30 protein-coding genes and 2 pseudogenes are annotated in these 40,634 nt (G+C 34.4%); 19 read left to right on the top strand and 13 right to left on the bottom strand.

All coding sequences use genetic code 11. The annotated features are described in order from the left end of the window. Window positions 1-230 precede the first annotated feature (230 nt). Complete coding sequence (locus ACP6PK_RS02765) at window positions 231-1,784, top strand: FAD-dependent oxidoreductase (RefSeq protein ID WP_426557556.1); 1,554 nt, start codon at window positions 231-233, stop codon at window positions 1,782-1,784. A gap of 897 nt (window positions 1,785-2,681) precedes the next feature. After that, window positions 2,682-3,869, top strand: a complete 1,188-nt coding sequence (locus ACP6PK_RS02760; RefSeq protein ID WP_426557554.1) for an adenylate/guanylate cyclase domain-containing protein — start codon at window positions 2,682-2,684, stop codon at window positions 3,867-3,869. 998 nt (window positions 3,870-4,867) lie between these two features. Here ACP6PK_RS02760 and ACP6PK_RS02755 read toward each other — a convergent pair. Continuing rightward, the gene (locus ACP6PK_RS02755) at window positions 4,868-6,274 is read right to left on the bottom strand and encodes a UDP-N-acetylmuramoyl-tripeptide--D-alanyl-D-alanine ligase (RefSeq protein WP_426557552.1); all 1,407 of its coding nucleotides are present in this window, start codon (window positions 6,272-6,274) and stop codon (window positions 4,868-4,870) included. 1,132 nt (window positions 6,275-7,406) lie between these two features. On the opposite strand from ACP6PK_RS02755, the gene ACP6PK_RS02750 reads away from it, so the two are divergent. The 5 genes from ACP6PK_RS02750 to ACP6PK_RS02730 all read left to right on the top strand — a co-directional run bounded on the left by ACP6PK_RS02750 (window position 7,407) and on the right by ACP6PK_RS02730 (window position 13,654). Beyond that, window positions 7,407-8,750: a hypothetical protein gene (locus tag ACP6PK_RS02750; protein ID WP_426557550.1), complete on the top strand. Its 1,344-nt coding sequence runs from the start codon at window positions 7,407-7,409 to the stop codon at window positions 8,748-8,750. 1,230 nt (window positions 8,751-9,980) lie between these two features. Further along, window positions 9,981-11,441 carry a GTP-binding protein gene (locus ACP6PK_RS02745; protein WP_426557548.1) on the top strand — a complete coding sequence of 487 codons (1,461 nt, stop codon included), beginning with the start codon at window positions 9,981-9,983 and terminating at the stop codon, window positions 11,439-11,441. Window positions 11,442-11,780: 339 nt separating this feature from the next. Beyond that, on the top strand, window positions 11,781-11,936 hold the full coding sequence (locus tag ACP6PK_RS02740; RefSeq protein WP_426557546.1) for a hypothetical protein: 156 nt from the start codon (window positions 11,781-11,783) through the stop codon (window positions 11,934-11,936). Between the two features lie 49 nt (window positions 11,937-11,985). Continuing rightward, window positions 11,986-12,147, top strand: a complete 162-nt coding sequence (locus ACP6PK_RS02735) for a hypothetical protein (RefSeq protein ID WP_168186474.1) — start codon at window positions 11,986-11,988, stop codon at window positions 12,145-12,147. Between the two features lie 796 nt (window positions 12,148-12,943). Then, a complete protein-coding gene (locus ACP6PK_RS02730) occupies window positions 12,944-13,654 on the top strand; it encodes an iron-containing redox enzyme family protein (protein ID WP_426557544.1) in 711 nt (236 codons plus the stop codon). A 153-nt stretch (window positions 13,655-13,807) separates the two neighbouring features. Here the strand turns inward: ACP6PK_RS02730 and ACP6PK_RS02725 are convergent, their stop codons facing one another. Both ACP6PK_RS02725 and ACP6PK_RS02720 read right to left on the bottom strand, forming a co-directional pair. Next, entirely contained in the window at window positions 13,808-14,368 is a 561-nt protein-coding gene (locus ACP6PK_RS02725) for a hypothetical protein (protein ID WP_094672366.1), read from the bottom strand. Window positions 14,369-14,612: 244 nt separating this feature from the next. Next, the gene (locus ACP6PK_RS02720; protein WP_426557542.1) at window positions 14,613-16,268 is read right to left on the bottom strand and encodes a mechanosensitive ion channel; all 1,656 of its coding nucleotides are present in this window, start codon (window positions 16,266-16,268) and stop codon (window positions 14,613-14,615) included. Window positions 16,269-16,346: 78 nt separating this feature from the next. Between ACP6PK_RS02720 and ACP6PK_RS02715 the strand changes: the two genes are divergently transcribed. After that, complete coding sequence (locus tag ACP6PK_RS02715; RefSeq protein ID WP_426557540.1) at window positions 16,347-16,799, top strand: SRPBCC family protein; 453 nt, start codon at window positions 16,347-16,349, stop codon at window positions 16,797-16,799. Between the two features lie 382 nt (window positions 16,800-17,181). On the opposite strand, the gene ACP6PK_RS02710 is transcribed toward ACP6PK_RS02715, so the two are convergent. Continuing rightward, window positions 17,182-17,829, bottom strand: a complete 648-nt coding sequence (locus tag ACP6PK_RS02710) for an alpha/beta hydrolase (protein WP_426557537.1) — start codon at window positions 17,827-17,829, stop codon at window positions 17,182-17,184. 504 nt (window positions 17,830-18,333) lie between these two features. After that, window positions 18,334-19,158 carry a SirB1 family protein gene (locus ACP6PK_RS02705; RefSeq protein ID WP_426557535.1) on the bottom strand — a complete coding sequence of 275 codons (825 nt, stop codon included), beginning with the start codon at window positions 19,156-19,158 and terminating at the stop codon, window positions 18,334-18,336. 385 nt (window positions 19,159-19,543) lie between these two features. Here ACP6PK_RS02705 and ACP6PK_RS02700 point away from each other — a divergent pair. Then, window positions 19,544-20,305 (top strand): annotated as a pseudogene (locus ACP6PK_RS02700) (YwqG family protein). A 1,088-nt stretch (window positions 20,306-21,393) separates the two neighbouring features. Here ACP6PK_RS02700 and mutL read toward each other — a convergent pair. After that, on the bottom strand, window positions 21,394-23,157 hold the full coding sequence (mutL, locus tag ACP6PK_RS02695) for a DNA mismatch repair endonuclease MutL (RefSeq protein ID WP_426557533.1): 1,764 nt from the start codon (window positions 23,155-23,157) through the stop codon (window positions 21,394-21,396). A 421-nt stretch (window positions 23,158-23,578) separates the two neighbouring features. On the opposite strand from mutL, the gene ACP6PK_RS02690 reads away from it, so the two are divergent. Then, complete coding sequence (locus tag ACP6PK_RS02690) at window positions 23,579-24,046, top strand: hypothetical protein (RefSeq protein ID WP_426557531.1); 468 nt, start codon at window positions 23,579-23,581, stop codon at window positions 24,044-24,046. A gap of 63 nt (window positions 24,047-24,109) precedes the next feature. Further along, window positions 24,110-24,277, top strand: a complete 168-nt coding sequence (locus tag ACP6PK_RS02685) for a hypothetical protein (RefSeq protein ID WP_426557529.1) — start codon at window positions 24,110-24,112, stop codon at window positions 24,275-24,277. A 19-nt stretch (window positions 24,278-24,296) separates the two neighbouring features. Here ACP6PK_RS02685 and ACP6PK_RS02680 read toward each other — a convergent pair whose 3' ends face one another. Beyond that, on the bottom strand, window positions 24,297-24,860 hold the full coding sequence (locus tag ACP6PK_RS02680; protein WP_426557527.1) for a Uma2 family endonuclease: 564 nt from the start codon (window positions 24,858-24,860) through the stop codon (window positions 24,297-24,299). Between the two features lie 379 nt (window positions 24,861-25,239). Here ACP6PK_RS02680 and ACP6PK_RS02675 point away from each other — a divergent pair, with 379 nt between their 5' ends. Then, on the top strand, window positions 25,240-25,779 hold the full coding sequence (locus ACP6PK_RS02675) for a hypothetical protein (RefSeq protein ID WP_426557525.1): 540 nt from the start codon (window positions 25,240-25,242) through the stop codon (window positions 25,777-25,779). Between the two features lie 498 nt (window positions 25,780-26,277). On the opposite strand, the gene ACP6PK_RS02670 is transcribed toward ACP6PK_RS02675, so the two are convergent. From ACP6PK_RS02670 to ACP6PK_RS02660, 3 genes are all read right to left on the bottom strand, one after another. Continuing rightward, entirely contained in the window at window positions 26,278-27,426 is a 1,149-nt protein-coding gene (locus ACP6PK_RS02670; RefSeq protein ID WP_426557523.1) for a beta-ketoacyl-ACP synthase, read from the bottom strand. 92 nt (window positions 27,427-27,518) lie between these two features. Continuing rightward, window positions 27,519-28,271 carry a peptidylprolyl isomerase gene (locus tag ACP6PK_RS02665; protein ID WP_094675212.1) on the bottom strand — a complete coding sequence of 251 codons (753 nt, stop codon included), beginning with the start codon at window positions 28,269-28,271 and terminating at the stop codon, window positions 27,519-27,521. 490 nt (window positions 28,272-28,761) lie between these two features. Continuing rightward, window positions 28,762-29,325, bottom strand: coding sequence for a photosystem I assembly protein Ycf4 (locus tag ACP6PK_RS02660; RefSeq protein WP_426557521.1), 564 nt, complete (start codon window positions 29,323-29,325; stop codon window positions 28,762-28,764). Between the two features lie 827 nt (window positions 29,326-30,152). Between ACP6PK_RS02660 and ACP6PK_RS02655 the strand changes: the two are divergent. The 7 genes and pseudogenes from ACP6PK_RS02655 to ACP6PK_RS02625 all read left to right on the top strand — a co-directional run. Next, window positions 30,153-30,316, top strand: a pseudogene (locus ACP6PK_RS02655) (photosystem II D2 protein (photosystem q(a) protein)); the annotation flags it as partial. Between the two features lie 4 nt (window positions 30,317-30,320). Next, the gene (gene psbC, locus ACP6PK_RS02650; protein WP_426557558.1) at window positions 30,321-31,679 is read left to right on the top strand and encodes a photosystem II reaction center protein CP43; all 1,359 of its coding nucleotides are present in this window, start codon (window positions 30,321-30,323) and stop codon (window positions 31,677-31,679) included. Window positions 31,680-31,887: 208 nt separating this feature from the next. Then, window positions 31,888-33,294, top strand: coding sequence for a methyl-accepting chemotaxis protein (locus tag ACP6PK_RS02645; RefSeq protein ID WP_426557519.1), 1,407 nt, complete (start codon window positions 31,888-31,890; stop codon window positions 33,292-33,294). A gap of 172 nt (window positions 33,295-33,466) precedes the next feature. After that, a complete protein-coding gene (locus ACP6PK_RS02640) occupies window positions 33,467-33,910 on the top strand; it encodes a globin domain-containing protein (protein WP_094671711.1) in 444 nt (147 codons plus the stop codon). A gap of 202 nt (window positions 33,911-34,112) precedes the next feature. Next, entirely contained in the window at window positions 34,113-35,714 is a 1,602-nt protein-coding gene (locus tag ACP6PK_RS02635) for a cobyrinate a,c-diamide synthase (RefSeq protein ID WP_426557517.1), read from the top strand. A gap of 260 nt (window positions 35,715-35,974) precedes the next feature. Continuing rightward, window positions 35,975-36,325, top strand: a complete 351-nt coding sequence (gene psb28, locus ACP6PK_RS02630; protein ID WP_426557515.1) for a photosystem II reaction center protein Psb28 — start codon at window positions 35,975-35,977, stop codon at window positions 36,323-36,325. A gap of 805 nt (window positions 36,326-37,130) precedes the next feature. Beyond that, window positions 37,131-37,622, top strand: coding sequence for an ureidoglycolate lyase (locus tag ACP6PK_RS02625; protein WP_426557513.1), 492 nt, complete (start codon window positions 37,131-37,133; stop codon window positions 37,620-37,622). Between the two features lie 706 nt (window positions 37,623-38,328). On the opposite strand, the gene ACP6PK_RS02620 is transcribed toward ACP6PK_RS02625, so the two are convergent. The 3 genes from ACP6PK_RS02620 to ACP6PK_RS02610 form a co-directional block, all read right to left on the bottom strand. Then, complete coding sequence (locus ACP6PK_RS02620; RefSeq protein WP_426557511.1) at window positions 38,329-39,003, bottom strand: Spy/CpxP family protein refolding chaperone; 675 nt, start codon at window positions 39,001-39,003, stop codon at window positions 38,329-38,331. A 377-nt stretch (window positions 39,004-39,380) separates the two neighbouring features. Continuing rightward, window positions 39,381-39,761: a hypothetical protein gene (locus tag ACP6PK_RS02615; RefSeq protein ID WP_426557509.1), complete on the bottom strand. Its 381-nt coding sequence runs from the start codon at window positions 39,759-39,761 to the stop codon at window positions 39,381-39,383. A gap of 315 nt (window positions 39,762-40,076) precedes the next feature. Further along, window positions 40,077-40,634, bottom strand: a 558-nt coding sequence (locus ACP6PK_RS02610; RefSeq protein WP_426557507.1) for a calcium-binding protein, incomplete at its 5' end; no start/stop codon positions are given.

Below are 40,634 nucleotides of genomic sequence, written 5' to 3'. Positions count from 1 at the left end.
GGGGAGGCTTCAAGGCGCGAATTATTTAATTATTAATAATTAATAATTGGGTAATAGGAACTCATGGAAGGGTAAAATAAATATAATTGAATAATAAATATATAAATAATTTGCTCTGCCTACTGACTTGATATCATTAATATAATAACCATTATATAATCAGAACTAACTGATAAATCAATATATAAAAATAAGCAGCAATTACGACAAAAATTAATACTAAAAAAATTATGTCTTTAACAGAAAAAATCCTCTCCCAAATTCCAGGGAACCCTTTAGAAAGTTTGCGGCGAGTCGATAAAATTTGGCAAAAACTTCGAGCTGAAAATATATCTATTCCTACCACCGTTAAGACAGAAACTCAATTACTAAAAAATTATGACTGGGATGTAGTAATTTGCGGAGGTACTCTTGGTATTTTGATTGGTGCTACCTTGGCAAAAAAAGGTTGGCGGGTTGCACTTTTAGAACGAGGTATCCTCAAAGGTAGAACACAAGAATGGAATATCTCCCGCAAAGAACTAGAAACATTTGTAGAATTAAACCTCCTCTCTCCAGAAGAACTAAAAACAGCGATCGCTACAGAATATAATCCAGCTCGTATTAGCTTTCCAGATACTCCTGACATTTGGGTAAAAGATGTCCTTAATATTGGTGTAGACCCAGTTTATTTGTTAGAAACTCTGAAACAAGGCTTTTTAGGAGCAGGGGGTCAACTATTTGAAAATACATCCTATGAAGCAGCAACTATTCATCCAGATGGGGTAGATATCCAAACTAGCAATGGTCTCTCCTTCAAAACTCGACTACTCCTGGATGCCATGGGACATTTCTCTCCAATTGTTAAACAAGCAAGGGAAGGCAAAAAACCTGATGCGGTTTGTTTAGTAGTTGGTACTTGTGCTACTGGATACCCAAAAAATGATACGGGAGATATTTTTGCCTCGTTCACTCCTGTACAAAATCAATGTCAATATTTCTGGGAAGCATTTCCTGCTAGAGATGGGCGAACTACTTATTTATTTACTTATCTAGATGCTCATCCAGATAGATTTTCTCTAGAATTTTTCTTTGAAGAATATCTACGTCTATTACCCGAATATCAAAAAGTCGAACTTAGTCAACTGACATTCCAACGTGCCCTCTTTGGTTTCTTTCCTTGTTATCGTCAAAGTCCCCTCAAAACCCCTTGGAATCGTATTTTGCCAGTGGGCGATAGTAGCGGGAGTCAGTCCCCTCTGAGTTTTGGCGGTTTTGGAGCTATGGTACGTCACTTGAAACGTCTGACTGTGGGTATTAATGAAGCTTTGGAAACTGAAAATTTATCGGCAAATTCTCTGGCACTTTTGCAACCTTATCAACCGAATGTATCAGTAACTTGGTTATTTCAACGTTCCATGAGTATAGGGGTAAACCAAAAAGTTGAACCACATCAAATTAATCAATTATTGGCAGGAGTGTTTCAGGTAATGGAAAAACTAGGTGAACCTGTACTTAAACCTTTTTTACAAGATGTCGTGCAGTTTCCTGCTTTAGCACAGACTTTACTTATTATTTCCTTAAAGCAACCTGAGTTAGTGATTAAAATTATTCCTCAAGTTGGTATAGAAAATTTGTTAGATTGGATGAGACATTATTTCAACTTAGGGATTTATACATTGCTATATCCAGTTGGAGGAGCAATAGAATCTTTACTAATAAAAAGTCCCCTAGTCAAAGACTATTATTATCACCGCTGGATTGAACAATGGAAATATGGTTCAGGAGGAGATTATGTTGACTAATTTGAATTTTACAACCTTCAAAAAAAACTAGACAGAGGTTGGATGAAGTCAAGCATTACTTATAGAAACCCTAAGCGTATCTCCAGAAAATAGCTGATTAGGAGAAGTAATTGATAAAAAATGGTTCAATAATTGATAATTGATAATGGATAATTGATAATTACCTCTCCCTAAAAGGGAGAGGATTGAATAAAAGGAAAATTTTTTCTTGTTTCTCCTTGATCATGAGAGGCTTTAAACCTTAATTATTCGGTAATAATTGATTTGATGATTGGATTTTGGGAGATATAGCAGTGGGCGCTCAGGTATTTACAACGCCCAGTTCAAACTGCCTTCTAGAAAAGGTGTACAAAAAATAATGTGTAAATATGCCAGCGTACATTGCTATATCTAATACCAATTCCCATGCATTAAGGCTATACTTGAGTGACACTTCAGTTATCAACTAATTAACACAAATAAAATAAATTATTCCCTAATTATTATCCAGTTAATATTCATTATTATCCAGTTAATATTCATTATTCTTCTGTGTACGGACGTCCTTATGCAACGTCCCTTCCCCCTCCTCCCACACTCCCGTACGGACGCCCTTATGCAACGTCCCTCCTCCACCCAATCAAATATAGCAAGATTTTTGAGAAATGGTATAATACACCCCATCTCCCCATCTCCCCATCTCCCCATCATCTCTCCACACTCCCCTACTTTCCTACTCTCAATCTATAATTTTAAATAGATCCCTTCAGGGGTTCTATAAATTTTCTTTAGCCTCAAGAGTGCTTTTACTATTAATTAGTGGTGCGACTTTAACAAGTTTTTTTCCATGAGAGTTGTGCGAAATAAAACCGAGTCAGTTATGACAACAACTATCAAATTCAACCTTTAGTTTTCAAAATGAATAACACTTTGGATGACGCTAGGACTCAAGAAAGAGAATTTTTTCAGCAATGGCAAACAATAGGTTTAGATACAGCACAGAAAAAATACATCATACCTTTTAATCAACAGATTAATAATGTACGACGAATTAGTGAAGAATTACGAGTTTTACTCATTAGTGAAGGTGTTAATGAAAAATGGCATAAATCTCACTCATATTTAATTGAATATATAGAAAAAATAGAAAGATATAACTATCAGTTTCAAGAAAAATTAAGATTAGTTATAGAATTGGGAAATAATCAAAATATTAATGATATTAGTGATGATTTTGCTCGACAAACAGAAATAATTTGTAACAAATTATTCGATCTTGCTGCTCAGGAATTTGAAGAAGCAAGTTTTGAGATTAAAAATACCAGTCAAAAAATGACTTTCTTATTGGTATTAGCTGTCTTAGCAACTCTGGGATTAGCATTAGTAATTACTAATTTGTTTAAATTTGCTTTACAGCAGTTAGAAATAGAACAAGAAAAGTCAGAAAAGCTATTACTTAATGTTTTACCAAAGTCAATCGCAAAACGTTTAAAAGATAGAACAGAAATTATTGCCGATAATTTTGAAAATGTTACAGTATTATTTGCTGATATTGCTGGTTTTACAAAGCTATCTACAACTGTTTCTCTAACAATATTAGTTAAGTTATTAAATGAAATATTTTCTGAGTTTGATAAGTTAGCTGGACTTCATGGATTGGAAAAAATTAAGACTATTGGAGATGCTTATATGGTAGTAGGTGGGTTGGCAGAACCAAATATAAATCATGCACCAGCGATCGCTAATATGGCTTTAGATATGCAGGATGTTATTGAACGTTTTAATCAAAAAAATAATAGTTATTTAAACATGAGAATAGGCTTAAATACAGGTCCGGTTGTCGCTGGAGTTATTGGCACTTCAAAGTTTATTTATGATTTGTGGGGAGATACTGTTAATATTGCGAGTCGCATGGAGTCTCATGGAATTATAGGTGAAATTCAGGTAACGGAAGATACTTGTTTGTTATTGAAAGATCGATATTTATTGGAAAAGCGAGGTATTATTTCTGTCAAAGGTAAGGGTGAAATGTCTACTTATTTACTCAAAAGCAAAAAGATTAATAATGAGAGTTTAGCTAAAGAAAATGAGAAAATTATGGTATAAAAAATTTATACCAATTTTATACCAAATTGATAAATAGCTGCACGCTTTGTCAAATCAGCTTTTTAGTCTTTTCTGCACCTCCAGGATAACTATATATGCAATAGCAGGGAAATTTTACTACTCATCCCCTCTGTTATGGTGCTTAAGGAAATGAATTTAACTCTTGCTCTATAGAAGCCCTAAGCGTATCTTGGCAAAGTTGCGAGTTTTTGGCTCAGGAGTCAGGAGTAGGGGTGATTTCCGTGCCGGAATGCTCCTAATTACGCGTTTGCGCAGCATTCCGTAGGAAATCACCCGTACAGAAGTCAGGAGATTAAGAAATACTCAGAGGGGAAAAAGGTAGAATCTCGGCCCCATCTCCCCACCCTCCCCACACTTCCCACCCCCATCATGTATAAAAAAATAAATACCAAATGGGTTCTATATGCAATAGAAGAGAAAATTTACTACTCATCCACATCTGGTATGGGTGCTTGAGAAAATGAATTAACTCTTGCTCTATACGCAATAGAAGAGAAAATTTACTACTCATCCACATCTGGCAGGGTGCTTCAGGAAATTCATTCTCCTTTTAGCAGTGTTGAACCTAATGTCATTCACACTACACGATCATTATTTAGTAAGACAGTATTTAGAAATTGGTGCAAAGTGCAAAATTATTTCGGTTTATAGAGAGTTAGTTGCTCATACAATATCTGCTTTTTTTCAAACCAAAACTTTCTCAAATAAACACTTATTTTTCCCTAATCAAATCTTTCCATACCTCCTCAGTGGAAAATTACCAACATTTTCATTTTATGAAGCTCCTGAAAAAAAAATCGCGGGTCAAAGAAATTTCGGCTCCATCCCCACAATTTTTGTGATATTATAAAACTTAAATGGTATAACTCGTCCATACACATGAATTTTTCTTCAACAAAAGAGAGTAAGGTTTCTCAGCAATCAAGTCAGATAGACCTTTAACAGGGAAGATGCCTTTGCTACAAATACATTACTTATTAATTAATTAAAAGCTGAACTACTTTATTTAACTCCACAGAATGAGAAGCCTTAAAAAGAACCCGATCGCCTGGTTGTAAAAACTCTTGTAAATGTCTAACTAATTTCTGGTGAGCATCATCAGAACTAATATCTTCTACCTCTATAAATTGCAAACCAGCAGCACCAGTCGCCATTGCTTCTGCCTCCTCAAAATCTGCCAAAATAAATAAACCATCAAGATTCAAATTTCTCACAACATTACCAACTTGTTGATGGAATAAAACAGATTTATCTCCCAATTCTTTCATAGTACCCAACACAGCAATATGGCGTTTACCCGGAGTTTCAGCTAACAAATTCAGAGCAGCAATCATCGACTCTAACCCAGCATTATAACTTTCATCTAAAATCACAATATCATTCTCTAAATCATATCTTTTTGCCCTACCTTCTGGTAACTGAACCGATAAATTATTACTCAAAGGTTCAAATAGAGTTTTTGTAGAAAGATTTTTTCCATGAAGCACTTTCAACACTGCCAAAGCTGCCAAATAATTAGAAGCATTATGACTACCAGGCAAAGGTAAAAGTAAATCCACACCCTCAACATTTATAGTTTGAGAATCAATTAAATTTCCTTGTAAATTTCCCCCTTCCAAACCATAAGTAAAAGTTTTTCCAGACCAAACCTTAGCCGCAGTTTCTATCAACCTTTTATTATCAAAATTCAGAATAGCAATACTACTATCAGACATTTCTCTGAGTAATTCACACTTAGCCTCAGCGATCGCTTCAACAGACCCCAAACGACCAATATGAGCAGTACCAACATTAGTAATTAAGCCAATTGTCGGATTGGCAATATGTGTTAATTCTGCTATTTCCCCAGGTCCTCGCATAGCCATTTCTATCACAGCATAATTATCATCAGCAGAAAGTCGTAGTAGAGTTTTAGGTACACCTATTTCATTATTATAATTAGCTTCAGTTTTCAGCACTTTACCCTGAGTCCCCAAAACTTCAGCGATTAATTCCTTAGTAGTTGTTTTACCGACTGAACCAGTGACTGAAATCACAGGAATATCAAATCTATCTCGCCACCAACGAGCAATTTTCTGGTAAGCTTTTAAAGAATTTTCTACCTGTAATATGGGTACGTTATTTGACAGTTGTTCAACCTCATTATTTAAGGTATATTCTTGTTCAACAATCAGACAAGAAGCACCTTTTTCAATTGCGTCTTTTACAAAATTATGGCCATCAAAATTTTTACCTCGTAATGCCAAAAATCCTTCACCAGATTGTAAGTTACGAGTATCAGTATTTATGCCTGTAATTAATGTTTTTTCTGGAATCTGAAAATCTGTAAGTGTTGTAGCACTCAAGATTTCAGTTAGTTGGAATAAAGTAATGCGACAAACCATAGCTATTGGCAGTCCTCCTGAAAGATGTGTAATAATTATATAAGAGTATTTGTTATTGTTAAGCTCAATTTATTTTCTGGGATATAACTGAGTAACCAAAACAAAATCAAAAGTTTAAATAATTCTCAAAAGTTATAGAGAATATTTGTTTGTAGATTGGTAAATAAAGTAATCCTAAATTGGTTGTGACAATTTTTATAATAGTTAATTTGAGTTGAAAACCTTTAAAATTCTGACTCCTGACTCCTGACTCTTGACTCCTAAGTGCCACCAAAATATTACAACTTAAATAGGATTGCTATATTGTCATAATTTTGAAATGAAATGAGGCAAAAATATCAGATTGTATTACTCTAATATAAAGCAAAATTATGACAAAGCCGAGTAGTCTTTAATTGTCAAAAATGGGTAGCAGTCCTAAATAGGTCGTGAATAAATATATAGCAGTTGCCATTACTATTAGGAGATTCTAGCTACTCTCAAATTTAGTCACAACAATAATTTAACTTCTGACTTCTGACTTCTAACTTCTGAGTTCAGCTATAGCTTTTTGACCCATGTCTAAACCTTGATATTTTCCCAGACTTTTATCTAAAGTTAGTTTTCATGTCCTCTTGAGGATGCTGTAGTAATTTAAGTTTTCTCTAACCCTTCTCTGGGTAACAGCAAGTCGTCTATACTACACCCTTAGCTGATTGGCAATTAATAATATCTAGGAACATAGTTAATCATCTATGTAATACTAATACTCCAAAAATGTATGCTGATGGTAATTAAGTGGTGAAAAATCCTATTTAGTTCAGAAATTGATAATTATTGATGACTCAGTTCAATTAATATCTATATCTACCTAATTTTGGCAAAATCTTTACCAAAACTTTATAAAAACTCCGTAAATTTTGAAGATAATGAGACTAATAGAAATTAGTAAACTGTTGAATTAAAGTCTTAGGTGCTGCCAGATATAATTTTTTCTGAGAAAAAATCTAGGCAGAAACTATATATATGTAGTAAAGTCAATAGCTATCTTGTAGGAAATCCTATAAACACCTCGATCAAAACCAGAGATTAGCAATTGTTCCCATAGCTAAGGGTACTGGAATCGAAAAAACTAAATTAGGGAATATATAAAATGAAAAACTTTATGAATGAATATCAACAAGACAAATCCCAGTATGAACAGTATATCTATAACCATTTTCTCCAATTGATAGACCTAGAGTCATCAGAAGAGATAATAGAAAGGTTTAGAATTTTATTTATTAATGGTTCTGGATATCCTGATAGAGAAGTAGCTAAAGCACTAGAAAGAATTATTGCATTATTGCAAGTTGAGGAAGAATTTAATTTTATCCTCAATCGCTGCTGTCATATAGTTATTAATAGAAAGCGACTCTACAACTATAAAAGAGATGTATTGCTAGACTTAATTAAACTATTTGATAGTATTAAGAATAAACCAATACAACGTTACTACGGTTCCCGCAGTAGTAAGAAACTGTTTGACCTAGTTCAGGCATTCACAACAAGTGAGCAGTACCTAACTTTAAAACGTTTTGCAGAATTAATAAACCAAGAAGCAAGAAGTTATAAAAATAGTCATAGTGCTTTAGCTCAACCTTTGAGAACTCTAATTCCACGTTATCCTTACTTATACCAACATTGTTTAATTACCTCAGACAATAGCTATGAACATCAGCAAGCTATTAAAAATATGCAACGACAAAAACAGAAAAAATTTGAAATAGACTTATCTCACTATGTAACTCATCAAATTAGACATGGAGTAATAAATACTTCCAAGTTGAGAGATTCAAAGTTGAGAGATTCAAAGTTGAGAGATTCAAAGTTTACAGAGTCTAGTTGGGAAAACACGAACAAAATTCAAAATCCTACTCTTTTAAGCCCTGGAGAATTATTATCAGCTATTAGACAATTTGTAGGTAAAGTTGAGAATGGCAAGAACTACCAAGATTATGCAAAAAGTTTCCTAACTCATGTCAGACAACCTCAATCATATGGTTGCTTTAAAGAAAGCTTCTATGAATACTTAAGTTCATCATTTGATTTCGACTCCAGGTATGTTAAGAACCAGTTTAAGAACAAACTATATCAGCAACTAAAAAATACCATACCTCACAATGATGATAAAAAATTTAACGACTTTTTACTAATGAGAACCTGTAATCAAATGTTAGGTTTTTTAGTTGTAGAAAGCATTCAAAAACCACAACACTTTTTATTTCTCAATCTGATGGCTAATATGGGACCAATAGCAACTACCAGTCTCCTCCTAAAAATAGTTTTGGTTTGCTATAGAGTCAAGCCATACCTAGAAAAGCGATTAGCAATACTATTTAACCATTATGAAGCATCTACAAGAGAAGCAGTGATATGGTTAGTAAAAGCATTAGAAAATATACAAGTTGCCTTGACTACCAACTTTGGCAGGATTGATTTATCTTTTATTAATTAAAAGGAAATAATAAATATTATCACAAGACAAAATTCAAAAAAGATACCTGAAGTAAAATTATTTGAAAAACTACATATTAAAGATTTGTGCCTCTCTTAAATTCTCAGTCCTAACTCCTATTCATTAATTGATAATTGATAATTGATAATGGATATTATCTGAAGGAAAACACTCACGGAATTGAATATAAGGAAATCTCCTAGCACTTTTTTTATCTCTGTCTGAATTACTTAATAATTGAAGTTTCACCCAACTATAGCATTAGTTTTTGTAATTGGTATTAAAGGGAACAGAAAATAAGTAAGCATTCAGCTATTAGCTCTAAGAACCTGTACTTAAGGACTGGGTTTAAATGAATATAGACTTTGGAATTGACTTTTGTAGTAAGATTTTTAATTTCTTAATTAGATATTGCTTTTCATAAGTGATAAAAGCAATAGCTGTTTTGCTGCGCGACATGTTTGCGGAGCATTCCCTATACGAAAAAGCGTTTAGGCTAAGAGCCGAGATGAATGCGGAGCATTCCCTATACGAAGAAGCGCAACTCCTCCGCAGGAGGCAAGAGGCTAGCTGACCGCTGAATGCTTAGGAAAACAATAGAAATGTTATAATACTTAAAGATATTATATATAAAAAAAATATAAGGAGTTTGTGAATAGGCAAAAATTAATAACTAAAGGGAAATATCAAAAACTCTAATTCTCTACTATGGAGTTAAAGGTTATTCATTTATCCATTCCCGAATATCCTAGAACTCTCTACTTAATTAAGTTAATAATTCCCTCAATATTTAGGGTTTGCTGAAAAAGTATTTTTTAAGGATTAGGGGAAGGGAAATATCAAAAACTCTAATTCTCTACTATGGAGTTAAAGGTTATTTATTTATCCATTCCCGAATATCCTAGAACTCTCTACTTAATTAAGTTAATAATTCCCCCAATATTTAGGGTTTGCTGAAAAAGTATTTTTTAAGGATTAGGGGAGCGGAAGAGTAGGTAGGGACATTGCATAAGGGCGTCCCTACGGGAGTAATTTTTTTTATCAACTATGCGCCCAAAATCCTGAGTTTTTGACCATAAATAGCTGAAAATTAGGTACTTTTTCCCGACCTAAAAATGCTAAAACTTCTATATGTAAATTCTTTAATATTTAATCAGCAAACCCTATTTAGTAATTAACTATTAGGTTTTTTATTTTTTTTCCCTGTCTTGGTTTTAAGGTAAGTTATCAATGAATCTAGATAAAGAACTAGACAAAACAATATCAAACTTTGCAGATATTCAAGCAGAACTTAACATTTGTAACGCTAAAGATGCTTTAAAAGATATCGTAAATAATATGGATTTAACTCCAGAAGAAAGAGCAGGATTAGACTCAGAAATTTCTGGGTTAGAATCAATGTTAGAAAAGTTAGAAAAAGCTTCTGTTTATATTGCTGTATTTGGCATGGTAGGCAGAGGTAAATCTTCACTTCTCAATGCTTTGTTAGGAGAAAAAGTATTTCAAACAGGTCCAATTCATGGTGTTACTAAAACTACACAAATTAGACAATGGGAATTAGGGAGAGAAAATTTAACAGAAATAGAATCATCATCTACAAATTCTCTAACTTCCTACAGAATATCTCAAGTGGAACTGATTGATACTCCTGGTATAGATGAAGTAGATGGAGAAACTAGGGAATTGATGGCCCGACAAGTAGCAAAACAAGCAGATTTACTTCTATTTGCTGTAGCAGGAGATATTGCCCAAGTAGAATATGAAGCTCTTTCTTACTTACGAGATGCTGGTAAACCAATTTTGCTGGTGTTTAACAAAATAGACCAATACCCAGAAGCAGATAGGTTAGCTATATATAATAAAATTCGTGATGAACGAGTTCGTGAATTACTCTCACCAAATGAAATAGTTATGGCCGCCGCTTCTCCACTGGTAGCTAAGGCTGTCCAACGTTCAGATGGTAGTCTTAAGGTAGAGATGGTGCGAGGAAAACCTCAAGTAGAAGATTTAAAGCTGAAAATATTAGAAATTTTAGATAAAGAAGGTAAATCTTTAGTCGCGCTCAATAGTATGCTCTATGCTGATGATGTTAATGAGCAGTTAGTACACCGGAAAATAGAAATTCGCTCCCAAAGTGCAGATCGGGTTATATGGAAGGGAGTAATGACTAAGGCAATGGCGATCGCTCTCAACCCTGTAACTGTGGTAGATATTCTCAGTGGGGCAATAATTGATGTAGCTATGATATTGACTTTATCCAAGTTATATGGTATCAGGATGAGTCAAACTGGAGCAGTAGATTTATTACAAAAGATAGCTATTAGTATGGGTGGTATAACTGCCAGTGAATTAGTGGCAAATCTAGGATTAAGTTCTCTGAAAGGATTATTGGGTTTAGCTGCACCTGTTACTGGGGGGTTATCTTTAGCACCCTATTTGTCTGTAGCAGTAACTCAAGCAGCAGTGGGAGGTTTATCATCTTATGGAATTGGACAAATAACTAAAACTTATCTTGCTAATGGTGCATCTTGGGGAGAAGAAGGTCCGAAAGCTGTAGTGAGTAATATTTTGGCATCTTTGGACGAAAATTCCATTATGGGTCGCATCAAGGAAGAATTAATTAATAAGTTGAAAATCAAGGATTTCAGGCAAAATCAGGACACTGAAAAGGGAACAGGGAACAGGGAATAGAGAGTAAATTAGGATGTGTAATTAATTTTGTTTAGGAACTTAGTAGAGATTAACTAATAAAAAAGTCTAATTGACTGCTAGTAGGATAATTTATTAATTAATGAAGATTAGCAATTTTCAGTAAATTCATAATAGATGATTGGTCAACAAGAAGTATGATTATATTTATTCTGGGAATTTGATGTGACTTTCTACACAATTTTTTCTAAAAAGGGTTATTGATAGAAAAGGTATGTTTTAGTGTCAAAATTTTGCATAAGCTGAACCAGGCTTAGAAATATTAAGAATTTGACTGTGTTGTAACATAGACTAAAACTATTAGATTCCGAAACAGAACAAATGAACAATCAAGCTAACTCAATCACTCAAAACTCTAAGAACATCAGCAAAAATCAATCAAATATACAAGAAAGTCATGTAGGATTAATGGAATTACAACTAGAGGACTTGGATAAAGTAGTTGGCGGTAAACTCCAGAGTGGAGACCTTTCTTAACAGTTACAAATTAAATCAAAATAATTCCTCATTCTATAAGGAGAGAAATATGAAGAAAACTAATTCCAAAACAAAACAACAAAGTACAAAGGTTAATAAAACTCAAAGCAATAAAACAGACAAAGACTGGGTAGAATTGCATGAACATGAGATGGAAGGTATTGCTGGAGGTACGACTGGATGGTTTAGTACAGGCGAGGAACTGGATTAAGTTGTTCTTCCTCATCAGCCATTTTCTAGTACGGGCGGAAATATAAGGCTCCTATCAACTAAGTGCAGCGAGTCAGATAAATTAAATGCTTTAAAACCTTTATTATCTGTTGATATATCAATAGAGTTGCCTATCAGATTAATTTTCACCTGATAGGCAATTTTATACTAATCTTCAATTGGTTCAATACTCAACGCATTTTTGGAAAATCTTTTATAACTGCTTTAAGCCATCGCTTTACTATCTAATTAAAAATCCTAACTCCTCGCTTCGTGATAGAGATTTTTAATCAGTTTCATTAAAAAGAATGTCGTAAAAAAGACATAAAAAACTCAAGATAAAAACAATCAGAAGTCATACAACAAACAGAATTGAATAATCACATTCAAAATACCCTTTTTCCCAGACATAAAAATCATCCTTGCGTCCATTGTCACTAACTATTTTCTCAGCCAACTATTATCAACCTCCCAATCTAAATAACGTAAATTTTCAGCTAAGGAAATCATTATAGTTATCAAGATAAATCAATTAATTAGTGCTTGCTGATTAAATATTAAAGCATTGACAGGTAAAGGTTTGAGAGGTTTTAGGTCTGGAAAAAGTACAAGGTTTTTGCTCCTTAGAGCTGCATAAAGTTAGGATTTTGGGTTGACTCATAGCTGAAAAATCAAGGGATAATTCTTCCTCCTGCCTCCTCGCTCATTCCTTACTACTCCTGTCTCCTGTCTCCTGTCTCCTACCCTCACCCATAAGACTTTTTCAGCAAACCCTAATTAAACAAGGAGCAAGAACAATGGTTTTCACAACTTCCCTATCTATTAAATCAAGTTTTTGGCAAGCTATTGATACATCTAAATTCTCTGGCAACCCTGCCGAAGATTCTAGACTTCAGTCATTACGAAATATTTCTATTCCTGAATTAGTTAAAGTTTTAGAACAATATTCTTATGTAACTAAAATTCACGTTCAAAGTTTAAATTATGTTTGTAATGTTGTTTCTCCAGGTAAATTAAAGGTATTACTTGATGAGATTCATTTTGAAGAAGCTGGTGATGGAAATCCAGAAGATTCTCACTATAATTTACTGAAATTATTCTTATTTGGATTAAATGAACAGTTTGGTGGAACCATGCTCACTAATAAAATTAATCCACAAGTTGATGCTTTAATTGCTAAGTATGATGCAGATTTAAAAAGTCATCCTGCTCACGTTGCTATTGGTATGGCAGGTATGGGTACTGAATGTATTTGTGGTCCGATTTTAGAAGAAATTTGGGCACAAGTTCAAGCTCGTAAAGATTTAGAAGATATATTACCTCAATTAAACCTAGAATTTTGGGATATTCATACTGGAGAAATCGATCATTCTCATGCTTTAAGAATGCGTAATGCCATAGATGGAGAAGTAGGAGAAAGTGAAGAGTCAGCAGAACAAATTCTCCAAGGTTATGAATTATCTGTAAAATTCTGGGATGATTTATTAGATATTTTTGTAACTCTTTAGATGAAGCAATAAAAATATAGGCTCAACTTTTAGCTTAATGTAAATACTGATGATTAATGGAGGTATGAAAAATACTTCCATCTTTTGTTTTCAGATCGTTCTTATCTACTTATAAAAATTATATTTTTATACCAAATGCCTGACTTTTGACTTTTATAATTTTCTCGAACACTTTTTCTGAGAAGACTTTTGTTTTTTTTCTTTCTTCTTTCTTTTAAACTTTTGCCTCTGTTCAATAACTTCCGGAGGCGGACCATAATCGCCTCTTGAAAAATAAATTCGTTCTACTTTATGTTGCGACTCAACCTCAATCCACAGACGGGCGCCTCCTGCCTGACTTCTATTAGGCTGGTGTGGCTGATAGACTATTTGGCAAGGTCCTTTAATTTTTAGCGCATGACAATAATCTTTTTTATCTCCTACTTTTACAGCAATTGCGGGATAAGAAGTTTTATTATCTCGGTTATAGTCAATAGTCTTTCGTAGAACATGAACAAATGTATTGCCTGTACGTTCAGCTTTGTTCCAGGTTCCTTCAGGACCGCGACGACCGGGTATGATTTCCGGTACTCCTCGACTGTTAAGAGGAATCATCCATAACCTTTCTTCCTTGTAAGCTCCTACTACCCTGCCTTGTTGGAGTAGTATTCGCAGTCTACCTGTCGATATATTAAGTAAAAATGCTGCTTCTGTTGTATATACTTCTGTCGTCATAACAACTAGATCGTTTGAGTAATCAGAACTTATGCATAAACACTATATATAGTGTTCAAAAACTATAACGTTATAGATAGGTAGTGTTTAAGACTTCAATTATGCGTAAGTCGTAATAATTTTTTAAATGTTTTTGTGACCTTTTGTAGATATAGTTCAACTTTAAACATAGGGAGAAGGGGTTATAGAATTTTCTATTTTCTCCATTCTCCCCGATCAAGAATTTTGGCAGAACTTTTAACTACTATTTCTTATTAGTTTTAAACTGTTCTAACCATTCTTGAATTTGAGAAGAAGCAATATCTCGTCCTCCCAAACCAAAAGCTAAAGCAATAGCTACTGCCATTGCTCCCATGAAAAGTCCAAAAGCTAGATTAACAATACTAGGGGCAATACCCATTTGTTGCAGAGCCATAGCTGAGACTAATACAATAATCCCAATTCGAGCAAGCTGACCCAAAAGTTTGGCTTGAGAATTACCAGAACTGGTAATTAAATTATAAGCAAGGTTAGCCAAGTACAGACCTATAGCTAAAACTACCAAACCGTAAAGAACCCGACCTGCAATTAATATTACTACATTAACAATTAAGGTCAAAGCCTCAAGTTCCACAATCTGAGTTGCTGAAACTGTAGCAAACAGGATAATACCCACAAAAGCTACAAGACCAGCAATTTCTGATGGAGTACGAGTAGTACCAGGTCCACCTTTAATTACAGTTGCATTTGGGTCACTAGATGAGGATGATGGTGTAGTAGAAGTTAAACCAAGCCAATTGAAAAGGTTATTAAAGCCAATGCTGGTCAGAAGATTAGTAACTAAATCTTTAACAAATTGACCAACAAAGTAGGCAATACCAAGAACTACAACAGCAGCAAAGATTTTGGGGACAAATGTCAGAATATCATTGAGCATTGCTACTGCTGGAGTAGTAATGGCCTCAATATTCAAAGCACTCAGAGCAGCGATCGCTACAGGAATTAATATCAGTACATAAACAACCGTACCAATAATCCCAGAAAGACTTTGACTGCCATTGGTTTGACTCATACCCAATCTGTTGCCCATTTGGTCTACACCAGTAGCAGCAAGTAGATTAGTAACAACTTTCTTAACTACAGTAGCGAGTAACCAACCAACTGTAGCCAAAATAACAGCCTTAAGAATCCTGGGCAGAGCTTGTAAGATTTGATCCACCATGTTTTGAACAGGTTGTAGAGCAATCTGTAGTTGCAAAGCTTCCAGAATTAGTGGTAAGAATAGCAAGAAAATCAACCAATAGATGGCATTAGCAATAGTATCGCTAACATCCATTTGGCTTTCTGCTTGTCCATCACTGACCTGCTGATTCAGACGGTCATCTAAACCAAATGTTTTAAGTCCTCTGCTTACTGCTAATTTAGCTATAGTTGCCACTAACCAGGCAATACCTAGCCAAATCAATGCAGCAGCTATATTAGGTAAAAAGCTGGTTATTTCTGTGAGGAAGGCATTTAGAGGTTGAGAAACTGCCGTGAGTTTAAGTTTGTCAAAGAAAGCTATCAGAACAAAGATCATGATGATCCAGAACACCACAGAGGATATCCATTTCTCCACAGGTAAATTCTGAGCTTGTTCCTGACTACCAGTTACCCAACTAGCAATTTTGTTATCGATATTAGTCTTCTTGAATAGTCCTCCAACTATGTTAGAAATAATCCCTGCCACTATCCAGCCGACAACTAGAATTGCAATTGCCGTTACGATATCCAAAATTAAGATTTTGTTAAAATTTTGGGACACTATATCCACAGGATTTGCTGGAGTTTGTGCCAAAATATCTGAGGCTAATATAGGATTAGCCTGTATTTTCTCAGTGAGATTGATTGATTGTGTAATGTTTTGCCAAGTGCCATTCATGGTTTTCTTGGATTAATGTAAGTTTTAATTAGCAATTATTTAGATTGCCTGTATATGTCTAATAGCTTGAAGGTAACTATGCCATTTAGTCAAGTTTTCGAGCAAAATATTTTAATTCGTGCCAGTGCCACTATCGTAGAACGTTGTATTACAGATAACATTCTCATGCACAAGTGGTTAAATCCTATGCTACGTTGTGAAGCTGTGGGTAATTGGGATACATTTGTGGGAAGTCGTAGTAGATTCATCATAAATATCCCTTTTTTGCAACCCTCTCTATATAGTGTTGTAGCTGAACGAGAACCAGGTTTAATTGTTTGGGAATTTCAGGGTTTTTTCCAAGGTCGGGATCGCTGGGAATGTCAACCTGAACCTGAAGGTACTCGTTTATTAAATCGTTTTGAATTTGAGATACCTAACCCTATAATTAAATTTGGTTTTAATCAGTTTGCTGCTTCGTTGACTAAAGCAGATATGGAGGCTCAACTAAGACGCTTGAAGAGAGTAGCAGAGGAGCAATATTATCTGTAAATTAATTAATAATTGATAATTAAATTGTTCAGATTTAAAGGCTCTTACTTTCAGCTTAAACACAGAAAAATTTCTTTTAAGAATAGGAAATTGTTAAGTGCTGAACGATAACTAGGGTGAAGATTGATAGTTAGATAGGATGAGTTAGGTGAGGGAGAATAAAAAACAATGATAATATCATCTAATACTATTTATCTAACTCATAGAACATCATCTCTTTTAAGTTATCTATTTTTTTATTCTCCCAATTTTCTCATCTCCATCTCTGTCCAAAGATTTTAATATTTATAGGTAAGGAATAAGTTTTTAAGAGTAGTATCTTAATTCCTTCAAACTATATCCTTCCTTTTTCCTTACTATTATAAATTTCTATTACTTCAGATTATCCGCAGAAGATTTTTTGTATCTGTGGTTGTTCTCTGACAAAATCTAGTCCTCTTTTGGCAAATTCTATAGCCTGTACAAAAAATGTTTCAATACCTTTAGCATCAATCACAATTGTATCTGTCCATTTAAACTTTTGTACCAATTCTAAAAATGATATTTCTCCATCACCAATAACATTATTAATTGTGTTAATAATATCATTAGTTATTGTAGCTACATTGCTATTTGGAGCAAAATAGCGACTAAATTCCTCAATAGCAAGTTCACCATAACGTGATTCTAATAATTTATTTACAAAATCAGGTTTAACCTCTAATTTATAACTTAAAATTTCCTGAACTTTATCAATATTGTCTTGACTAGCATTCGCTGTTAAAAATAGTGACTTTAATTGTTCAGACTGTTCTCCTGTATTGGCAAATTTCACTAAATCAGAAATAGCTATAGGTATGTTAATTGATTCATAAGTAATTTTAATTTCATCTATCGCATCTGCTGGTTGAGAAGTAAAGATTAAAAAACTAGAAATAATTGTTAAAATTCCTGCCAAATAAATATAGAAAAACTTTGATAATCTTTTATTTAAACCAGCCAATTGAAATATTTTTTTGACCGATTCTCCTAAATTTAAAATACTTTTCATTCTGCTATTCCTCACAATTTAATGACTACATTTGTTCAATGTTTTTTTGCTCTTATGTCATAAGCATTCAGCAGTCAGCCATCAGCTATCAGCTATTTATTTTAGTTTGAAAGAAAACCTTTATTAATGAGGTAAATTGAATTTTACTATAAAAGCCGACTTTTAAAGGCTATATTCATTTAAAACCCCTCCTTAAGATTTAGATATTATTGCTGTTTGCGCAGCATTCCGCAGGAAATGCTTACCTGATGTTTAAGGTCTGAAATATCTGATATTAGGTTCCCCACTTTTTCAGTTATCAGTTAGCCTCCTATGATCCTAACTGCGCAATTCAGTTATCATTACCGACTGCTGAAACCAGAGTCTTAAAATACTAAAGTTGATTTTTTTGGTTATATTCTAGGGGAGAAAATAATCACCTAAAATGATTGTCAATTAAAATTTGGTTGCTCAGATAATCTTAACCTTTTATTTGTTAATTTGGACTTTTTACTTCCGTTTCAGTTATAGATTTTGACTCATTTTAGCCAGTAATTGTCTAATTATCTGTGCATCATCAGCTTGAGGAAGATTAACTAAATAACTTTCTAAATCTTGACGAGCTTCTGCCCAAAGATTTAGCTGATAATATAATACACCTCGGTCTCGCTTTTCTATAACTGCATTAGGAAATAATAGTAAAATTCTATCGATAACTGCAATAGCTTTTAACCCCTCATTTCGATTCAGATAAATTGCTTTAAGATTTGTCAACATTCGTGCTAGAAACTGCTTATTACTTACAGTTGTCAAAAAGTGAGGTTGTAGTTCTACTGGTTGGCCATAAATTTTGGTCAATCTTTCTTGACAATCTTGAGGAAACAGAATTTCACCTTGGTTAAAAGCATCTACATATATACCAGCTTCTTCAAAATCAGGTCGAATTAGAAAATGTCCTGGCATTCCAATACCCACCATAGGAAAATTAATTCTTTTAGCAATTTCGAGATAAACTAAGGATAAAGTAATAGGAATTCCAGTACGTCTTTCAATTACCTGATTTAGAAAACTATTCCTTGGGTCATAATAATCAATTCTATTTCCAGTAAAACTTAAATCATTATAAATATAGTTGTTAATACTCTTAATTATTCGTAAAGGATAGAGAGCTTCTGGTAATGTTTCTTGGAGTTCATTTGCCATTGTATCAAGAGCATTTAGATATTCATCGGGGTCAAATTTTCTATCATCTTCCAAAGCTAAATAAAGAGCAGCTTTAGCTAAATCTATTTTTTCATCAGATTGATTAATTTCTGAATAAAATAACTGTCGATATTTGGAATCATTCATATTAGTACCTAATTATAATTAAAAAATGTAGGAAAAATTATGAGATTTGGTATCAGAAGTCAAGAATTAGAATAGTTTTGCATTTTCTCGTTACTATAAGCACTTATTCTTCTAAAAAAACACTTTGAGTAGCAGTTTTTTATGTTCTATAGAACAATAAATTGAATAATAATTTTGATTAAGATTAATATATAGTAATCCCAAATAGGTTGTAACAATTTTTATAACAGTTAATATTAAAGGTGTTTTTTTAAGATTCTAACTTATGACTCCTGAGTCCTAACTACTACCCATAATTTTATCACTACATCTATAGGACTACCTAATTATGAAATCTTTTCTTGATATTAACTTACCTGAAGCATTATAACCTTACCATGAAGCGATCGGTAATACCATTAAATCTTATTTAAAAATTGATATTAAACCTAATTCGACCCAATGGTGGCAAAGTAAATTTGGAGGACTTCCCTATTTACCTCGAAGAGTTGATTATCCAACTAACCAAAATGGTAAATATTTAAAATTATTAGCACAATTGAACTTTTCAGAAATGCCTCGGTTAGAGAATTTTCCCACTCAATGAATTTTACAATTTTATATAGATGGTAATCATGATATTTATGGTTTAGATTATGATGATCAAACTAATCAAGATGGCTTCAAAATTATATATTTTGAGAAAATTATCGAAAACGTTAATAATTTAGTAACAGATTTTGATTTTTTAGAAGAAGAGGAGGAAACTACTATATACAGTCCTATACTGGGTAAGTTTCACTTAAATTTTACCCATTATTATGCACCTATAAATATAAATGATGCAGCTTTTGATCAGAATTTTTATAATTTTAATGATGATGGTTTACTAGAAATTTACGACAAATGGTATGGTCAGTATTTTTGGATTGATGGAAATGAGCATCAGGTAGGAGGTTATCCTAATTTTATTCAAGAAGATCCTCGTTTCAATCCTGAATATGAAGATTATATTTTATTATTGCAAATTGATTCAGATTATAAACCCCATTATAAAACAAATGATATCTGTTGGGGAGATGCAGGAATGGGTAATTTTTTTATTAAACTGTCTCAATTAAAAGCTGTAGATTTTTCTCAAGTTCTTTATAATTGGGATTGTCATTAACAAGGAAGAAGGAAGAAGGAAGAAGGAAGAAAGAAGAAGTAAGAAAGAAGAAGTAAGAGGGAAGAAAAAGGAATAAATAAAGTAGATGAATCTATAGATAGTCAAGAATTTTTTGTGGGAGTTCTGTAAGTTGCAACTTCTTGGTTTAGGTTAGAAAATAAAACCTCTAGGCAAAAATCTGACAAATTTATAATTTATTCTGCGTTATTGTGGTGGTTTGGGAAATAAAACCTCTAGGCAAAAATCTGACAGATTTATAATTTATAACGCCATATTCAATCGACCAAGAGAAATAATTTTTTTCCTTTTAGTCAATCCTCTCCTCTGCTTTTTAGGTAAGAAGGGAGAAGGAAAAAGTAACAGAGAAAAAGTAAGAGGGAACAAGAAGAAATAAATAAAGTAGATGAATCTATAGATAGTCAAGAATTTTAGGAAAAAATCTGACAAATTTATAATTTATAACGCCATATCCAATCGACCAAGAGAAATAAATTTTTTCCTTTTAGTCAATCCTCTCTTTTTTAGGAAAAGGTAATTATCCATTATCCATTAATGAATACTTTTAGGGAAAAGAAAAGAAGGAATAAGGTGCAAGTTTCAGTTTTTTTATTTACTTTTTTATTTGTCACAACCTATTTAGGATTGCTATAGTTTTGGGAAATTTACTCATTCTAAATGTTGTAAGTTTAATTTTGCCTACATACTCTGTTAAATTTATAATCTAGATAATTGATAAAAATGTATTTTTTTTTGCTCCTTGCTGTCTGCTTATTTTGTAGAACTAATAAATAGAGATATCGCCTAATTTAGTATAACTTTGATTTGTCATTGTCCCAACTGATAACTGAATTGCGCAGTTACGACCATAGGAGGCTAACTGTTTAGCTAGCGCACAACTCCGTTTTGCTGGCGCAAAGCTTTCCTAACGGAATGCTCCGCAAACGCTTTTCATGTCGCGAAGCGTTAAAGGAGTTGTGCGCTAGCTAAACGGCTGTCGCCGACATGAAAAACGCTGCGCGACATGTTTGCGGAGCATTCCCTATACGAAAAAACGCAGTTACGACCATAGGAGGCTAACTGATAACTGTTCAAATTCCATGACTTTTTCCAATTACCCAATGTCGTCTAAAGAAACGAGCTAAAGCTGATTCTTCTAAAGGTAAATAAATTGGTCTGCCATGAGGACAAGTACGAGGGTTTCTAGTAAGTTGCCATCTATTTAATAAACGTTGCATTTCTGGCAAACTTAAAGGAGTTCCATTTCTAATAGCACTTCGACAAGAAGTAGCTACTTTAGCAGATTCTAAATCTCCTCCTTTACTAAGTTCAATTAAAGCATCAGCACAGTCATTTCTTTTAGCTAACATTGCCGGAGCAGTACGAGCTGCCCAAAGTAAATCTCCGAAGGTTTCTACTTCTATATTTAAGCGTTGAAGTTGTTCTATTTGAGCTGAAGATAAATTATGCAAAATAATCGGAGTTTCCAAAGAAATTATTTGCCAATAATCGCATAATTTTTCATATAAAATTCTTTCATGGGCAATATGTTGTTCTATCAACCAAATTCCACTCGGATGTTCAGCTACTATATAAGTATTGTGTAATTGAGCTATCGCTTTTAATTCTATTAATCCTAATTCTCGATCTTTTTCTTCAGTATTATCTGGAGAAACTTCTATAGCTCGACGAGTTTGATAATTCCCTGTATTTTCTGAGACTTTTAAGATTTTTTCCACTCTTTCTGATAAAGGAAATTCTGGCATAATATCCGCACTAAATTGTAATGACTTACCAATTGCTAGATTGATTTGTTGTTGCCAAAATTTCAAATTATCTAGATAAATTTCTGTTTTTGCCGGATGACGATTCCAATTAATTTGATAGGGAAAAATTTGTAAATGAACAAAACAAACAGGATAGCGATCGCGAGGGCAAGTTCGAGCTAAAGAACTAATAATTGTTTGTTCTAATTCTGGGACTTTTACCACCCTCCCATTAATAGCAACCTTAACCCAATCAGGTCGTCTACGATGACATCTATCTGGCAAACCTAAGACTAATTCTAATGATTGTCTATCCAAAAATTGAGAATCTTGATATTGGGAAAAATTAAATTTTTTGATATTTAATTCTTCTGCTTCTTCCTCATCAATTTCTTGTTGAATATACTGTAAATCGCTCAATCTTACCGTCGATAAAATTTGAGGTAAAATTTGTTTTGCCGTAGCACCCGGACTAATTTGTATCCATAATTTACTACCCTGCCAAACTTGCCAAGTCACATCAGGATAACAAAGAGATATTTGCTGAATAATTAATTGTATACCTCGCATTTGTTGCGCCGGAGAAGGCATTCCGTGACGACGTACAGGCCATTTTCCAAAAAGATTAGAAACCTTAACAATATTACCAGGAGCAATAGCAACTCTTTCAGCTTCAACAGCTTTTCCTTCCTCATTATAAACAACTCGCCAACCTTCATTTTCATTCTCTGAAATAGGTGACTTAGGACGACTTAATATTTCCAAATTTGAGAGATTAGCTAAACTATGAAGTGCCTCTCCACGAAATCCTAAACTGGTAATTTTTGTCAGGTCTTGAAGATTAGTAATTTTGCTCGTACTATGAGGATTAGCAGCTTGTTTTAAATTAGCTAAATTCATACCCATTCCATTGTCAGAAATTTGTACTCGCCACTGTTCATAAATAATAGAAATTATGATGCGAGTTGCACCAGCATCCAGAGAATTTTCTACTAATTCTCGTACTACTGCTGCTAAAGAATCAATTACTTCTCCGGCGGCAATTAAGTTAACAACTTCTTTTGGTAAGGTTTGAATTTTAGATTGCATTTATATCAAGGTATTCAATAATTTATAATTGATAATGAATAATTGATAATTACCTCTACCTAAAAGGAAGAGGATTGAATAAAAGGAAAATTTTTTCTTGTTTCTCCACAGCGAGTGAGAGGCTTTAAACCTTAATTATTAGGTAACAAAAGGCTTATAAGTATGTGGAACATAAAATTAAACTTCAAGCTCAATCTCTGGAAAAAAAACTTATTCCTGCTTTACTTGAAACAGAAGTGGCCTAATCTGAAAAATTGTCTAATTTTGCTAAGGATTATTCCTCTTTATATACTTAGAATTTTATCATTTAGATCAAGTCTCGTTAATTAGCTATAATAAAAATTATATAGCTGTTGAAGCCAGAATATTTTTTAATTTACCTTAGTTGTTTGCTTCCTACTTTCTATTACCTAAATTTTTTATGATAAATAAACTCGAACAAAAGCAAAATTTATATTTACACATAGATGGGGATATACCTGAAGATTTAAAAAAAGGTACTTTAATTTCACTACAGAGAAGTACACCAATGAAAATTTATAATTTAGGGTTTCAACCAGCAAAATCAATACCAGAAATACCCCGCTGGTTTCTGCAAAAATATGCCTCTTTACCTTTCAAAATTTTAGAACCTTTTGCTGGAGCTGGTACAACAATAGCAGATGATTTGATGCTTGTCTTTGGATTAAATCAAGAAATTAAAGCTAGAAATAAACAATATTGGGGAAGAGAATTAGGAATGTGTTGGGAACGAATAGTCAAAGAAATTTGTAGGCAAACTTGTGATAATTTTAATGAAGCTATCAGAGATGGTAATGATGAATTATGTGACTTTGTAGTTGGGGTAGATGCAATTGATACAAAATATAGAATTGGTTCAGGAGATTGAGGAACTATCAAGAAATTCAGGCAGTATGCAGTTAGACTAAATACTCTAGGATATAATCCTGTTTTGCTAATACTAAGAAATGATAATTTGCCTCAAGCTATCAAGACTTGCTCTATGGCAGGTTGGCAAGTAATGTCAGGAAATAACACCTTTAATTATATAAATCAAACTACAGGATTTGATTTGAAATCATGGTTACAAAATAGAAGCAATTTATATACTATTGAGTAATTAATGTTAAAAATTTCTATCAATATCCCAAGATTTCATCAACAGTAAAAGTTACATTAGGCAAAGCTTGAATTGTCACAGTTTCACCCCTTTGAAAAGTCTGCACAATCTCATAACCATTGGCAATAGGTTGTCGGTAAACTTCCAGACATTCTTCAGTCAAATTCACCAACCAAACCTCAACAATATTATTCTCAGCATATAAAGAAATTTTTACTTCTCGATCATATTTAATTGTTGTATCGGACACTTCTATGAGAAGAAATACATCTTCCGGTTGAGGTTGTTGAGTCTCATAAAAATCTGGTCGTCGTTGCAGCAAACTTACATCTGGTTGTGGTTCAGAAGTATTATTCAATCTTACAGGATCTTGAATTCCTACAGTAACAGTTTTTGCTAAACGCAAAATGAAAAGTTCGGCAAGAGGTTTCACACAAGCTGAGTGACGAATACCCATAGGGGACATATTTATAATTTCTCCTCTGATTAGTTCTACTCGTTCATTTTCAGTAAATACTCCTGCCTCCAGCATTTTATAATACTCGTCTACAGTAAATAGTCGTCGCAATAATTCTACAGACATTATCAACTCCTTGAGAATAATTAATTATATGAATTTATTGTACAAAAATTATCAACTCCTTGTGTACTATCCAAGCATTAAACAACAACTTATACTAATTCAAACAGAAGTGAAAACTGCTATAATTTTCAAAACCTGTACTTACAGTAACAGGACTTACACAGAGCTACTACATATAAAGTTCAAAAACTATATCGTTATAGTTTTTGAACTTTATATATACGGTCTTTGCGTAAGTCCTAAGTAATAAAAAAAATATCAATATTGTTGATTTATTTTAAATATTAATAAGAAAACTTACAATTTGGTTCCGTTACTACTAATAATCCATTAAAATATCTGAATTTAGAATTAGTCTTTAAAATAAAATAAACGAGCAATGATTTCAAACTCGTCCAACTCCGAACAATCTCAGCCAGAAGGAAAACCTCCGCATCAACTAGAAGAGGAAGAAATACTACGCGATATTATGTTGAGAGGTCGGGAGTTTACCCTAGCTGATGTTATTGGTCAAGAAGGTGGTGCTTTGATGAAAGGGGAATCTCCAGTTCCCAAGCTGGTGCAGGTCAAGACTGAAATCAATACTTTGATTAACCAGAATTTGCAGGATGTCTCAGGAATTTTACAAGCAGTTTTATATAGGTGGGTTGAGGAAGATACAGCCCGAATTAGTAAACATTTAGATGCACCATTGCAAGCTTTATTGGGATTATTGAAATCCATTTTAGATAATCCCCCAATCCTTTATGAGTTAGTACGTCAAGTCGATATGCTGTGGGGAGAAATCAATAATGAGCGACCTTATTTTCAGCGTCCGGGGCAGCCACCTCATCCCGATGATGAATATACCCATGAATCAGTTTATCAACAGCTTGTTGAACTTACCTTTTGCCTCAATTCTAAGCCTGAGCAAGATTGACTTTACCTAATTATTAATTATTAATTATTAATTATTAAATAATTATGGTTTAAAGCCTCCCCTTTTAAAGGGAAAAAAAGAAATCATATTTCCTGATCTTCAATTCCCGCATTTGTTTTAACCAGAGGTAATTATCCATTATCAATTATCAATTAATGAAAGGTGTGTCTTTTGACCATTCACTAAAGATGGTGCTTTGCTTTCTGGTGCATTAGGGCGGGTTTATATAAATCTTAGAGTAAGCATGAAAATTCTAGTTAAAACCCGCCCCTACCCTTTGCACCATTTTAGCTGTGTCGGTCCAGTAGGGTGCGTTAGGTAACGTAACGCACCTTAACTGACGATTGCTCTTACCATAACTAGAAATAAAGTTAGTATTAATTTTAACTATCAAACTTTATCCTACTACTTCAGTTGCTAATACTAACTCAGAGTTTTCTATTGGAGGTGCAATTCGTTATAATTGCTAGGATAGACCACAAATTCCTAGAGCGATCGCTAAACCTTACTTAAAACTAACGCAGCATTTTGTCCCCCAAACCCAAAACTCAAACATAAAACATTTTCCACCTGAGACTCACGACCATACCTAACCAAATCTAAATCAAATTCTGCATCATTGAATCCCACACAGGGAGGTAAAACCTGATTTTCTATCGCCATTAAACAAAATGCTACCCCCAACGCTCCAGATGCTCCCAATGTATGACCAGTCGCTCCCTTTGTCGAACTAACTGCTACTCTCTGAGGAAAAATGTGCTGAATTAAATTAGCTTCGTGGCGATCGTTTAATTGAGTTGCCGTTCCATGAGCATGAACATAATCAATATCTTCAGCAGCTAAACCACTTCTTTTTAAACATTGAGCGATCGCTGACAATGCACTTTTGCCACTCAAATCTGGTGCACTACCATAACTTGCATCATTTGTCAAACCACAACCCCGAATTTGACCATAAATTTTAGCCGATCTTTGCCGTGCAAACTCAGCCGACTCCAATACCAAAATAGCTGCTCCTTCCCCCAAAACCAATCCTTCCCGACTGCGGTCAAAAGGATAAGCACCTGTTTGAGCCAAAGCCCCCATTTTTCTAAATCCTGCTATAGTAAGAGGTGTAATAGGAGATTCCACAGCACCCGCAATAACCTGTTGACATTGACCAGTTTCAATTAACTCTACAGCACGAGCGATCGCCCATATCCCCGTTGCACAAGCAGCCATTGGAGCTAGCACAGGGCCAGTTGTACCTATCTGACTCGCGGTGAAAATAGCAGGTTGATGAGGCAACAGATTAATAAACGAGCCATCATCTTGTTCCAGATTATCTTGCTGAGAATCTTGAATAAGTTGCTTTTTTGCCAACTTTTCTAGCATTCCTTGATAGCCACGACTAGAACCTATAACCACACCACATTCAGGTAGTGGAAGTGTCAAACCAGAAGATTTGACAGCAGTTTCCACAACTTGCTTAGTTAAGCTAGTTAAATCAACAGGTTGAGAATTAATCAAAGCCAAGGGAAGGGGAGGTAATTCTGCAAAAGGTTGATTTAACCCAACAGCAGACTTACCCTCAAGTAGTTTTTGCCAACTTTGATTGAGGTTTCCTAAAGCAGAAGTGATACCTATACCTGTAACTACAACTTTCACAGTTAAGTTATACCAAAAATTACTGTAGCACCTTTCATGTTGCGCAGCAAAAAGTTTTGAGTCTATAAAATCTTACTTTTGACTTTTAACTTTTAACTTCCTGTGGGTATGGTTAAATTTTCCAAACCCTCAACCACTTTAGCAGACTCAATGCGATCGCCACCTTCAATTTTATCAACAACTTCTTTCATCCCTTGTGTTACATACCCAAATACTGCATAGTTACCATTTAGGAAAGGAAGGTCAGTTAAAGCAAAATAAAATTGGGATGAAGCAGAGTCAGGAGGCTGAGAGCGTGCCATTGCCACAGCACCTCTTGTATGAGATAAAATAGGTTGCTGTTGAATACGAGCGCTTTCAAAAGTTTGGCTGTAAATTGGTTCAGTAGCTTTTTGAGGTTTAATTTCTAGAGGAATATAACGTTCCCTACCAGTTTTTGGATCGATAAAACCTCCTGTACCTAACCTACTCTCTGGAAAATTGATATCTTTACTTTGAGGATCGCCTCCTTGAACCACAAAAGGTTGAGGTTCACGCACTACCCGGTGAAAAGCCAAACCATCATAAACCCCTTTTTGAACTAGATCCACAAAATTACCTGCTGTAAGAGGTGCATTCATGCCATCTACTTCTATTGTTACAGGAGAACTATTAATAGTCATTACGACCGTTGCTTTACCATTGAGTCTAGGTAAGTCACTATAGTTAGCAGCTAATTGTGTTTGACTTGATGGAATTGGGGTAGAAACATCCGTATTAGAAACCGAGTTGGCAGTACATCCTGTAATTAAAAAAGTTGCAACTATAATTAGTGACAACAACCATTGGCTGATTTTTATTTGCATTTTCACTAAAAATTCAATCTTGGTTTTTTGAATCTAAAATCTGAATATATAGCAATCCTAAATAGTTTGTAACATTTTATCGTAGGGGTTTGGTCTCCAAACCAGAGCAAAAATTGGATTTATAAACCAAACCCCTACAGTTTTTTTTTTCACGAATCATTTAGGATTGCTATAGCAATTAGGACATTCTTACGCCTCTCAAATTTAGTTCGTGCTACGAATTTAACTTCTGACTTCTTTTATATAAGCCCTAACCGTATCTCCAGAAAATAGGTCCTGGTGGAGAAGTAATTGATAAAAAATGGGTAATAATTGATTTGATGATTGGATGAGTGGGAGATATCTAATACACCCCATCTCCCCACCATCTCTCCAGACTCCCGTACAGACGTTGCATAACAAAAATGCGTTTCATGTCGCATAGCGAAACGTCCCTACCCCTACTCCCCTACTCTCAATCTATAATTTTAAATAGATCCTTTCAGGGGTTCTATAACCCTTCCAAAGGAACTTGGAGAAACTTTGCGAGTTGAGCAGCCTCATTTTCCAATTGAGACAAGGCCAATGGCTGACCTACACGGGTAAGAGGTATTTGCCTACTATCTTTGAGGCGGAGATATATAGCTCTACGAGGATTGAGACCTTCTTTAATATCTACTTTAATCGATTGGACATTTTCCGTAGTACAATTAAATTCTACTTTACGGTTTTTACCAGGAAATCCCCAGCGAAAAATCATAATCTGGCCCTTGTCTTGGTTAAATTCATTGTAGCCACCGCCAATGTCCCAAAAAATAGTTAACCACAAAAAAATGCCATAGAGTGTACCAATAAGGCCATAAAATCCCATAGCTATTCCTTGGGGTAAGAAGTTAAGTTGGCTAGGGTCGGCAACAAGTAATAGGTTAACTTTCAGATAGCTAGAGATCCCAGATAAGAGGAAACCAATACCTCCCATACTGACAATTATGGCCCAGAAGTAATTACTTAGACGACGAGACCCAATAATTTCTTGATGCAGTAGGCCATTGCCTATTGAAGCTTGAGTAGTCATAAATCCTCTATGTTATTAACAGCCTTCGGCTGGAAGTCAGGAGTCAGGAGTCAGGAGTCAGTAGAATTTTTTGGGTGCTATAGATACGGGGAGCTAGCTCCTGGCACCGAAGCCTTATAGGGTATAAATCCCCACCGTCACCCATGGTGTCCAGAATTGGTTGGGGTTTGGAATCCCCACGAACATCTATTCTGTCTCCAGAATTTCTGTCTCCTTACTCCTTCTTCAATTCTAAATTTTAAAATTTTTTCGACTCATATACTCATATACTCATATACTCATATACTCATATAATGAGTGTCTAAAATCTAAAGTAAAGTTCAAACAAATTTAAGGTACTAGGGATAGACGATAATTGCAAAATTTATTAAATATATATATACTTATGTTAACTTGCTTAATAAAACCATTTTTTTCATCAAAGCAAGAGAATTGACTGAGTTGACATTACGTCATCAAGCTTTATTATGCGATAGTTATTCAAAGTAATGAAGCTGATAGATTTTTTCCATCTGCTAGGTACTTATTCTAGTTGGGGTCATGTAATGGATATGCTATTAAGTATCATCACCTTTGATAGCCCAGAATGTGATATATCTATAAACAGCGTATGAGATACAAGTCAAGTATCAATTTGAGATATGCGGTGGGCTTGACCGTGAATGTCTGTGGAGGTCGTGCTGCTGACAGTGGCCGTAGAAGCAGAAAGTAAAGATTAAAATGTCACTAATTGGGACGTTTTATATCAGTTTTATGAAGCAGGATATAAAATTTAGTGTCAGGAACTCTAAAGCTAAAAGCTAGGGGCGGATGACTTCCTATCCTAGGATTTACGGTCAACAGAAGACCCAGAGTTTGAGACATTTTATACCAAAAACATTTTGCTGAACAAGGCTATCCATTAGAGCTTGGATGGCTCCTAAAAATCAGCCACATCAAAAACTTTATATTCCCTGAGGAGGTTCTACTAAGTGGTAACGACACTCTCTGATTCTATGATGGGAGGCCGTGATATAGAATCCACCGGTTTTGCCTGGTGGTCTGGAAACGCCCGTCTAATTAATCTATCCGGTAAACTGCTGGGCGCTCACGTTGCTCACGCAGGTCTAATTGTATTCTGGGCTGGAGCAATGACTTTGTTTGAAGTTGCTCACTATGTACCAGAAAAGCCAATGTATGAGCAAGGCTTAATTCTAATGCCCCACGTCGCTACTATAGGCTGGGGTGTGGGTCCTGGTGGTGAAGTAACTGACATTTTTCCATTCTTTGTAGTAGGTGTTTTACACTTAATTTCATCTGCTGTTCTTGGTTTAGGCGGTATTTATCACGCTGTCCGTGGTCCAGACACTCTCGAAGAATACTCTTCTTTCTTCGGATATGACTGGAAAGATAAGAACCAGATGACTAACATCATTGGCTACCACTTAATCCTATTAGGTTGTGGTGCATTATTGTTAGTTTTCAAAGCCATGTTCTTTGGTGGTGTATATGATACATGGGCACCAGGTGGCGGTGATGTACGGGTAATTACTAACCCTACTCTTAATCCTGCTGTTATCTTCGGTTATCTGACAAAAGCACCTTTTGGTGGTGAAGGCTGGATCATCGGTGTTAACAACATGGAAGATATTATTGGTGGTCATATCTGGATCGGCCTAATTTGTATCTTTGGTGGTATTTGGCATATTTTGACTAAGCCTTTTGGTTGGGCACGTCGTGCTTTCATCTGGTCTGGAGAAGCTTATCTTTCCTACAGTTTGGGCGCTCTGTCTTTGATGGGTTTAATTGCTTCCGTTTATGTGTGGTTTAACAACACTGCTTATCCTAGCGAATTTTACGGCCCAACTAACGCTGAAGCTTCTCAGGCTCAGTCTTTTGTATTCTTAGTTCGTGACCAAAAATTAGGTGCTAATATTGGTTCTGCTCAAGGTCCTACTGGTCTTGGTAAGTACCTGATGCGCTCTCCTACTGGTGAAATCATCTTCGGTGGTGAAACAATGCGTTTCTGGGACTTCCGTGGTCCTTGGTTAGAGCCTCTTCGTGGTCCTAACGGTCTAGACTTGAACAAACTTAAGAATGATATTCAGCCTTGGCAAGTTCGTCGTGCTGCTGAGTACATGACTCATGCTCCTAATGGTTCCATCAACTCTGTAGGTGGTATCATTACTGATATTAACGGCTTCAACTATGTTAACCCTCGTGCTTGGTTAGCTGCTGCTCACTTTATTCTTGGTTTCTTCTTCTTAATTGGTCACTTATGGCACGCGGGTCGCGCTCGTGCTGCTGAGGGTGGTTTTGAGAAGGGTCTCGACCGTCAAACTGAGCCAGTGCTATCTATGCCTAACCTTGACTAATATTTAGTCACTGTATTTAGCTCGTTTATTGCTAAAATTGTTTAAAAACCTCGCCTAATTTGGGTGAGGTTTTTATTTTTTATATAGCGCTACGCGCTAGGGAATAGGGAATAGGGAATAGGGAATAGTAAACTGTCAAATGATTTTAGGATTTAGAAATGTCCTAATCTTTGCTTCGACTGCTATATAAGTTTAGAAACAGATAAATATGAAGATAGGATTACCTAATATATCTGAAAGTTTTAATCAGACTAAAGATTTTTTAGTTGAGAAAACTGATCGAGTAAAAGAGTATATTTCTGAAAAAACAGAAACAGCTAAAAATTCTGTATCTGAATTAACTAATCAATCTGTTAATAATATTAGTGAAGAGAAAAATCAAAGTATTGAAGTTATTTCTGAGACTACTAAAAGTGCTGTAAGTGGTGTTTCAGAAATAACTGCACAGACAAAAGAAGTTTTTGTTGAAAAAACTGAAAATTTGACTGAGACTGCTGCTAAGACAACTAATCAAGTAAAAGAGTATATTTCTGAAAAAACAGAAGCAGCTAAAAATTCTGTATCTGAATTAACTAATCAATCTGTTAATAATATTAGTGAAGAGAAAAATCAAAGTATTGAAGTTATTTCTGAGACTACTAAAAGTGCTGTAAGTGGTGTTTCAGAAATAACTGCACAGACAAAAGAAGTTTTTGTTGAAAAAACTGAAAATTTGACTGAGACTGCTGCTAAGACAACTAATCAAGTAAAAGAGTATATTTCTGAAAGAACAGAAGCAGCTAAAAATTCTCTATCTGAATTAACTAATCAATCAATTAATAGTATTGTTGAAGCTAAAAATAAAACTGTTGAAGTTATTTCTGAAACTACTAATAGTGCTGTAAAAGGAACAGAAGCAGCTAAAAATTCTTTGTCTGAATTAACTAATCAATCAATCAATAGTGTTGTTGAAGCTAAAAATAAAACTGTTGAAGTTATTTCTGAGACTACTAATAGTGCTGTAAGTGGTATTTCAGAAATAACTGCACAGACAAAAGAAGTTTTTGTTGAAACAACTGAAAATTTGACTGATACTGCTGCTAATACAACTAGCAAAGCTGTGGAAAGTGTAACTGAAATTGCTGACAATATGATGCAAATAAGGGAAAGCTTGAGTTATCAAATTACTGAAGTTATTCAAAATTATATTTCCCCTGCTATTACAGAATGGATTAACTCTCATCCTTTAATGGTTTGGTTATTAAACCATCCTTTAATTACATTAGTAGCTGGTTTATTCTTAATATTGATATTGTTAGGATTTTTGCAAGTAGTTAGTAATTTAGGAAAATCATTATTTTTGTTTATCTTAACTAGCCCATTCAAAGTTTTCAAGAGTATTTGGAGCTTGAGTAATAAATCTACTTCTGTAGAGGCAAAATTTACGAATAAAAAATTTTCTAAGGCAACTGATTTAGGTAAAAATTTAACATTAATGGATTCTTCTAATAAAATTTTAAATAATCGCCAGAGACTAATGCAGATTTTGACTAGGCTAGAAGAAATTAAAACTGAGCAAAATCAACTTTTAGAAGAAGCTTCAAAAATTATTAAATCTCAATCAAAATTTAAGTAAGGTTTATACTAATTTAATTTAGTTGTAGTTTATCAAAGTGAGAGTAGTAATTTCTGTTATAATTGATTCCTCACAATTTTTTTTGACTGTATATAAAGAAAAAGTTGATTTTATTCAGTAGTAAATTATTGCTAGATAAAATTATATTGACGTTAAATTATTAAGACTATATATGGTCAGTCAAAAAACAATTGATATTGTTAAATCTACAGCTCCTATTCTGAAAAAAGAAGGAAAGCAAATTACTACTCGGATGTATGAAATAATGTTTGAAAAACATCCTGAAGTTAAGTCACAATTTAATATGTCAGCTCAAGCTGATGGCTCTCAACCAGCTAAATTAGCAACTGCAGTTTATGCTTATGCTACTCATATTGATGATTTGCCTGCTTTAAAATCAGCGGTTGAAAAAATTGCTCACCGTCATGTACAAACTCATGTACAACCGGAACAATATCCAATAGTTGGAGAATGTATGTTGGAGGCGATGAAGGATGTTTTGGGAGAGAATGCAACCCCAGAAGTTATAGATGCTTGGACAGAAGCTTATCAGGTATTGGCGGAGGTTTTTATTCACCGAGAGCATGAAATATATGAGGAAGAAAGTGTTTCTTAACTGAATTTTTGTGAGTAAAAAAAAGGGAGGAAATATTAGACATCTCCAGAAAATAAATTGATCTTTATTGAGTATAAGCTAGAGTTGTAAAAATCACTCACAAAATCATTTTTCGTCTCTTTTAGGTAAAAATCTGTTCCCTGTTCCCAGTTAAGTGTTCCCTACTTTTACAAGAAATATATATCTTTTTCGGAGAAGTCTATTGAGTTTAATAATTGCGGGGGAGCGTAGTGGTGTTGGCAAAACAACTGTAACGTTGGCGTTACTAGCTTATTTAAAACGGCAACATCTCAAGGTACAATCATTTAAGGTGGGACCTGATTACATTGATCCGATGTTTCATCAGTATGTAACGGGTAAACCTTGTCGAAATTTAGACCCGGTGCTGACTTCTGAAGTTTATGTGCAACAATGCTTTGGGCGTAATATTCAGGATGTTGATTATGCTTTGGTGGAAGGGGTGATGGGTTTGTTTGATGGGGTGAGGTTTTGCGATCGCCCCTTAGAAATAGGGGAAGAAGATGATTTTAATCCCCCCTTAACCCCCTTTGTAAGGGGGGATGAAGATGATGCTCCCTTAAAAAGGGGGGAGGAAGATGATTTTAACCCCCTCTCCTTAGAAAGGGGAGGAGGCGATAAGTGCTTTCCTGATTTTGCTTCTACTGCTCATATTTCCCGGTTGCTGAATTTGCCTGTTTTGTTGGTGCTTGACTGTAGTCGGTTGTCTGCTTCTGTGGCAGCGATCGCTCATGGTTTTGTTTCTCTCGATCCTACTATTAATTTTGCTGGTTTGATACTTAACCGAGTGGGAAGCGATCGCCACTTACAACTATTGCAAAATTCTTTAAAGTGTATAAATTTACCTATACTTGGGATTTTGAGACGGCATCAAAATATTAGTATTCCTGACCGACATTTGGGTTTAGTTCCCACTGATGAAATGCCGAATTTAGATATTTTAATTAATGATTTGGTTGATTTGGCAGAAAGTTGTTTTGATTGGGAAAAATTACTGCCTATTTTAAAAGTTGAGAATGAGATTTATCAGCACCTTTTATCTACTAAGATTTGCTCTGATAAGAAAATACATTTACCGAGGTTAATTACAAATAATTTTGAGAAAAAAAAGTCAGAAATTTTAATAGGAGTGGCTCGCGATCGGGCATTTAATTTTTATTATCAAGATAACCTAGATATTCTGGAAGAGTTGGGAGCAAAAATAGTATTTTGGAGTCCGCTAAAAGATGAAAGTTTACCAGAAGGAATACAAGGTTTATATTTTGGTGGCGGATTTCCAGAAGTTTTTGCTCAACAGTTAAATGAAAATTTTCTTGTTAGAAAGACAGTTAAGAAAGCAATTATTTCGGGAATGCCAACTTATGCTGAATGTGGTGGGTTGATGTATTTATCTGAAGCAATTATTGACTTTAATAGTAAGTCTTGGGAGATGGTAGGAATTTTGCCGACTAAGGCAATAATGGGGAAAAGTTTAAAGTTAGGATATCGGCAAGCAATTACTAATATAGATACTCCCTTGTTAGCAGCAAATACACAAGTTTATGGGCACGAGTTTCATCGTTCAGAATTAACTGAAGTACCCCCAATACCTTTATATAAAATGTGGCGAGTTGATGAGAAAAAAAATCACAGTCAGGCAACTGTTGAAGGCTGGAATTTTTATCAAATTCATGCTTCTTATCTGCATCTGCATTGGGGAAATAGGGTAGAGATTCCGAGGCGGTTTATTGAGCAGGGGAGTGTAGGGACGTTGCATGCAACGTCCGTAGGGGAGAAGTCAAAATAAGAATAATTAACACCCTACTAACTAATAATTATCAAAAAAGTCATTCCATCTGTGTTAATTACTTAATAATTGAAGTTTCACCCAAGTATAGTATTCTTTTTTCACGCTTGGTATAATCAGAAAGAGACTAGAGGTAAAATTTCACATATATTTAGAGGTATAAGCAAGTCTACTTTTTTTTTATTTTGCCTTCTCATCTCTGCATATTTTTGGTAAAATTGCTAAAATAAGAAATGTTCAATATCAAATGAAAAACTAAAATGACTGTATCTGTGGAATTTATTGAAGGGTTGAATGAGAAAATTACAGAAGTTAGTCTGAGAAAACGTCGTAATTCTAATACAAAAATTGTTGTATTAATGTTTGACAACCTGCAAGCTACGGAAAGTTTTCGTTCCTTCACTAATAAAATAAATAAATTATGGTTGAAAGACGAGGAAGGAAATATTGAAGTATCTCCCAGTGGGATTAAGTTTTTGTCTGCTGATGAAAGTGATTTTTCCAAGGTAGAATGTTCTTTTGAAGTTGAATCAGAGGAAAATTTTGAGAGAGTAATGCGATTTTTGCATCGTTATGCTGAGGCAAATGGTTTTGAATTTAAGTCTAATTAAGCACCTGGTCATAATTAAAATTATTTGAGTGGGAGGAGTCAGAATGGTTTTACTAAATTGACTTGTTGTAATTATTTTAAGTTGAATTTTGCCTACCTACTTAGGCCAATATAAATAGTATCTGGTGAAAAAGTTTTTGCTGAGGAGAGGCAACAGGCAAGAGTATTTTTGAGGTTTAATAGGAGTCAAATATTTCACTATAAGAGACTTAATGTGTCAGTAAATTTAACAAAGGGGATGGTAATATTAGGGTGGTAATAATACAGAAATATTACTATTACTCACCAGAAAATAGTCATAAAATCTTGACTAAAATATAGCTAGTTATCAAACAGTGAAGACTTTTACTATTAGGCATGAATCTAAATTTATTCTATGGGTTCAAACATTAATATTTTATTGAAAAATACTCTCTAATAGTTCAACTTTTGGATTATTTTTGAACTGTTAAGCTCGTAACTGGCAAAGAGAGCAATAAATACTTTTCCTCAAAAATTTGATAAATTAAAGTTTCAGACTTGCCGAAATAAATGTTATACCAAATCTCAAAAGTGTTGCTCTACTTAGGTAGCACTTGAATTATCAAGTAATTAACACAAGCCAAATAACTTTTTTGATAATTATTAGCTAGAAGTGTGTTAATTATTCTTCTGTTTACTTCTCCCCCACTCCCCCACTCCCCTACTCCCCTGCTCTGAAATAGATAAAGTTTTTGAGAAATGGTATTATTGGTGTCGGGGTAAGTTAAGGTATAAGATTTTGAGAGTAAATTGGATAAAAATTAAAATTATAAAAGGTAGAAAAAATGAGTAAATCAATAGTAGTTAAACAACTGGTTGCCCAGGAAATTACATCACATAATTTTCAACCTTTTGGGCAAGTAATTTGGGCTGGGGAAGATGGCAAAAAATATGACCAAGATGATGCTCAATTAAGTTTAGAAAATGGTACACCAAGATTCTATATTATGCAGTTGAAGAAAAGAGGTCGAAAGTTTACAAAAATTACTCGTCATGTACAATGTACTCAATGTTTAGGTTCTCTAGAAGGAAAGGAATGGTTAATGGCAGTTGCTCCACCTTGTGTAGAAGAGACACCTAAATTAGAGGATATAATTGCTTTTAAAATTCCCGGAAATTGTTTTATTAAATTAGAGGTGGGAACCTGGCACGCAGGACCTTATTTTGAGCAAGATTTTGTGGATTTTTACAACCTGGAATTAAGTGATACAAATGTTGTGGATCATTTTACTCACGACTTTGCTAAAAGTCATAATTTAGAGTTAGAAATTGTTTGACTATAGCACGGAATAATCAACAGGTAATAGTGATACAACCTTGCATCGGCAACGGACGTAAGGGAACGCGCACTGAGATAGGTAAAAGTGGGAAAAAGATTTCTTACAAGATTTATCATTAGTATATGTTCTAACTCCTCTGACTGTTGCTATATATTTCTTAAAAAGAATTAGGAAAAAGAGTTAAATAAGTTGCATTTTTTATAGAGGTTTCGATCACACTACCTGAATTGAGAACATTGATTGATGCTTTTGACAGGAGTATACTTGCTCCTGTGTTTTATGCTGCCAACAGAACTCTCAAGTTAACCAACAATAATTGTGTCGCTCACTTTTTTGATGTTCTATAGAATTAATTTGTTTAATTTGTGGGTTCAAATTCTGATGATAATTCATGTATCTTTCTGTGCTACATTATGAAGTGCGGAATGTGGGATCTAAATATTTAACCAGCTTCAGCAATTAACAATGTTCATGTGACGAAGTGCCGATACAATTAATAATTACCCTTTCTTAAAACGGATGGGATTTACTAAAAGGAAAATTTTTGATTTATCCCCTGAAAAGGGGGAGGATTTCAACCTAAAATTATTGAATAAATAATTAATTGACTATCAACTATTAATAATTAATAATTAATAGTTGATAATTAATTATTAATTAATATTCGGTAAGTGATGGGTTTCAACTCTAGTAAAAATTAATCCTACCAATTACCAACGCCCAAATTTTCAAGTTGGGCAAAAACTTTCAGACGAAATTGCTCAAGTTGTTCTTCAGTTAAAATATTTGCCATTTGTTGGCGTGATGACTGTATGATTGCCCGCATTTGAGTTTTTTGCTTTTCAGAGAGATTTAACTGCTTAATTACTTCTAGTTTTCCTTGACTTTGTGAAGTTAAAATTTTAAATTGTTCCTGTTGTTCGGGAGTGAGAATATTTTGAATTTGAGCTTTGGTTTGTGCCCTAATTTCTTCCCACTGAGTTTTTTCTTCAGGAGTCAGATTCAAAGAGTCAAGTCGTGCAACAATTCTCTGACGAAATTGCTCAAGTTGTTCTTGAGGTAAAATATTTGCTATTTGTTGGCGTAATGACTGTATGATTTGGCGCATTTCAGTTTTTTGCTCTTCAGAAAGATTTAACTGCTTAATTGCTTCTAGTTTTCCTTGACTTTGTGAAGTTAAAATTTTAAATTGTTCCTGTTGTTCGGGAGTGAGAATATTTTGAATTTGAGCTTTAGTTTGTACCCTGATTTCTTCCCACTGAGTTTTTTGTTCGGGAGTCAGATTCAAAGTTTCAGGTTGGGCAAGAACTCTCAAAGGATTAGCAAAAAGAATGATGGTAATCATGCCAAATAATAGAGCCAAAAAACGACGTTTCATTGTGTTTATTTCCTTTTGATTGAGTGTTTTGTTTACTTATGTTCTATCTTACAAGTCGCTACTCTCAAATAACCTGAGTTCAAAGTCCTAAATTTCTCTAGGACTTTAGTCCTGGAATAGACATCTCTAGAAAAGAGGAAGCAGGCAGAAATCATCAATGATTTCTGCCTGATAATTGATTTTATTTTTGATACTGGAGATGTCTAACAATCAAGACAGACTTGAGAAGGCATACTTTGATTTTTCTTACTTTTACAGCATATTTCGGTCAAATGATGTACAGAGTAAATAGTGAAAATCTTGTAGTGCCTGCATCTTGACCGCGAGGGTTTACCTCACAGGCAACGGGAAGCGTTGTAACTTTTAAATTTTGACTTTTATTCGCGGATTCGTCTTCTAATTTGTCTTTGTTGACGAACCTGCTGTAGTTGTTCTTCAGTTAAAATATTTGCCATTTGTTGACGTGATGACTGCATGATTTCCCGCATTTGAGTTTTTTGCTGTTCAGAGAGATTTAACTGCCGAATCGCTTCTCGTTTTTTTTGACCTTGTGAAGTTAAAGTTTCCCACTCTTCCTGCTGTTCAGGAGTGAGAATATTTTGAATTTCAGCTTTGGTTTGTGTCCTAATTTCTTCCCACTCAGCTTTTTGCTCCAGAGTCAGATTCAAATTTTCAGGTTGAGCAAGAACTTTCAGAGGATTAGCAAAAATAATGGTAGCAGTAACGCCAAATAATATAGCTAAAGAACAAGGTTTCATTGTATTTATTTGCAATTATTTTGTTTGATTGAGTGTTTACTTATGTTCTATCCTACAAGTCGCTGCTCTCAAATAACCTGGGTTCAAAGTCCTAGAGAAATTTAGGACTTTAGTCCTACAGACCCCATCTATAGAACCCATTTGGGATCTATTTAAAATATAGTAGGGGAGTAGGGGAGTAGGGGAGTGGGGGAGATGGTGAAGCAAGGGGGCATTTTTCTACTCTCGATTTCCTGAATTATGACTCCTGAGGACTGACTCAAGAGCCAAAAACCCTCACCTTTGCAAAGATACTGTTAGGGCTTCTATATCTAGTTAAACGATTTGGAAACTATCAGATGTCAATGCACCTTCATGTCTGATTCTAAGTGTATCATCACCTAAGTTAAGAGTAGATAAAAAGCGATTATCCATACCATCTATAAATGGTAATGCAACGGTAGATATCTGAGCAAAGGCTTGTTCTGCGGTAACACCAAAATCTGCTGATAACTGTAGGGTATCCTCCCCAACAACAAAGTCTGTAACTAAGTCAACTTCACTCCCGGTGTTGAAGACAAAAGTATCTTCTCCATCACCACCACGAAGTCGGTCTCTTCCCGATCCACCTGTTAAGATATCATTATTATCACCACCAAAGATTCTATCGTTTCCTGCATCTCCAGTTAATATATCGTTTCCTGCATTACCAACGATGAAATCGTTTTCTGCTGTACCAGTTAGATTATCATCTTCTTCAGTACCTGGTATTTGATTGAAGAAATTAGCAAGTAGACTACCATCTCCTGGAATATCTTCTATTCCCTCAAAGTTGGAACCTATATTATTTTGTAAGGTATCAAGTAGACTACCATCTCCTGGAATGCCTTCTAT

It is taken from the genome of Dapis hubbardiae BLCC-M172 (genome assembly GCF_050016015.1).
Taxonomy (GTDB): Bacteria; Cyanobacteriota; Cyanobacteriia; order Cyanobacteriales; family Microcoleaceae; genus Trichodesmium.
Note: the sequence above shows the minus strand (reverse complement) of the source record. Positions and strands in the feature narration are given on the sequence as shown.

Bases quoted from the DNA above. Each gene is read 5' to 3' on its own strand.
- ACP6PK_RS02765 (WP_426557556.1), top strand. From the start codon at position 231: ATGTCTTTAACAGAAAAAATCCTCTCCCAAATTCCAGGGAACCCTTTA.
- ACP6PK_RS02760 (WP_426557554.1), top strand. From the start codon at position 2,682: ATGAATAACACTTTGGATGACGCTAGGACTCAAGAAAGAGAATTTTTT.
- ACP6PK_RS02755 (WP_426557552.1), bottom strand. From the start codon at position 6,274: ATGGTTTGTCGCATTACTTTATTCCAACTAACTGAAATCTTGAGTGCT.
- ACP6PK_RS02750 (WP_426557550.1), top strand. From the start codon at position 7,407: ATGAAAAACTTTATGAATGAATATCAACAAGACAAATCCCAGTATGAA.
- ACP6PK_RS02745 (WP_426557548.1), top strand. From the start codon at position 9,981: ATGAATCTAGATAAAGAACTAGACAAAACAATATCAAACTTTGCAGAT.
- ACP6PK_RS02740 (WP_426557546.1), top strand. From the start codon at position 11,781: ATGAACAATCAAGCTAACTCAATCACTCAAAACTCTAAGAACATCAGC.
- ACP6PK_RS02735 (WP_168186474.1), top strand. From the start codon at position 11,986: ATGAAGAAAACTAATTCCAAAACAAAACAACAAAGTACAAAGGTTAAT.
- ACP6PK_RS02730 (WP_426557544.1), top strand. From the start codon at position 12,944: ATGGTTTTCACAACTTCCCTATCTATTAAATCAAGTTTTTGGCAAGCT.
- ACP6PK_RS02725 (WP_094672366.1), bottom strand. From the start codon at position 14,368: ATGACGACAGAAGTATATACAACAGAAGCAGCATTTTTACTTAATATA.
- ACP6PK_RS02720 (WP_426557542.1), bottom strand. From the start codon at position 16,268: ATGAATGGCACTTGGCAAAACATTACACAATCAATCAATCTCACTGAG.
- ACP6PK_RS02715 (WP_426557540.1), top strand. From the start codon at position 16,347: ATGCCATTTAGTCAAGTTTTCGAGCAAAATATTTTAATTCGTGCCAGT.
- ACP6PK_RS02710 (WP_426557537.1), bottom strand. From the start codon at position 17,829: ATGAAAAGTATTTTAAATTTAGGAGAATCGGTCAAAAAAATATTTCAA.
- ACP6PK_RS02705 (WP_426557535.1), bottom strand. From the start codon at position 19,158: ATGAATGATTCCAAATATCGACAGTTATTTTATTCAGAAATTAATCAA.
- mutL (WP_426557533.1), bottom strand. From the start codon at position 23,157: ATGCAATCTAAAATTCAAACCTTACCAAAAGAAGTTGTTAACTTAATT.
- ACP6PK_RS02690 (WP_426557531.1), top strand. From the start codon at position 23,579: ATGATAAATAAACTCGAACAAAAGCAAAATTTATATTTACACATAGAT.
- ACP6PK_RS02680 (WP_426557527.1), bottom strand. From the start codon at position 24,860: ATGTCTGTAGAATTATTGCGACGACTATTTACTGTAGACGAGTATTAT.
- ACP6PK_RS02675 (WP_426557525.1), top strand. From the start codon at position 25,240: ATGATTTCAAACTCGTCCAACTCCGAACAATCTCAGCCAGAAGGAAAA.
- ACP6PK_RS02665 (WP_094675212.1), bottom strand. From the start codon at position 28,271: ATGCAAATAAAAATCAGCCAATGGTTGTTGTCACTAATTATAGTTGCA.
- ACP6PK_RS02660 (WP_426557521.1), bottom strand. From the start codon at position 29,325: ATGACTACTCAAGCTTCAATAGGCAATGGCCTACTGCATCAAGAAATT.
- psbC (WP_426557558.1), top strand. From the start codon at position 30,321: ATGATGGGAGGCCGTGATATAGAATCCACCGGTTTTGCCTGGTGGTCT.
- ACP6PK_RS02645 (WP_426557519.1), top strand. From the start codon at position 31,888: ATGAAGATAGGATTACCTAATATATCTGAAAGTTTTAATCAGACTAAA.
- ACP6PK_RS02640 (WP_094671711.1), top strand. From the start codon at position 33,467: ATGGTCAGTCAAAAAACAATTGATATTGTTAAATCTACAGCTCCTATT.
- psb28 (WP_426557515.1), top strand. From the start codon at position 35,975: ATGACTGTATCTGTGGAATTTATTGAAGGGTTGAATGAGAAAATTACA.
- ACP6PK_RS02625 (WP_426557513.1), top strand. From the start codon at position 37,131: ATGAGTAAATCAATAGTAGTTAAACAACTGGTTGCCCAGGAAATTACA.
- ACP6PK_RS02620 (WP_426557511.1), bottom strand. From the start codon at position 39,003: ATGAAACGTCGTTTTTTGGCTCTATTATTTGGCATGATTACCATCATT.
- ACP6PK_RS02615 (WP_426557509.1), bottom strand. From the start codon at position 39,761: ATGAAACCTTGTTCTTTAGCTATATTATTTGGCGTTACTGCTACCATT.